This window comes from Acidimicrobiales bacterium (assembly GCA_035294085.1).
GTDB lineage: Bacteria > Actinomycetota > Acidimicrobiia > Acidimicrobiales > Bog-793 > DATGLP01.
In genome coordinates this window covers 114,236-157,166 of sequence record DATGLP010000006.1, presented here as the reverse complement: position 1 = coordinate 157,166, position 42,931 = coordinate 114,236, and the positions used below count along the sequence as shown (strand labels likewise).

Genomic DNA, 42,931 nt, shown 5'->3' with positions numbered 1-42,931 from the left:
GCCGCCGATCCCGCAGATGACGCGTCCGCCGGAGTACTCGCTCAGGCTCGCGAAGCCGCAGGCGGTCGCCTCGGGGTGCCGGGCGTAGGGGGTCGTGACGAGGCTCTCGACGACGATCGTCGAGGTCGCGGCGAGGCACGCGCCCATGGTCACGAGGCAGTCGTAGTAGTAGGGGAAGTCGGTCACCCCGAAGCGCTCGGCGCCGGCCTCCTCGGCGGCTGCCGCGAGTCCGGCGATCTCGCGCAGGGTGAGCGTGTTGCCCTTCGCCGGGAAGTCGCTCACGGTGATCCTCGGCAGGCGGCCCATCCGGTCCTCCTCGTCTCGTCCTTCAGCGATCGGTCGACGCGCCCTCGCCTCGACGGGCGAGCAGCGAGGCGACGAGCGCGCCTCGCAGCGAGCGGTCCGAGCCCGCAGCGGCCAGCACGGTCCGGCTCTGGTGCCAGCCGTCGAAGAGGCGCTCCTCGTTCCTGAGGCCGTCGCCGCCGAGGATCTCGGCCACGCGCTCGTGGACGCGGCTGCACATCGCCGGGGCGGCGAGGCGCACGGCCGCCATCTCGAAGGTCGCGTCGGCGCCGCTCTCGAGGCGCTCGGCGCAGTCGAGGGCCATCTGGCGAACGCCGTGCCAGTCGATCGCCGCGTCGGCGAGGAGCGCCTCGCTGTCCCGGCGCGCCACGGGCCGGTCGGCGAGCTCGCGAAGCGCGCGCTCGAGGGCGAAGCGTGCGAGGCCGACGAAGCGTCCCGCGGCGTGCATCGTCGCTGCGGGGGCGCCCGACGCGGCGAGGGTGGCGCCGCCGTGGAGCGCCCCGACGAGGTGCGAGCGAGGTACGCGGACATCCCGCAGCGCGAGCGTCACCTCCTCCCCGCCGACGCGTCCGAACAGGCGGCTCGCCGGGCCGACGGCGACGCCGCGCGCGGCGAGGGGCACGAGGAAGGCGCTCGTCGCCCTGGTGTCGGGCGGCCCGTCCCCGGTGCGCGCGTAGACGAGGGCGTAGTCCGCGTAGCCGCCCCGGCTGACCCAGCACTTCGTGCCGTTCAGCACGAAGTCGCCGTCGCGCTCGAGCGCTGTCGTCTCGGGTGCCCCCTCTGGCTCCGAGAGGGCGAAGCACAGCAGGGACCGGCCCGAGAGGATCTCGGGCCACACCGTCTCGCGTACCTCGTCGCTGAGCGCGCCGAGCGCCCCGCCGGGCCCGCTCGTGAAGTGGCCGACGGCGTCGTAGGGCAGGAGGCGATCCGGTCCGCAGCTCGCGTGGAGGTGCTCGAAGACGGCGAACTGGAGGCTCGCCGGCGCGCCGCGCCCGCCGAGCTCGGCGGGCACCGCGAGCTGGTAGAGGCCGGCGTCGGCGGCCGCCACGCGCACCTCGCGCCGCAGCGCGACCACCGCGGGGCTGAGCACGCCGCTCGGAGCGTACCGCCGCCTCGGATCCGCGAGGAGCTCGGCGTGGGCTGCCTCGAGGGGGGCCACGGTCGACGCGACGAAGGCGTCGAGCTCGGCGAGGACCTCGCTCGCCTCCCCGTCGGCGCGACGCGCCGACGTCGGGGAGGGCGCTCGCACCTCAGGACTCCGCCGCTGCGCTCGCGAGACCGAGGAGCTCGGCGGCCTTCTGGCGCAGCACGAACTTCTGGACCTTGCCGGTCACGGTCAGCGGGAACTCGTCGGTGAACAGCACGTAGCGGGGCACCTTGAAGTGGGCGATCCTGCCGGCGCACCAGGCGCGCACCTCCTGCTCGGTGAGCGCCGAGCCCGGCCTCGGACGCACCCAGGCGACGAGCTCCTCGCCGTAGAGGGGGTCGGGCACACCGACCACCTGGACGTCGAGGACGTCGGGGTGCCCGTAGAGGAACTCCTCGACCTCGCGGGGGTAGACGTTCTCGCCGCCGCGGATGACGAGGTCGGAGATGCGCCCGACGATGCTCACGTAGCCGTCCTCGTCCATCGTGGCGAGGTCGCCGGTGTGCAGCCAGCGCGCCGAGTCGATGACCTCGCGGGTGCGCTCGGGGTCGTCCCAGTAGCCGAGCATGACGCTGTAGCCGCGGGTCCACAGCTCGCCCACCTCCCCGCGCGCGACGGCGCGCCCGGTCGGGTCGACGATCTGCACCTCGACGTGGGGGTGCACCCGTCCGACCGTGCGGACCCGCCGGTCGAGGTCGTCCTCGGCGCAGGTCTGGGTCGACACCGGGGACGTCTCCGTCATCCCGTAGCAGATCGTCAGCTCGTGTAGGTGCATCAGGTCGATGACGCGCTGCATCACCTCGACGGGGCAGGGAGAGCCGGCCATGATCCCGGTGCGCAGCGACGACAGGTCGAAGCGCCCGAACTCGGGGTCGGCGAGCTCGGCGATGAACATCGTCGGCACGCCGTAGAGGGAGGTGCAGCGCTCTGCCTCGACCGCCTCGAGCACGGCGCGCGCGTCGAAGGTCGGGCACGGGACGACGATCGCCGCGCCGTGCGTCGTGCAGGCGAGGTTTCCAAGCACCATCCCGAAGCAGTGGTAGAAGGGGACGGGCAGGCAGACGCGGTCGCGCTCGCTGTAGCGGCAGCGCTCGCCGATGAAGAAGCCGTTGTTGAGCAGGTTGTGGTGCGAGAGCGTCGCGCCCTTCGGCAGGCCCGTCGTCCCGCTCGTGTACTGGATGTTGATCGGGTCGTCGAAGCCGAGCGACGCGCAGACCCGGCGCAGCTCGGCGCCGTCCGCTCCCCGCCCGCGGCCTGGACCTCCTCCCACTCACGCGAGGCGAGGTGGACGACGTGCTCGAGGGCAGGCAGGCGCGGGCGCACCTCGGCGACCATCGCGGCGTAGTCCGAGCTGCGGTACGAGCGCGCCGTGAAGAGCGCCCGGCACCCGGACTGGCGCAGCGCGTACTCGAGCTCGCGGGCGCGGTAGGCGGGGTTGAGGCTGACGAGGACGAGGCCGGCTCGGGCCGTCGCGTACTGGAGGAGCACCCACTCGGCACAGTTCGGGCTCCACACCCCGACCCGCTCGCCGGGTCGCAGGCCGAGCGACACGAGCCCGCCGGCGAGCGCGTCGACGTGGGCGTCGAGCTCGGCGTAGGTGTAGCGCACGCCCTGGTGGCACGAGACGAGCGCCTCGGCGTCGGGGAAGCGCCGCGCCGTCGCGGCGAGGTTGTCTCCGATCGTCTGTCCCATCAGCGGGACGTCGCACGCGCCGTGAGCGTACGATGGCCGCGCCAGCGCGCGACCGGTCACCGCGCGCGCCTCACGCCGGGCGCCGGAGGGAGCGGAGCTCGTCGAAGCTGCCGACGATCTCGATCATCTCCCGAAGGCGCGGGTAGGCCTCCTCGCCGGTGAGCGGCGGCAGCTTGAAGCGCAGGCCCGTCACGTCGGGCAGCGCCTCGGCGATCTCGAGGAGGCGCTCGCGACACTCGCCGGGGGCGCCCGCCACGGTGAACTGCGCGAGGACGCCGTCGTCGATGAGCGCGGCGACCCGGTCGGAGAGGCGCTCGCCGCTCCACATGTTCCACTCCGTCGAGATGGCCTCGATCGTCGAGCGCGGGACGTCGAACTCCTCGGGCGTCGCGACGGCTCGCCGCGAGATGAGCTCGCCCGACGGCTCGCGCCGCTCGGCGTTCGCCATCCACAGCACCCCGACCGCCGCGATGAGCTTCGCGGTCGACCGGGCGAAGTCCCGGTCCGCCGACACCGAGAGCGCAACGGTGAGGTCGATCTCGAAGCTCCTCGGCCCGCGTCCAGCCGCCTCGGCGGCGCGCAGCACGTGCTCGACGTCCGCGGCCATGTAGCGCCGGCCGAGGAAGGGCGTGGCGATGTGCACGATGTCGGCGAGCTCCGCGGCGAGCGCGAGCATCCGTCGCCCGCGTGCCGCGATGAGGATCGGGACCGGGTGCCCCGGGGAGAAGCTGAGCTCGCGCCCGCTCGAGCGGAGCACCTCGCCCTCGAGGGGGGGCTTGCCCCCCGCCCACATCGTCCGGCAGACGGTGACGAGGTCGCGCACCGCGGCTCTGGGCGACGGCCGGTCCCAGCCCCACGGGGCAACCCAGGTGTCGGCGGCGCCGCCACCCTTGCCGATGCCGAGGATCGCCCGCCCGCCCGACAGCTCCGCCATCGTCGCGAAGGCGCAGGCCGTGAGGTCCGGGGCGTGGCGGTACGGGGTCGTGACGAGGCTCTCCACCTCGAGCGTCGTCGTCGCCTCGAGGCAGGCGGTCATCAAGGTCGTGCAGTCCTGACGGAACGGGTAGTCGCTCACCCCGAAGCGGTGGACGCCGACGGCCTCGGCCACCCGGGCGAGCTCGACCATCTGGCGGGCGTTCGGGCCGAAGCCCTTGCCCGGGAAGTCGCTCACCGTGAGCTTCATCGTTCCTCCTTCGCGGGGTCGATCGACGCGGGCCTCAGGCTGCCGTCCAACGGTGCAGGACGAGGCGGGCGACCCAGTTGACGACGAGGAAGAAGAGCACCGCGAGGGCCGTCGCGAACCCGGCCGCGCCGAACAGCAGCGGGGTCTTGAGCTCCTGCTGGGTCGTGACGAGGAGGACACCGAGGCCGGGGCGTCCGCCGGTCTCGCCGATGAGGAACTCCCCGACGGTCGCCCCGACCACGGCGAGGCCTGCCGCGATGCGGAAGCCGGCGAAGGTCGCCGGCAGCGCCTGGGGGAACTTCAGCTTCCACAGCACGTGGAGGTGGGAGGCACGGTAGAGGCGGAAGAGCTCCGCGTGGTTGGGGTTCGTGTCCCGGAGACCACCGAGGGTGTTGGAGAGGATGGGGAAGAAGGTGACGAGGACGACGATCGCGATGATCGCCGGCCGGCCGTAGTGGAGCAGGAGGATGAGGATCGGGGCGACGGCGATGACGGGGACGGTCTGGAAGACGACGGCGACGGGGTAGAGCGCGTCGCCGACCAGCCGGGACAGGCTCATCGCGACGGCGAGCGCGATGCCGACGGCGCCGCCGGCGACGAAGCCCTCGGCCGACTCGATGAAGGTGTCCCACGTCGCCCGGAGCAGGAGGCCGATGTTCTCCTTCATTGCGGCCGCGACGGACGCCGGGTCCGGCAGGAGGTAGCCCTTGCCGGCGAAGGCGGTGAGGGCGACGGCATCCCACACGAGGAGGAAGACGCCGGCCACCGCGAGCGGCATGAGGACGCGCGCGACCCGGTAGGCGAAACGGCCGTGGCCACGCCGGCGAGGGTGCCGCGCCGGGGCGGCCGACGCCCTCGCCGCTGGCTCGAGGTCAGTAGCCACCATCGAGGCCGCCTCGTTCGCTCGCCGCTCCCGCAGGGGCGGCCGGCAGCGTCACTCCCCGCAGGAGGGCGACGACCTCCCGCTCGATGCGCACGAACTCCTCGGTGGTGCGCAGCCACGAGTCTCGCGGGAAGGGGAAGGGGACGCGAACCTCGCCGACGATGCGGCCGGGGCGCGCTGACATCACGAGGACGCGCTCGGCGAGGAAGGCGGCCTCGGAGATCGAGTGCGTGACGAAGAGGGCGGCGAAGCGCCGCCCGAGCCACAGTCTGCTGAGGTACTCGTTCAGCGCCGCCCGGTTGAGCTCGTCGATCGCGGAGAACGGCTCGTCGAGGTACATGATCGCGGCGTCGACGACGAGGGCTCGGGCGAGCGCGGCGCGCATCTTCATCCCGCCCGAGAGCTGGTGCGGGTAGTACCGGCTCCACGGCAGCAGCTGCACGAGCTCGAGCGTCTCGCGCACCCGCTGGCGTCGCTCGGCCTTCGCCACGCGCGTCAGCTCCAGGGGCACGAGGCAGTTGCGCTCGACCGTGCGCCAGGGCAGGAGCGCCGGCTCCTGGAAGACGAAGCTCGAGCGCCCGGCGTCGGCGACGACGCTGCCCGCGCTCGCCGGGAGTAGCCCGGCAGCCACGCGCAGCAGGGTCGACTTGCCGCAGCCGGACGGCCCGACGAGGGCGACGAACTCGCCCGGCTCGATCTCCAAGCTGACCGGGCCGAGCGCAGCGACCTCGCCGCCCGTCGGGGCAGGGAAGGAGACCTCGACGGACTCGAGGCGCAGCGCCGGCCCGGTCCCCACGCGCTCGTCGATGGTCACGGCGCGACGTGCGCTCTGCCGCCCGCTTCCCTCGCCGCGGCCGCGCTCACGACTTGGGCAGGAAGGCGTTGGTGAACGACGCCTTCCAGTCGCGGGCAACCGCCGGGGAGATCGCCTTGATCTGCAGCATCTGGTCGGCCGCCTGGTGCATGCGCGCCGGCGCGGAGTAGCCGACGGGGATCGTGCGGATGGCCTTCAGGACCCGATCTACGTAGACCATCTGCGCCGGCGACTCGGTGTCGCCGTAGGAGGGGAGGAGCCGGTTCGTCGGTGCCGGGTGCTTCCAGTAGGCGGTCCAGCCGGCGGTGACGGCCTTCACGACGGCCGCGACGACGTCGGGGTGCTTGCGGATCTCGTCACGCGTCGTGAAGAGGACGTCGTCGTAGAGGTTGAAGCCCGCCTTCGAGACGAGGAGCGTCCGGTTCGGCACGCCCTGGTGTGTCGCCACGTACGGCTCGTTCGTGATGAAGCACTGCTGGACCATGTTCGGGTTCGAGATGAACGGCGCGATCGTGTAGCTGTAGTTCACGACGTTGACGTTCGTGAGGTGGTAGTGGGCCTGGACCCACAGCCACCAGGGCGCGCCTGGGGTCACCGCGATGGTGTGGCCGTTCAGGTCGGCGAAGCTGTGGATGTTCTCGCTCGGGTGGAACATCACGCACACCGGCGAGTTGTACGGCGCGAAGACCTGGACCACGTTGATGCCCTGCGAGCGCGCCGTGAGCACGAAGCCGGAGTCCGTCAGGCTGAACGCCGCCTCGCCGGAGGCGACCTGCGGGATCGTGTCGAACACGCCCGGGCCCGCGGACTTGAGCGTCAGCTTGAGGTGGAAGCGCTTCGCCTCCTGGATCGCCGTGTAGAAGCCGCCGACCGCGGCTCCTGCCGTTCCGGGCATGAGGATCGTCGCCGAGAGCGTCTTCGCCCTCGCCGGTCTCGCGGCCAACGCCGAGGTCGGCGCTAGCCCGATCGTCGCCGCCAGCACGCCCGCTCCGACGGCCGCCATCCCCCAACGCGACCGATTGCGCATCGAGCCCCCCTTTGTGCAGCATCGAGTCCTCGCGCCCCGAAGCGAGGTGCACTTCGCCGGTCCCCAGCTCGCAGGCGTTGCGGATGCCAATACGACGTTCCAATTACCAATACTATGACGTCCGAGCAATCAAGGCAATGGGCGCCGCGCGGCGAACAGGCCCGGTCAGGCGGTGCGCGGGGGACGGTGGACGGCCAGCTCGGGCGCGAGCGCGCCGCGCTCGATGCGCCGGTCGCGCCCGGCGCCGAGACCGCTCAGCAGCTGGAGGAAGAGACCGACGAGGACGAGGACGAGGGGCACGTCCCACCCGCCCGTGAGCTCGTGGACCGCCCCGAGCAGCACGGGGCCGACGGCGGCGATGACGTAGCCGCCGCTCTGGGCCATGCTCGACAGCTGGGCAGCGGCCGCGGTGTCCGAGGTGCGAAGGACGATCAGGCTCAAGGCGACCGCGAAGGTGACCGCCTGCCCCACGCCGAGGAGCGACATCCACACGTAGGCGCCCGCCAGCGGCGCGCTGAGCAGGCCGACGACCGAGACGACGCAGCAGCCGACGCCGAGCGACGCGAGCAGGCGCTGCTCGCGCAGGCGCGCCGCGAGGACGGGCATGACGAACGACGCCGGCAGGCTCACCACCGAGGAGACCGACAGGAGGAAGCCCGCGGTCGACTGCGACGCTCCGTGCCGCTCGAAGTCGCTCGGCAGCCACGCGAGCAGCGAGTAGAAGACGAAGGACTGCAGGCCCATGAACGCTGTCACGTGCCAGGCGAGCCGCTGTCGCCAGATCCTGGGCGGCGCGACGGAGCCCTCCGGTGGCACCGCCGGCTGCGGGGTGCGCAGCCACAGGATCGCCGAGGCGGCGACGGGCACGGCCCACAGGGCGAGCGCCGTGGCCCAGCCGATCCCGAGGGCGTCCTTGAGCGGGACGGTGAGGCCGGCTCCGGCCGCGGCCCCTGCCGACATCCCCACGGAGTAGCAGCCCATCACGAGGCCGGTCCGGCGCGGGTGCTCCTGCTTGATGAAGGCCGGGAGGAGCACGTTCACGATCGCGATGGCGACGCCGGCGAGCAGCGTGCCGGCGAAGAGGGGCAGCGGGGACGCCAGGAGGCGCAGGGCGAGGGCGCCGGCCAGGAGTGCCAGCGCACCGAGGACGCTCGCGCGCATGCCGTAGCGGCGCGCCAGGCGCGGGGCGACGGGCGAGAAGAGTGCGAAGCAGATGATCGGCAGGGTCGTGAGCAGCCCAGCGACCGGGCTCGACAGGTGCAGGCGTGCCTGGATCGTCGTGACGAGCGGGGCGACCGAGGAGAGCGCGGGTCGCAGCTGGGCGGCGATGACGGCGATCGCGACGAACGGCACCAGCGCGGCCGTCCGACGTCCCATGCCCGCACCATACGCGCACCGAACCGGTGCCTCCGCGCTCGCCGCCGGCGGCGGCGCGAGCGCCCGATGGGCTAGCGTGATCGGCGCGCGGTCCACTTCCGGGGTAGCTCAACTGGCAGAGCGTGCGGCTGTTAACCGCAGGGTTGAGAGTTCGAGTCTCTCCCCCGGAGCTCCGATCCCCGAGCGTCGCCCGGCGTGCGCGCGTTTCTGGGGCCGTAGCTCAGTGGTCAGAGCAGGGGACTCATAATCCCTCGGTCGCAGGTTCGATCCCTGCCGGCCCCACGGGCGGCGCGCCGTCGGCTGCTCGCTCGCACCGGCGGGGCACCGAGGGCTTACCCTGCGAGGCCGGTCGCGGCCCCGGCCACGAGCACACGAGCGACCGAGCGCACGGCTGTCCGTGCTGGCCGGCTCGCACGCGGAGCCGGAGCACTCGTCGTGCCGGCCGCAGATCCTCAGGCGTGGACCGGACCGGCACGATGACCGCACGTCGTCGCGCGACGGCATCCGGCCGGACAGGGTCGACCGGCTCCCGTGGGGCCGGTCTCGCCCCGGCGGACCCTCGCTGCCAGCACGCGCGTGAGGTCGGGGTCGGGACCGTACGTTCGCGCCGTCCGCCGCTGCGACGCGGCGGCACGCGCTCGCTGCGCCGCGTGGTTGCGTCGGCGCGCCCCGCCTCAGGCCGGCGTGGCGGCCCCGCCTTCGGCCGCTCGCCCTCTCGGGACGATCCCGAGGGCCGAGCGCTTGGCCCGCAGGTAGGCCAGGCCTGAGGTCACGAACGCTTCCTCGCCGTAGCCGGGCAGCATGTTCGACGCCTCCACGAGCCAGGCCTCGCAGCGGCCCGCACCTGCGAGCGCACGAAGGACGCCGTCGAGGTCGAGATCGCCGGCCCCGAGCGGGACGCAGGGCCAGTAGCCGTCGGGTCTGCCGCGGGACTCAGCGAGGAGGCGTAGGTCTCGGAGATGCGCCATGACGGTCCAGTCCGCAGCCGCCCGAGCGGCCTGCGCCGGCTCGTCGCCGACGCGGGCCGCGTTGCCGACGTCGAGGCAGATGCCGAGGCGCTCGGACCCGATCGAGCGCACGAGGGCGACGAGCTCTGCGACACGCACGTCGGCGTGGTTCTCGATGGCGACGGTCACGCCGAGACGTCCAGCGGCGCGGGCGATCGTGGCGAGGGGCGCGCGCAGGCGCTCGAGGCGGGCCCGGCGAGCGGCGGGATCGGCGAGCCACGAGTGCTGGTCGCCGCAGACGACGCGGACGACGCCGCACCCCAGTTCGGCCGCGAACCGCATCGCGGCGAGGGCGCTCGCCAGCCGTTCGGGGCTCCGCCCGTCCTCGAGGCCGCGGCGGTGCCCCCAGGCGACGATGGCCTCGACGCCTCGGTCGGAGAGGACGCGGCGCAGGTGCCGGAGGGTCGCCGGACTCTCGTCGGGCAGATGCACCGTCTGGATCGACACGACTTCGACGTCGAGCGTGCCGACGTGCTCGAGCAGGTCGTCGAGGGTCCACCGCTCGCCGACTGGCGCCTCCCAGGCGTTCGTCTCTCCGAACCAGCGGTGGTAGGAGAAGCTGTCGAGGCCCACCCCGACGCTCCCGGACGCAGCGCCGCTAGCGGGCAAGGTAGCCGCCGTCGACGGGAAGGACGACGCCGTGGACGTAGTCGGCAAGACGCGAGGCGAGGAAGACGACCGGCCCGACGACGTCTGTCGGCTCGCCCCACCTGCCCGCGGGGATGCGGGCGAGCACCTGGCCGGCGCGCTCGGGGTCGTCCCAGATGTGGCGGTTGAGACCGGTGCGCACGTAGCCGGGAGCGACGGCGTTGACGTTCACGCCGGAAGCGGCCCACTCGATGGCGAGACTCTTGGTCAGCTGGGCCACGCCGCCCTTGCTCGCCGCGTAGGCGGCCACCCGCAGGCCGCCGAGAAAGGCGTACATCGAGGCGATGTGGATGATCTTCCCGCCGCCTCGGGGCTCCATCTCGGCGTAGGCGAGCTGGGAGAGGCGGAACACGGAGGTCAGGTTCGTCGCCATCGTCCGCTCGAAGTCCGCGAGGTCGGCGCTGGCCGAGTGCTGCGGCAGGACGTGGCCGTGCGCGGTGACGAGGATGTCGAGGCCCCCGAGCGCCTCGACAGCCCGGCGGAACCCGTCTTCGCACGCGGCCAGGTCGGCCAGGTCGGCCACGACGCCGACAGCCATCGGGCTCGGCGGGAGGCCGGCGGCGACGGCAACCACGCTCGGGTTCCGCCCGATGGCGGCGACCGCCGCGCCTTCGACGTGCAGGCCTGCGACGATCGCCGAGCCGATGCCGCCGGCACCGCCCGTGACGATGGCCCGCCTGCCCCGGAGCAGCCCGTCTGCCACGGCGCCTCCTCTCGGAATCGATTCCTCATCCTAAGCGGGCGAGTGGCTCGACTGCCAGGTCCGGAGCGCCCCGGTCCGACGCCGAGCCCGTGCCGTGCTCTCGGCGTGGCAGCGACCGCCCACACGGGGCGAGCGCGGCCTCGCCCAGCTCCCGCCGCTCCTCGCCCGGCGGGGGCGGCACCTCGCCGAGTGTCGTTGGTCCGTATCGCGAAGGCCGCTGGTGTAATACACTGAACCCGTGAGGAGCCTTCGACTCGACCCCGAACTCGACGACAAGGTTCGGCGGGCCGCGGCAGCGAGGGGTGAGTCCGTCTCGGAGTTCCTGCGCCGGGCTGCCGCGGAACGAGCCGAGACGACCCTCGTCGGCCGCCCAAGCGACCGCTTCGCGGACGTGGTCGGCGTGATCCATGGAGGTGGAGGCCGGGCTCGTCGGAGCGGTGCCGAGTTCGGCCGCTGCCTGGCAGCGGACCGGGCTCGCCAGTGACCCTCACCGACGCCGGTCCGCTCATCGCGATCATCGACGCCGACGAACCCGACCACGATGCGTGCAGGGCCGCGCTCGACCGGGTGGCCCTTCCGCTCGTTACGACCTGGCCAGCGTTCACCGAAGCGATGTACCTGCTCGCTCGCGCCGGTGGGATTCGCGCGCAACGGGCGCTCTGGCGTCTCGTGTCGACCAGCCGACTTATCGTCGCAGACCTCTCACGATCGGCTGTCGCCAGGACCGCGAGGCTGATGGACCAGTACGCGGATCTCCCGATGGACCTTGCGGATGCCACGCTGGTCGCACTGGCCGAAGAACGCGGGTTGAGACGCGTCTTCACCCTTGACGCCGACTTCCATGTCTACCGCTTCCGCGGCCGGCAGCGCTTCGAGACGATCCCAGCACCCTGACCAGGCGGTCGACAACTCGCGCCGAGGCCCTCCTCGCCGCGCCACGTGCACGCCCAGCTGTGCGATAGCGACTGCGGAGACCCAGCTGTCTCCGGCTCCGGGGAGGGCGTCAGGTCAGGCAGTCCACGAACCAGCCCGTTCGCGTCCTCGCGCGGCGGGCCAATCGTCACGGCCCTCACGGCCGAACCTCTACGCCTTCGTCGCTCCGAGGCACCGGTAGGCGAGGTCGTGGCTCCGGGTAGGCAAGGACGTCCCCCAGCCCTCTGCGAGCAGTGTCGACGAAGCTCGTCGCGTCGAACGCGCGTGGTGACGGCGCGTCGCCGACAGCATCTCGTGCCCGTCGGCCGCGAGCGGGCTCACGTTGGCCGTGCAGGTCGGAACCACGACGAGCGCGGCGCCGCGGTGCCTCACGGCTTGCATCGGCTGCGGCCGGCTCGACTCGAGGTCACGTGCCGCCTGGGCGAGCGAGTGGCCGCCTTCCCCGAAGCGCCGACGGATTGCCGTCATCGCATGGCGGGTCAGCGTGTGCTCGACGAGCTCGCTTCCCTCGGCGACGGTCGTCTCCTCGCAGTCTGCGTGTCCTGAGACGTAGCGACGCTCGCGCGACACGAGCCCGAGCGGCCACTCGGCCACCGGAAGGTCGCGCACGTGGACGACGCTTCGGCTGTGTCCCGCTGCCTCGCGAGCGCGCCGTGTCGAGCGCGGAGGTCGAGCAGACGACTGTGCGCACCACGCGCCGGCTCTTCGCAGGCACCGGCTGACGCCGTGCCCGCCCCGAGCGCCGCGCCTCGGCGGCGCTGGGCCGGCTCAGGCGGTGGAGTGCGCGGGCGGCAGGTCGGCCACGGTTCGCCACCCCGGCTCGGCTGCGACGAGGCGCTCGAGCGAGTTGGCGATGACGCTCGGCGCGCCGGCCTGCGGGTTGATGCCGGGTTCGACGGCGAGACGGAGCGGCGGCCCGTCCCCGGTGATCGAGATCTCGTCCCGGGTCCGCAAGCCGGCGCCCTCGGGGTCGACGTGGCCGAGGAAGAGGGCCTCGAACCACGGGCGGCCTCCGACGACGCCGACGTAGCGCTGGCGGAACCCGGCCGACTCGCCGGGCCGAACGATGAAACCGGCCAGGCGGTGCTCGGCCTCGGCCTCGATCGGCTCGATGTGGCGCTCGACCCGCTCGAGCTCGAGCCGGAGCGCGCGCGCGACGATCCGCATCGACTGGGGGAAGCCGATGTGGCCCGTGATTGTGCCGGCGGCGACGCCAGCGGCGAAGTCTGCCGGGCCGAAGCCGATGCCGAGCCGGCGCAGGATCGCCGTGCTGAAGCCGGAGAGATCGACGACCCGTTCGACCCTGATGGCGTCCACCGTCGCGACGACCCCGGAGGCCGTGAGCACGAGCGCGTCGAAGACGAAGCCCGGGTTCAGCCCGGCTCCGAGGATCGTGACCTTGCGCGCTCGCGCCAGCGTGTCGAGCTCGGAGGCGAGCTGCTCGTCGAAGTGCCAGGGGAAGGCCGCCTCCTCGGCGGTCGTGATCACGTTCGACCCTGCCTCGACGGCCTCCCGCAGGTCCTCGGCGATCTCCCCGAGGAACGACGTCGTGGCGATGAGGACGACGTCGGCCCCCGAGCGCAGTGCCACTTCCCGCTCGGCGCGGGAGAACGGCCCGAGGACGTCGTAGCCTCGGCGCCGGGCGAGGATGGCGGCGACCGCGCGCCCCACGCCGCCTGCGCCGTAGATGGACACCCGCATGCGCTCCCTCCTCGCTCGCTCGAGCCACCCGGCCGTGCGGAGGCCGCACCAGCACGGGCACCCCGGCGCGCGTCAGGTGCCGGCTCGCTTCGCTGGGCCGGTCGAGCCGCGTGGGATGAAGCGCGTCGGCAGCACCGTGACCATCGGCGGCGCGGTGGCGTCCGCGAGGCGCTTCACGAGGAGCTGAGCTGCGACCGTCCCCATCTCCTCGGCGTCGCGCTGGACGACGCTGATCGGCGGGTCCATGAGGGCGAGCAGGTCGACGTCGTCGCAGACGACGACGTCGACGTCGATCCCCTGGCGCAGCCTGCGCTCGTGCAGGGCGGTGAGCAGGCCGACGCCGAGCTGCGAGTCGCCCGCCACGATCGCCGTCGGCGGCGGCTTCGCGTCGAGCAGGCTGAGGGCAGCCTCGAGCGCGGCGCGGGGGCTGAACACCCCCACCTCGACGATGGCGCCGGCGGCGGGTGCGAGGCCCGCCTCCTCGTGGGCACGCAGGAACCCGCGGCGCCGTTCCCGCGACGCCCTGATGCGAGCGGAGTCCACGACGAGGCCGACGTGCCGGTGGCCGAGGCGGAGGAGGGAGGCGACCGCGTCGCGCACGCCCGCCGCGTGGTCGAAGACGACGGCGTCGAGGTCGAAGCCGGGCAGCTCTCGGTCGAGCAGGACCGCGGGGACACGCAGGCGCCGCAGGGCCGCGAGGGTGTCCGGGCTCGACTCGGACTGGAGCGAGAGGATGAGGCCGTCGACGCTGCGCTGCTCGAGCACGGTGATGTACTTGGCCTCGAGCGCCGGTTCTCGCAGCGAGTTCGTGAGGAGGATCGAGTAGCCATGGCTCTCGAGGGCCTGCTCGGCGCCCTTCACGATGCCGGCGAACAGCGGTATGGAGATGTCGCGAACGATGAAGCCGACGGTGCGCGAGACGCCGCGCCGCAGGCTCTGGGCGAGGAAGTTCGGCTGGTAGCCGAGACGCTCGGCCGCGGCGAGCACCCGCGCCCGCATCTCGGCGCTCACGTCGGGGTGGTCGTTGAGGGCACGCGACACCGAGGACGGCGCGACGCCGGCCAGCTCGGCGACCTGCTTGATCTTGATCGTCTGCGGGCGGTCGGGGCGCTCCACGGTCGGTCCGTTCCTGACGGCCCCGCGAGGGACCGAGCCTGCGGGCGAGATTCTACGTACCTGCCTCAGTCGAACCGGTACTTCTCGAGCACCGACTCCTTGACCTCGACCCCGAGGCCGGGCCTGCGAGGTACCGAGATCCACCCGTCGGTCTGGCTGAACGGCTCGTCGACCAGCTCGTGCTGCATCGGGTTCTCGATCGGCTTCAGCTCGAACAGCAGGCACCGCGGCGTCGAGGCGGAGAGCGCGAGGCTCGCCGCCGACACGACGGCGCTGCTCCAGGCGTGGGCGTTGAACCAGATGTCGGCGGCCTCGACGAGCTCGATCACCTTGAGCGAGCCCGTGATGCCCTCGGCGCGCCCGGGGTCGCAGCCGATGACGTCGGCCACGCCGCTCGAGATGACCTCGGCGAAGCCCCGGGCGTTCCACTCCCGCTCGCCGGTGCCGATCATGCACTTCACCTGCGAGCGGAGGCTCTGGAAGCCGGCGATATCGGTCGGCTCCATCGGCTCCTCGATCCAGTAGAGGCCGTACTCCTCGAAGGCGTTCGTCCGCCTGATCGCCTCGGCGCGCGTCCACACGAGCGACTGCCCGCGATCCATGATCAGCAGCGCGTCCGGACCGATCGCCTCCCGCAGGAGGCGCACGAACTCGACGTCGCGGGCGATCTCGTAGCCGAGGTGCGCCTTGCCGCGCTTGCCCATCCCGACCTTCACGCCTCGGTAGCCGTCGCTTCGGACGTAGCGGCCGTGCTTCTCCGCCTCGACCTCCAGGCTCTCGTCGAATGCGTGGGTGCTCGCGATCGCGGGCAGGCGCTCGCGGTAGGCGCCGCCGATCAGGTTGACGACCGGCTGGCCGAGGAGCTTGCCCTTCAGGTCCCACAGCGCGATGTCGATCGCGCTGATCGCGAAGGAGGCCGGCCCGCCCCGGTAGCCGTACCACCAGGAGCCCTCGTGGAGCCGGCGCCAGATGGCGACGTTCTCCATCGGGTCGGCGCCGACGATCGCCTCGCCCATCGCCTCGATGATGCGGGCGGTGGCCCGCGTCGAGTCAGGGAACTGGCTGATCGCCTCGCCCCAGCCGACCGTCCCGTCCTCCGCCTCGATGCGACAGAAGGTGAGGTAGCGGGTGTTGTTCGAATCGTTCGGCTCCGGGTAGCTCACGCTGTGCGGCGTGACTCGCTTGATCTTCATCGGGCAGCCTCCCTCTCGCTCGGGGTGCGCTCCGCCTCCCGCCCGTCAGGCCGTCTCGATCGTGCACAGCAGCGCCCCGACCTCGACCTCGTCGTCGGGGGCGACGGCCAGCTCGACCACCGTGCCGGCGACCGGCGAGGGGACCTCGGTCGTCACCTTGTCCGTCTCGACGGTGACGAGCGGCGCCCCCGCCTCCACCCGATCGCCGACAGCGCAGCGCCACTCCGTGACGAGCGCGCTCTGCATCGCGTCGCCGAGCTTGGGGAGCGTGACCTCGTAGCGCACCGTTTCCTCCTAGCTGCTCGCCGCGACCCGCTCGAGCATCTGCGCCGCCGTGGGACGCGGGCTGTCGAGGACGCGCGCGACCGTCTCCTCGACGAGGCGCCGTTGCTCGCCTTCGATCGCCTCGAGCTCCTCCGGCCGCACCGTCCCCTCCTCCACGAGCTTGCGCCCGAACAGGGTGATCGGGTCGCGCGCCCGCCACGCCTCGAGCTCGCCCGGCGGCCGGTAGGTCGCCTTGTCCGAGCGCGAGTGCCCCGAGTAGCGGTAGGTCTTCGCCTCGATGAGCGTCGGCCCCTCGCCGGCGCGGGCTCTCGCGATCGCCCTCGACACGGCGGCCTCCACCGCGTCGACGTCCTGGCCGTCGACGATCTCACCGGGGATCGCGTACGAGGCGGCGCGCGTCGCGATGTCCTGTACCGGCGTGGTCCGGTCGATCCGGGTGTACTCGCCGTACTGGTTGTTCTCGCAGACGAACACGACCGGCAGCTTCCAGATCGCCGCGAGGTTGAGCCCCTCGTGGAAGGCCCCGATGTTGGACGCGCCGTCGCCGAAGACGGAGATCGCGACGTTGTCCCGCCCGAGGACCTGCGCGCTGAGCGCCGCGCCCGCGCCGATCGGGATGCCCGCGCCGACGATCGCCATCGTCGGGAGCAGGCCGACCGACAGCTCGCTCAGGTGCATCGAGCCGCCGAGGCCGCCCATGCAGCCCACCTGGCGGTTGAGGATCTCGCCGAGCACCGCCTCGCGCGTCGCGCCGAGGGCCAGCGCCATCCCGTGACCCCGGTAGGTGCAGGCGACCACGTCGTCGGGACGGGCCACCGCGGCGATGCCGACGCAGACCGCCTCCTGGCCCTGCGCGGTGTGCGTCGTGCCGGCGATCATGCCCTGCGCGAACAGCTCCATGACCTTGTCCTCGACGAGGCGGATCTCGACCATCCGTTCGTAGCGGGCGCGCCGGCCGGACTGCAGCGCCTCCCGGCGCGCGAGCGGCTCCTTCGTCGACTCGTCGACCTGCGTCACAGCTCCTCCTCCCACCAGTGCCTCGGCGCCGTGCCCGTGCGGAGCAGCGAACGAACCTGGGCCGCGAGGTACTCGCTCGTCGGGACGAAGCGAGCCTCGAGCTCGGTGCCGTAGGGGACGTGCGTGTCCGGTGCGGTGACCCGCACCGGCGGCGCCGCGAGCTCCGCGTGGGCGACCGACGCCAGGTGCGCGACGATGTCGGTGCCCCACCCCCCGGTGTACTGGTTCTCCTCCACGGTGACGAGCCGGCGCGTCTTCGCGACCGAGGCTCGCAGGAGGTCCCGGTCCCAGGGCAGGAGCGTCCGCAGGTCGATGACCTCCGCCGAGAAGTCCTTCGAGGCCTCGGCCGCCTCGAGCGCGACGCCCACCGTCTGGCCGAGCGCCACGATCGTGACGTCAGAGCCCTCGCGTAGCACCTCCGCGCTGCCGAGGGGGACGACGGCGTCCTCGCCCGGCTCGAAGTCCTCCCGCCGGCCGTAGAGGGTGCGCGGCTCGAGGAGCACGACCGGGTCGTCGTGGCGGATGGCGGCCTTCGTGAGGCCGTAGGCGCTGCGCGCGCCGGAGGCGACCGCCAGCTTGAGGCCCGGTGTGCCGAGCAGCCAGCGCTCGAGCGTCTGGGAGTGCTGGCAGCCGAAGCCGAGCCCCGCGCCGGCCGAGGCTCGCACGGTGAGCGGGACGCTCACCTTCCCGCCCGACAGGAAGTGCATCATCGCGGCCTCGGTGACGACCTGGTCGAGGGCGACCCCGAGGAACTCGATGAACATGATCTCGACGACCGGGCGCAGCCCGGTCATCGCCGCTCCGACGGCCGCGCCGAGGAAGCCCATCTCCGAGATCGGCGTGTCGCGCACCCGCGTCGGGCCGAAGCGGCGCAGCAGGCCCTCCGAGGTCTTGAAGGGCCCCTCCGCCTCGGCCACGTCCTCGCCCAGCAGCACGACGCGCTCGTCGCGCGCCATCTCCTCGCCGAGGGCCAGGGCGATGGCCTGGTTCATCCGCAGCTTCGCCATGCTCGCTCCCGCATCGTCGACTTCTGCGACTTCTGCCTACCTCACTAGCTCGCCCGAGAGGCGCTGCGCCACTCCCGGCCGAACGCCCCCTCGCGCCCGAGGTCGGCGATGGCCGCCTCGTCGAGCCCGAGCAGCTCGCCGAGGACCTCCTCGGTGTGCTCGCCGAGGAAGGGGCCGCGCCGGCGCGCCGGCTCGAAGGGGCCGACGCGCGGCGCGCTAGCGAGCTGCCGGACGGTCCCGAGGCTCGGGTGCTCGGTCTCGACGACGAGCCCGCGCTCCGCGACGAGGGGGTCCGCGAGCGCGCCGGCGACGTCGTTGACCGGGCCGCAGGGGACGCCCGCAGCGCGCAGGGCGGCGAGGAGCTCCCCGGTGTGCCGCGCCGCGAAGAGACGGTCGAGCTCGGGGAGCAGGATCGACGCGTTCTCCCGGCGCGCCTCGAAGCTCGAGTAGCGCGCATCGTCGGCGAGCTCCGGCCGGCCGAGCACGTGGACCAGGCGCTGCCAGAACTTCTCCTTCGCGCAGGCGACGACGATCCAGCCATCCGCGGTGCGGAAGTTCTGGAAGGGGATGAGCGACGGGTGGGCCGAGCGCGTCGTGCGCGTCGGCGAGAAGCCGCGGCTCAGGTGCCAGGCCCCCGGGTAGGTGAGCATCGCGATGGCGGTGTCGAAGAGGGCGACGTCGCAGTCCGCGCCCTTACCGGTGCGGCGGGCGGCGTGGAGCGCGCTGACGAGGGAGAGCGCGGCGACGAGGCCGGTCGAGTAGTCGACGAGGGACAGCCCGGTCTTCTCGGGTGGGTCGTCGGGCTCGCCGGTGAGCGACATCCACCCGGCGCGCCCCTGGATCACGTAGTCGTAGCCCGGCTCGCGCTGCTCGCTGCCCTCGATGCCGTAGGAGCTGAGGAAGCAGCACACGACGCGCTCGTTCAGGTGGCGCAGGTCCTCGTAGCGCAGCCGCAGCTTGGCGGGCACGTCACCGCGCAGGTTGGCGAAGACGGCGTCGCAGCGCTCGACGAGCCGCTCGAACAGCGCGCGCCCCGCGTCGCTCGAGAGGTCGAGCGCGATCGAGCGCTTGCCACGGTTGAACGACTCGAAGAAGACGCTCGCGTCGTCGGTGGCGTAGGGGGGGACCCGCCGGCCGACGTCCCCGCCGGTCGCCGGGTCCTCGACCTTGATCACGTCGGCGCCGAGGTCGACGAGCTGCAGGGTGGCGAAGGGCCCCGCGCCGTACTGCTCGAGGGCGAGGATCCGGACGCCCTCGAGCGGCCGGGGAGCGCTCATGCGTGCCGCCCGGCGGTGCCGGGCCGGTCCTCGTGGCCAGGTGCGCGCCCGTGCACGGCTCGCGCTCAGCGGTCCGCCCGGAACTCCTCGACGAAGTCCTCGTCGAGGTCCCAGCCGAAGCCCGGCGCCTCCGGGAGCGTGAAGAGCCCCTCGCTCAGGTCCGGCCGGTTGGCGAGCATCCGCCAGAAGATCGGGTCGCGCTCGGGGTGGAACGCCTCGACGTAGGTGCCGTGCGGGATGGCGGCGAGGAGGTGGCTCGAGACCTGGGCCTCCTCGTGGTGGCCCATCTCGACGCCGAAGCTCGCGGCGAGCTGCGCGACGCGGCGCCACTCCGTCGGCCCGCCGCCCCAGGAGGCGTCGAAGTTGGAGACGTCGATGGCGCCGGCGACCATGAGGTCCCGCATCCCCGACCGCGTGATCTCCATCTGGCCCGCGGCGACGGGCACGCCGGTCTTGTAGCGGACGTCGCGCATCGCACGCCGGTCGTCGGGCCACTGGCACGGCTCCTCGAACCAGCGAAGGTCGACGAAGTCGCGGACCCGGGCGACGAACTCGACGGCCTCGGCGACCGTCCAGGCCTGGTTGGCGTCGACGAGGAAGCGGAATCCGGGTCGGGCCGCCTTGACGGCGCGCCGGAGCCGTTCGGCGTCCTCGGCCGGCGAGAGGCCCCCGATCTTGAACTTCATGCCGGTGAACCCCTCGTCGGAGAAGAAGCCCACCTCCTGCTCGATGCTCCCGGGGTCATCCGTGTAGTAGCCGCCGATCCCGATGATCGGCACGGCGTTGCGGAAACCTCCCCACAGCCTGAAGAGCGGCACGCCGAGGGCCTTGCCGATCGCGTCCCAGGCCGCCGAGTCGACGCAGGCGATGGCCTGCATCGCGAAGCGCCGGTCGCGCAGCTGGTCGAAGGTGATCCGGCGCATCGCCTCCCAGCAGTCCTCGTAGGCGAAGGCGTCACGTCCGGTGACGAGCGGGGCGAGCTCGTCGTGGATGATGCGGACGATCGTCGCCTGCTCCTCGTCGGCGTCCGCGTTGTAGGACTGGCCGACGACGCCCTCCTCGGTGACGACGCGCGTGATGATCGTGCAGCGGTTCGGCATCTTGTAGTGGCTGCCGCGATACAGCCGTGCGAGGCTCACCCGGATCGGGATCGTCTCGATGGCGCGGATTCGAAGCTGCACGGTCGGTTCCCCTGTTATCGATTCCAGAATCGGTTTCAAACTACTGGTCGGCCGCGAGGGCGTCAAGGCTGGCGCCGGCGCGGCCTGCCGACGTCCACCGGGTCCCACGGTCAGTACATGAGGAAGCCTCCGGTGATGTTGATCGTCGCCCCGGTGATGAAGGCGGCGTGCCGGCTGGCGAGGAAGACGGCGACCCCCGCGATCTCCTCGGGCTCGGCGATGCGGCCGAGCGGCGTCGCGCGCGTCATCGTCTCGAGCACCTCGTCGCTCAGGCCGGTCAGCAGCATCGGAGTGCGCACCTGCCCGGGGGCGATGGAGTTGCAGGTGATCTCGTGCGGCCCGTACGTGCGGGCCATGCCCCGCGTCATCGTGACGATGCCGCCCTTCGTCGCGTTGTAGACGACCGAGCCCCCGAAGCCGCCCGTCCACCACCCCTGGGAGGTGAAGGTGATGATGCGCCCGCCGCGGCCCTGCTCCACCATCGCCTCGGCGGCGGCGCGGCAGAGGAAGAAGGTCGCCTTCAGGTTCGTGTCGACCTGGAAGTCCCAGTCCTCCTCCCGCACGTCGCTGAGGTGCTGCTGGCGTCGCAGCACCGCGGCGAGGTGGACGAGCGCGTACAGCTCGCCGAAGGCCGAGCGAGCCTCGGCGACGAGGGCGTCGTGGGTCGACAGGTCGCCGAGGTCGACGGCGCGGTAGCGGTGGTCGGTCCCCTCGAGCGACTCGAGGAGCCCGCCGGCGTCCGCGCCGGGCCGGTCGACCGCCAGCACCTTCGCGCCCGCCGCGGCGAAGGCCTTGGCCACCTCGCGGCCGATCCCGCCGGCCGCGCCGGTCACGATCACGGCGCGCGACTCGAGCCCTGCGCCGAGGTCCCAGGTCATCGCCGCCGCTCCAGCTCGCCTCGAAGGGTTCGACCAGCCATCTGCCTCCCTGACCTTGCCGTCGTGGTGTCGTGGCCGGCGCCGGCCGCCCCGGCGCCAGGTGGCCGCCTCGCCTCGTTCACCTCGCGGTGTGTCCCCCGTCGACGTTCAGCACGTGGCCGGTGACCATCGAGGACTCGTCGGAGGCGAGGAAGACGGCGGCGCCGACGATCTCCCTCGGCTCGCCGAGCCGTCCGAGGGGGATGTTGGCGAGGAACCGCTGCTCGAGCTCGGGCCGGTCCGCGATGGCCTGCTCGACGAGCGGCGTCTTGAAGTGCGTTGGGGCGATGACGTTGACGCGCACGCCCGCCGGGGCCCACTCGACGGCCAGGCACTTGGTGAGGCCGATGATGCCTCCCTTGCTCGCGGCGTAGTTGGCGTTCCCGGTGTCGATGCCCACCTGGCCCACCACCGACCCGATGTTGATGATCGACCCGGGCCTCCCGTCCTCGATCATCCGCCGGCCGACCGCCTGGTCGCAGAACCAGCAGCCGCTCAGGTTGACGTCGATGACGCGCTGCCAGTCCTCGGGGCTGAGCGAGACGGCCGGTCGGCGGACGCCGATCCCAGCCGAGGCGACGAGGACGTCGATGGGGCCCACGGTGCCGGCGATCTCGGCGACGCACGCCTCGACCTCGGCGTGGCGGCTCACGTCGAGGCGCCAGGCGCTTGCCTGGCCGCCGCGCTCGTGCACGCGCCCGGCGACCTCCTCGGCCCGCGCCAGGTCGAGGTCGGCGATCGCGACGTGCGCACCCTGTGCGGCGAGTCCCTCCGCGATGGCGGCGCCGAGGCCGCTCCCGCCGCCCGTGACGAGGGCGATCGTGCCGGTCAGCTCGAACATCGCGCCCTAGCCGGTCCGCAGGCGGGCGACGCCGTACCCGCCGATCTCGAAGGCGGCGGTGCCTCGCGCCCCGTCGGCCCGCTCGGCGCGGCGCGGGCCGACCCAGTCGGCTCCCCCGCCGGGTGCCGGCGAGGCGAGCTCGTGGAGCTCGGCGTCGCCCGCGAGGCCGGAGAGGACGACCCGGCGCCCCTCGGGGGCCAGGTTGGCGACGAGGAGCTCGGAGCGATCGGGCCACTCCATGCCGAGGCCGGCGAGCGTGCCGCCGTGGGGGCAGGCGAGGCGCACGAGGTTCCCGCCGCGCCAGTGGGTGACGGACTCGAGCACGCGGTAGACGGGGCCGGCGTACCAAGGCGAGCCGGCCGCTCGACGTACGAGTCCGCGGTCGCCGGCGAGCTCGAAGTAGGTCACGGAGGCCGCCTCGGCGTCGACGAGCTGGCCGAGCGAGCTCACCGTCCACGCGGCGGCGAAGGGGAGGAACTGGCGGGGATCGCCGTAGGCGGTGCGGACGGGGACGTCGGGCACGCCGCCCGGGTAGGGGCCGAACTTGCCGATCAGGGCGACGGAGATGACGTGGACGGGCCGCCTGCCGCCGCGGGCGCGGGCGGTGAGCACCGTGTCGGCCTGGCCCCAGGAGTTCTCCATGAGCGAGGTGTCATCGGCGGCATGGACCTGCGGGCAGATCGTGTAGCCCACGCCGTCCACGCCGGTGAGGTCCGGCCACTGCCGGTTCAGGTCGGCGAAGAACTGCTCGGTCGCCGAGACGAGCGCGCTCGGGCCGCAGCAGCTCTCGACGGCGCTCCGCAGGGCGCGCACCTTGGCGCCCGCCGTCGCCGTGCGGCCGATGATGAAGCCGCGGGGCGCCTCGAGCACGACGACGCGCTCCAGCCTCGGGCGGGACCGGGCGAGCCAGCGCTCGAGGCGGCCGACCTCCTCGGCGCGCACCTCGCCCGGGCTCACGACGAGCACGAGCTCGAGCGGCGCGCCGCAGGCGAGCGCCGCCTCGGCCCGGCGGGCGCCCACCTCGACCGCCTCGTCGGAGGTCAGGTCGAGGTTGACACGTACGTAGTCGAGCGAGAGCTCGCGCACGAGGTCGGCGGCCGGGGCCTCGAGCGCGTCCAGCTCGTCGGGGAACTCCGAGCCGATCCTCGGCAGCGAGGCCACCCGCCGGCGGTCGACGGCCACGGCCACGTGACCGGCGTCGGGCGTGGGGAGCGGGCCGTTGGCGTAGCGGGGGCGGATGGTCACCGCCTGCTCGAGGGGCTGGCCCGGCTCGGCGGTGAGGGGGATCGGGATCTCGAGCGGCGTGCTGTAGGACTTCAGGTTGTAGTCCGTCCAGTTCCGGTGGTCCTGCATCTCGAACTCGTCCCCGGTGAAGCTGAAGACGACCTCCTCGCCAGCGGCGGCCTCGAGGACGAGCTCGTCGTAGGGCATGAACATCCCGGTGAGCTTGCCGTCGACGAAGAACTGGGGCTCGATGAGCCCGGGGATCCGGCCGCTCGCTCGCCGGTCGCCGCGGCGCGACACCCAGCGCGCACCGAGGCTCTCGGGGAGGGGGTGGTGGAGGTTGAGGCCGAGCTTCGCGTAGCGGAAGCTCGAGAGCATCCGGCCGCGCATCGAGTAGGAGAACTCTCCGTCGGCGCGGCCGGCGATCGACACGCTCCACTCGGCGCGGATCGGGCCGTCGTCGACGCTGCAGGACAGCGCGACGTCGAAGCGGCCGGGTCCGCTCGAGACGTCGCGCCTCGTCACCTCGAAGGGGATGGTGTTCCACGCCTCGTCGCGCACCGCGATGTAGAGCCTCGTCAGGAGACGGCGGCCGGCGAACGACAGGTCGCGCACGTCCGCGCCGTCGAGCACGCAGGCGAGGTCCCCCGCCTCGAGCCGGGCGCGCACGTCGGTGCCGGTCACCACTGCACCTGGGCGGCCCTGCTCTCGCGCCCACGCCCCGTCCACCAGTCGATCGCCACGGCCACGATGATGATGAGGCCGACGAAGATCAGCTGGACGAAGGCGCCGTAGCCGAGGAGGGACAGCCCGTTCGAGATCAACGTGAGGAAGAGTGCGCCGAGGAAGGTACCCCACACGGTGCCCCGCCCGCCCGACAGGCTCGCGCCGCCGATGATGACGGCCGCGAACACGGTGAAGGGGAGGTTCGACCCGGACGTCGGGTCGGTGGCGCCGACGAGCGAGAAGTCCATGATCCCGCCGACGACGGCGAGCAGCCCGGCGAGCGCGAAGGCCACGACCTTGTAGCTGCGCACCGGCAGATGCGCGACCCGAGCAGCGCTGGGGTTGCCGCCGATCGCCGCCGAGCGGAAGCCGAACATGCTCCGGTGGACGAGGAGGTACATGACGAGGCTGATCCCGACGAGCCACGCGATCTGCACGGGAATCTGGCCGAACAGCTGGTCCTGGCCGAAGGCCGCGAAGATGTTGTAGCCGCCGAGCGTCGTGTTCGGGTTGATCGAGGCTGAGTTCGAGATCAGGAAGTCGATCCCCTCGGCGAGGTTCAGCATGCCGAGGGTCGCGATGAACGAGTTGACCCGCACGACGGTCGTCACGAAGCCGTTGACGATCCCGGCCGCGACCCCGGTCGCGAGCCCGGCGAGCAGGGCGGGCACGAACGGGGTGCCGTTCGTCCACAGCAGCCCGGTGACCATGGCGCCGAGCCCGTAGACCGACCCCACCGACAGGTCGATCTCGCCCACGAGCAGGACGATCATCTCGCCCAACGAGATGATGGCCAGGCTGCTCGTCGTCTTGAAGATGTTGAGGATGTTGTTCGCGCTGAGGAAGGCCGTGTTCAGGCCGTCGAAGACGAAGGCGCAGATGAGCACGGCGGCGAGGAGGCCGCCGAGTCGGGACCACGACCGGAGCACCCGCCTCGCCGTCGCCCAGCTGCCGCCTGCCCGCTCGGAGGCTCCCCCGGACGCGCCCGCCTCCCGTTCGACCGGGCGCGCGAGCCGTCCGGTGCCGTCCCGGCTCGCGTGTAGCCCGTCCCAGGCCCGGAGGCGCTCGGCGAGCCGGCGCTCGCTACGCGGCATCGTCCCTCCTTCGCGAGAGGAGGCGGTTCACGGCGACGCCGAGCTCCTCGAGCTCGCCGACCGCCTTGACGTCGATCATGCCCCGAATCGCGTGCTCGCTCACGACGTAGAGCTGATCCGCGCACCCGAGGGCGTCCTCGAGCTCGGTGACGTACAGGACGACGGCACCGCCGGCAGCCGCGAAGTTCCGCAGGATCGCGTAGATCTGGCGCTTCGTCGAGACGTCGACGCCGCGCGTCGGCTCCTCGACGACGAGCAGCGCGGGATCCACGGCGAGGGCGCTCGCCAGCGCGACCTTCTGCTGGTTGCCCCCGCTCAGGCTGCCGACGCTCGCGCCCGGCCGTTCGGTCTTGATGTCGAACTCCTCGATGTAGGCCTGTGCCGCTCTGGCGAAGGCCCGCTGGGTCAGCAGCCGCGGCCGGCCCGGGAGCTGGTCGCGCCGGAGACGGGCCGCGATGTTGGCCGCGACGGAGAGGTTGAAGAAGAGGCTGTGCTGGCGGTCCGAGGGCATGTAGGCCCGCTCTGTCGCCCGCCGCCGGCCGTCGGGTGCGGGCGCGCGTACCGACGCGGCGCGCACGATCTCGCGTCCGCCGCCGCCCTCCGGGCCGGTCACGGCGATCACGAGGCCGGGGATCCCCTCGAGCCGCGCGCCCGGGGCGGGGAGCGGGCGAGCCGACGCGGCCGCGGGGGGCGCGGGCGCGCTCGCCGGGACGGCCGCCGGCGCTGCGCTGGCGCCGAGCTCCTCGGCGGCGAGCAGCGACGCCAGGCGGTCGGAGGTCACCTCGTCGCCCGCCAGCGTCGTGACGACCGCGCCGTCGCGCACGACGGCGACCTCCTGGCAGACCTCGGCGACCTCGCCGAGGCGGTGCGAGACGAGGAAGACGAAGCGGTCGGGGCTCTTGAGCAGCTCCATCTGCTCGAACAGGCGCCGGGACTCCTCCCGCGTGAGCGCCGAGTTGGGCTCGTCGAAGAGGAAGACCTCGGCGGAGCGCAGGAGCGCCCGAGCGATCTCCGTCAGCTGCCAGACGACGATCGAGGTGTTCTCGAGCAGCACGTCCGCCATCGGGGCGATCTCGAGGCGCTCGAGGAGCGCGCGCACCTCGCGCGTCGGGCGCGGCCGGCGCAGGCCGGCGTTCTCGACGAGGAGGTTCTCGGCGACGGTGAGGTTCGGGAAGAGCTGGGGCTCCTGGTGCACGATCGCGACCGATCGGCGGCGACGCTCCGCGCTCCACACCGTGGAGTCGACCGAGAGCGTGCCGCCGTCCTCGCGCTCTTCGCCGGCGAGGATCTTGACGAGGGTGCTCTTGCCCGCGCCGTTCGGGCCCACGATGCCGACGATTCGGTTCGAGGCCACGGCGAGGGAGAGGCCCTTGAGAGCGTGCGTCGGCCCGTAGGACTTGTCCAGCGCCTCGATGCGCAGTGTTCGTGTCTCGTGCAACGTCGGGCTCGTCACCTCGGTTGGTGGTCAGTCGGTCCGCCCTCAAGGGCGGGGGGCGACGAGGACGGCACGGCGCCGACCGCCGGGACAACGAGCCCCGGCAGGACGAGCGCCGTGCCGCCGCTCACCGCCTGGCGCCCAGGGTCAGCCGAGGGCGCCCGGGATGCTGTTGTACAGCTTGATGGCCTTGGCCACGTTGGCGGGCGTCCAGATCGACGGGTTGAGGTACTGGAAGGGCGTCTTCGGGACGACCCCGCCGAGGAGGAACTGGGCGCAGCCCTTCACGAAGTTCTCCGCCTGCAGGTCGTAGCGCTGGTCGATCGTGCCGATCAGGGTCCCCTGCTGCAGGTCCTTCAGGTAGGTGGAGTCCACGTTGAACCCCAGCGTGTACACCTTGCCCTTGAGGTGCCGGGAACCGATCAGCTGGGCGATGACCGCCGCGCCCCAGTCGCTGTCGAAGTAGAACTGGACGTTCGGGTGCCCGGTCATGAAGGCGGACATCTTCGAGTTGATCTGCGCGGGGTCGTAGCCGGTCGTGAAGGCGTTCGTCGGGGTCCCGACGACGCTCATCTTCGGGAAGGCCTTCTTCACGGTGCTCAGCCAGCCCTGCATCCGGCCCTGCGCCCACGAGGCCGTCGTGTCGCCGGTGATGAGCGCGGCAGAGGTCAGCTTCACCTTGTGCGCCCTCGCCCAGGCGACCGTGAAGTCGCCGGCGATCTTGCCGGTGAAGAACCGGCCCGACGGTGCGGTGTCGTTCACCCCGTAGTAGGCGATGCGGTGCGAAGCCGGGCTGTCGGTGTTGACGGTCATCACCGGGACGCCCGACTGCATCGTCGTGTTGATCACCTTGAGGAAGGCGCCGGGCGTGACCGGCTCGACGCCGACGCAGTCAACCTGACCGGCGCTCACCAGGCTCTGGATCTGGCTGATCTGGCTCGGCGGATCGGTCTCCGGCGTGCCGATGAGGTTGACCTTGATCGTCACGCCGTAGCGGTGCTTCGCCCACGCGGCACCCCGCTGCAGCCCCGCCCGCAGGAGCGCCGGCGCGCCCGGCTCGGAGAGCGCCTGGAAGGAGAGGTCCATGACGAGCGGCTTGTGGGCCTTGATCTTCGACTCGATCCTGCTCGCCAGATGGAAGGTTCCCCACTTGAACTTCACGGTCTGCGGCGCCTTGGCCCCACGCGCCACCTTCGGTGTGGCGGAGGTGGAGCAGGCGGACGCCACGAGCAGCGACCCTGCGGCCACCACGGCGCCCGCGACGGGCATGAAGTGCTTGTTCGTCTTGCTGTGTCTCACGCGCTTCCCCCTCACCGCGAGATCGCCGCGCTGTCTGGCGGCGCTCGCAATCGATTCCAAGGAACGATGCTAGGAGGGTCGCCCGGCGCCGTCAACCTCGGGGGGCCGGGCTCGCCGGTACCCGGACCGACCGCCGCGGCGAGCGCCGCGCGCACGCCCAGCGGGGCGCCTCAGTCGATCGGCGGGATCGCGAGCGCGCAGGCGAGCGCCCCGTCGACGGGGATGACCGCGCCCGACACGAAGCTCGCGTCGGGCGAGCAGAGGAACGAGACGACGGCCGCGACCTCCTCGGGGGTCCCGACACGTCCGAGGGGGTGCGCGCGTCCGAGCGCGGCTCGGCGCGACGGCGGGTGCGAGGTCTCGAACATGTCGGTGCGGATGAACCCCGGCGCGACGGCGTTGACCCGGATCCCCATCGGTGCGTACTCGAGGGCGAGGCCCCGCGTGAGCTGGTTGAGCGCGCCCTTGGCGGCGACGTAGGAGATGATGCCGCGCGTCGCCAGCTGCCCCATCACCGAGCTGACGTTGACGACGCTCGCGCCCTGCGCTCGCGCCAGCGCCTCCTCGAGCTGGCGAGTGAGCTCGAAGACCGCGCGCACGTCGACCCGCATCACGGCGTCCCAGGCGCTGCCCCCCTGCGTACTCGGAGGGCCGACGCGCACGACGCCGGCGTTGTTCACGAGCGAGTGGACCGGGCCGCGCCCGGCGAGCTCGGCGGCGGTGCGAGACAGCGCAGCGTCGTCGGCGAGGTCGCAGCAGCGCACCTCGGCCTCGCCGCCCGCTGCCTCGATCGAGGCGGCGACCGCCGCCAGCGCGTCGGCGTCGGTCCCGAGGAGGGCGACCTGGTGGCCGTCGAGGGCGAGACGCCTGGCGATGGCGGCGCCAATCCCCCGGCTCGCCCCGGTCACGACGGCTCGGCGCGCCGCCACGGCCACGCTAGGCGCGCATCGCGCCGTCGAGGACGACCGCCGCCCCGGTGAGGTAGGGCGGGGCGTCGAGCGCGAGGTAGGCGGTGAGGTTCGCGACCTCCTCGGGCCGTGCGTAGCGGCCCGCGGGGATCGCCGCCTCGAAGGAGGCCGGGGCGCCGAGCGCGTCCGCCAGGGCGGCCTCGATGCGGCCCATCATCGGGGAGGCGACGCAGCCCGGGCAGACGGCGTTCACCGAGACGCCGCAGCGCGCGAGCTCCGCGGCGACCGAGCGGGTCAGTCCCACGACCGCGTGCTTGGTCGCGCTGTAGGCGGCCAGGTAGGCGGTCCCGGCCAGGCCGGCGCCCGAGGCGACGTTGACGACGCGGCCGTTGCCCCGGGCGCGGAAGTGGGGGATGACCGCCTGCAGCACGCGGACCACGGCGAGCACGTTCACGTCGAAGACGCGCTCGACCTCGGCGAACGGCGCGTCCTCGATCGGACCGACCGGTCCCGCGATGCCGGCGTTGTTGACGACGGCGTCGAGACGGCCGAACCGGTCGCGCGCGGCGTCGAGCACGCGCGCAGCTGCCCCCTCGGCGCTGACGTCCTCGGCGAGGAGGAGGTGGTCCGCACGGAGCGCGGCGAGCGACCGCAGCGCGTCCTCGTCACGGTCGACGAGGACGAGGCGGGCTTCCCGGCGCGCGAGCTCACGGGCGATCGCCGACCCGATCGTCCCCGCCGCGCCGGTGAGCGCGACGACCGGCCGCTCGTGCGCGCTGCTCACGCTCGCTGCCGCCTCGGGCGCGAGCGAGCCGCGCGGGTCGCCTCCTCGTCGACGGCGAAGCCCCCCGTGGCGAGGGGGCGGACGACGACGCCGTAGTCCCGCTCGGCTGCCGCGACCGAGACGTAGCCGTCGAGGACGTCGTCGAGGACCCAGGCGGGGTCGCGCTCGAAGGGGTCCCCGTAGCCGCCACCGCCGGGCTGGAAGCAGTCGAGGATGCGGCCGGGCTCGAGGCGCATGCCGGTGCAGAACATCCCGATGTTCACCTCCTCGGGGGTGCCCGGGCCGTAGACGAAGCGGTTCGGCGCCGCGTCGCCGCCGCCGGCCCAGCCCCAGGGCCCGAAGCGCTCGCCGTCGCCGAGGTCCGACAGCACCCCCTCGGCCTCCGTGAGGTACCAGCGCCGGCGCACGCCGAGACCGCCTCGGGAGCGACCGGGGCCGGCGCTGTCGGGCTCGAGCCGGTAGCACTCGTAGCGCAGCGGGAAGAGGCGCTCCTGGAGCTCGACGGGCTGGTTCGTCGCCGTCGTCGCGAACGTGGTCATCGCCGTGTGGTTGTCCCGGGCCGCGGGGCGCCCGCCCCAGCCGCCCTCGAGCCACAGGTACGCGACGTAGTCGCGCTCGAACCCCGGCCGCGGGTCGTAGCCACCGATGACGATGTTGAGGAGGCCCGTCGGCCCCGCCATGCACCGCTCCGGCGCGATCTGGATGAAGGCCTTCAGCACGCAGTCGGCGACAGCCGGGTAGACGCCGGCAGCCATGCCCGAGGTCGGGGCGGGGAAAGGTGCCGAGACGAGCAGGCCGTCGGGCACGACGAAGTCGACCGCCCGGAACACGCCCTCGTTCATGAGGACGTGGGGGAAGATCATCTTCAAGGTCACGACGGCCGACGAGATGCACACGGCCTTGGAGGCGTTCATCGCCCCGCGCGCGAGACCCGAGGACTCGGAGAAGTCCATCGTCGCCCGGTCCCCGCTGATCGTGAGGCGCATGCGCACCGCGAGCGGGGTGTCGTCGTCGGCCCCCGGGTCCCGGTCGATGAGCGCCTCGACCGGGATGGACACGTCGGGCAGCTGCGCGAACTCGTGGCGCAGCACGTCCTCGGCGTAGCCGATCACCTCGTCCATGACCGCGACGATCGTCTCCTCGCCGTGGCGGCGCGCCAGCTCCTGCAGCCGCCGCTCGCCGAGGCGGACCGCGCCGATCTGGGCGAGGAGGTCCCCGTAGGCGACCTCCGGCATGCGCACGTTGCGCAAGATGAGGTCGACGACCTCGCGCTCGAGGACCCCGCCACGCACGACGTGGACCGGCGTGATGGCCAGGCCCTCCCCGTAGGAGCTGCGCGCGTTCGGGTCGAAGGTGCCCGGGACCGCCCCGCCGATGTCGGTCCAGTGCGCGGAGCACTGGACGAAGGCGGCGAGGCGTCCGCCGAGGAAGACCGGCATGATCGCGCGCACGTCGTTGTGGTGCGTGCCCCCGATGTAGGGGTCGTTGACGAGGACGACGTCGCCCTCGCGGAAGAAGCGCTCGGGGTGCGGTCCGACCCACGCGAGGGTCCCCTTCACCGTGAACGGGATCGTCCCGAGGTGCGCGGGGAGGTCCGTGCTCCCCGACGCGACGAGGTCGCCGCTCGCGGTGCAGATCGTCCCCGAGTAGTCTCGCCCCTCGCTCACGACGAGCGAGAACGCCACCTTCTGGAGCAGCGCCCCCATCTCGTCGACGACGCTCGAGAAGGCGTTGTAGAGCACCTGGAACAGGATCGGGTCCCGCGTCCGAAGGCCATCCCGCCCCGCGTTCACGGCGCCTCCCAGCTCGTCCGCTCGATGACGAGGTTGCCCAGCGCGTCGACCTCTGCCTGCCAGCCCGGCGGGACCCAGGTCGTCGAGTCGGCCTGCACCGCGATGGCCGGACCGCGCAGGCGCGTGCCGACCGGCAGCTCCTTGCGCGCGTACACGGGCGTGGGCAGCTCGCCGGCCTTCGTCACCACCTTCCGCTCGGTCGTCGGCGCGCCCGACCGTCCCGGGACGAATGGGATCGTCGGCCGACGCGCCGGCCGCAGCCCACGGGCCCGCAGCGCGGCGGTCTCGACCGGGATGTCGCGGGTGGCGAAGTGGAACTGGCGCTCGTACTCCTCGTAGAACCGCTCGAGCAGCGTCCCGGCGAGGTCCCCGGCGAGCGCCTCCGGGGTGACGGGGATGGTGAGCGCCTTCACCTGCCCGACGTAGCGCAGGTCGAGCGCGAGCTCGATGCGCCGCTCGTCCGGCGCCACGCCGTCGAGGTCGAGCCGCTCGTGGAGCTGCGCGGCGAGCGCGCCGAGGCGCGCGGCCACAGCGTCGCGCCCGAGCGCCGAGAGCGGGGCGATGAACGCCTCGGCGACGTCGTGGGCGATGTCGACGTGCAGGCACCCGAGGGCCGAGGTCACCCCGGGCGCGAGCGGGACGACGACCCGGCGCATGTCGAGGGCGGCGGCGAGCTCGGCGGCGAGCAGCGGCCCGGCGCCCCCGAAGGCGACGAGGGTGAAGTCCCGCGGGTCGAGGCCGCGCTCGACGGTGACGACGCGGATCGACCGGGCCATGCTGTCGACGACCAGCTCGACGATGCCGAGCGCAGCCGCCGCTACCGTGAGCCCGAGCCGGGACGCGAACTCCTCGACGGCACGCGTCGCCGCGCCCTCGTCGAGCGCGACCCCGCCCGCCAGGCCGAAGCCCCCGCCGAGGCGCCCGAGCACGACGTTCGCGTCGGTCACCGTCGCGGCGGTGCCGCCGCGCAGGTAGGCCGCGGGGCCGGGGACGGCCCCCGCGCTCTGCGGCCCGACGTGCGGCAGGCCCCCCGCGTCCACCCACGCGATCGAGCCGCCCCCGGCGCCGATCGTGACGAGGTCGACTGCCGGGAAGCGGATCACCTGGCCGAACTGCGGCGAGTACTCGTTGACGAGGCGCGCCCGGCCGCCCCTGATGACCGCGATGTCCGCGCTCGTCCCGCCGATGTCGAGGGAGATCACCTCGTCGAGGCCTGTCGCCCGGGCGATCCCCTCGGCGGCGGTCACGCCGCCGGCCGGGCTGCCTGACCCGGCGACGCCGGCGGCCGCCATCGCGCCCGCGGCCGGTCCCGAGGTGACGAGGCGTGCCGGGAAGCGCGCCGCGCTCTCGACCGAGAGCAGCCCGCCGCCGGAGTGCATGACGGCGAGCCTGCCGCGGAATCCCGCCGCGGCGAGGAGGCGCTCGAGGGAGCGCAGGTAGCCCGCGACGACCGGCACGAGGCACGCGTTGATCACCGTCGTCGAGGTGCGCTCGAACTCGTCGGGCTCGCGCAGCAGCTCGCACGAGCACGAGACCGTCGCCTCGGGCATGGCCTCGAGGATGAGCGAGCGCGCCCGCAGCTCGTGGTCGGGGTTCTCGTAGGAGTGGAGGAAGCAGGTGGCGAAGGAGGTGATGCGCGCGGCACGGGCCGACTTGACGGCGGCGAGGACGTCCGCCTCCTCGAGGGGCTCGACGATCGCGCCGGCGTAGTCGAGGCGCTCGCGCACCTCGTAGCGGTGGCGGCGGGGCACGATCGGCGCCGGCGGGTCCCACATGATGTCGAAGGGGTCACCCCGGTTGTGGCGGCGCAGCTCGAGGACGTCCCGGAAGCCCGCGGTCGTGAGGAGCGCGGTGGGCGCGACCTGCCCCGTGATCACCGCGTTCGTCGCCACCGTCGTGCCGTGCGCCACGAGCTCGGTCTCGGCGAGGTCGATGCCCGCCGCCGCCAGGGCGTCGAGCACCCCCTGCTCGTAGCGGGGCGGTGTGGAGGGGACCTTCGCGCTCGACAGCGCCGAGCCGCGCACGGCGACGAGGTCGGTGAAGGTGCCGCCCGTATCGATCCCGACGCGCCAGCGGTCCACGGCGATCAGCCGCCCGGCGCCACTCGGTGTCGCTCGAGGAGCGCGAGGAGGCGCTCGTCGTCCTCGCAGCAGGCCCGGCGGGTGGTCCCGTCCGGCGCGCGGAACTCGAAGTAGGCGCGGATGAGGAGGTTGCCGCACACCTCGCAGTAGTCGACGGTGGTGTCGTGCCAGGACTTGCCGAGCTCACGCCAGGGCATCGCCGCCTCCCGTCCGCAGCTCGCGTGTCCGTCGCTCGTCGAGCGCACCGCTGTCGTCGAGGACGACGCGGTAGTACCGCTCGGCGCTCTCCCGGGAGACGAAGCCCTCGCGGACGTCGGCGGCGACGAGGGCGGGGTCGCGCGTCGCGGGGTCGCCGTAGCCGCCACCCGACGGCGAGACGAGGCGCACCTGGTCGCCGCGGACCAGGCGCACGTTCGAGAACTTCGAGGGGCTGACGAGCCCGAAGTGCTCCTGGAAGGACGCGAAGTCCCGTTCGCCGGCGCGGCGCAGCTCGACGCGCGTCAGGCTCCCGGGTTGGCCGCCGAACAGGCCCCACGGCGGCACCTTGGCGCGGTCGGCGAGCACGCTCACGGTGATCACGTCCGCCGCCACCTCGAGGACTCGCTCGATCCCGAGCCCGCCCCGGTGGCGTCCGGCGCCCGCGGAGTCCCGGTTGAGCGCGTACCGGTGGTGGATCCACGGCCAGCGCGTCTCGAAGATCTCGACCGGCGTGTTGCGGCAGTTGGCGTGGGGGACGATCTGGGCGTTGTTCCCGTCGCTCGTAGCACGGCCTCCCCAGCCGTTCGCCTCGAAGTGGTAGTGGGCGAAGTACTCGCCGCTGCGGGGGTCGACCCCGCCGAAGAGGAAGTTCAGCGACGTGTTGCCGCTCGCCGCGGCGCAGCGCTCGGGCAGGAGCTGCCCGAGCACGCTGCCCATCACCATCTCCATGACCCGGGGCTGGTTCTCCGTCTGGCCGCCGACGCAGGCGCCGGGGAGCTTCACGCAGCAGATCGACCCCGCCGGCGCGACGACGCGCGCGACGCGGGCCACGCCGGCGTTGACGGGGATCCCCTCGCCGATGATGTAGAGGAGGCCGTTCAACGAGGCCGAGAGCGTGACGACGTAGGGTGCGTTGATCGGGCCGATCGCCTGCGGGTCCGATGCGGAGTAGTCGAAGACGATCTCGTCCCCCTCGACGATGACGGCGAGGCGCACGACGTGGCGGCGATCGGTGATCCCGTCGTCGTCGAAGCAGTCCTCGGCCCGGTAGACGCCGTCGGGGAGCGCCGCGACCTCCCGGCGCAGGCAGGCCTCGGTGAAGTCCTGCAGCCTCGCGAAGGCCTCGTCGAGCTCCGCGACGCCCCGTTCCGCGAGGAGCTGGCGCAGCCGGCGCTCGCCGACGCGCAGCGACCCGAGCATGGCGTGCAGGTCGCCCCAGCTGTTGGCCGGCGTCCGGTGGTTCGAGAGCATGATCCGCCAGATGTCCCGGACGGGCTCGCCTCCTTGGAAGAGCCGGACCGGTGGGAGCCGCAGCCCCTCCTGGAAGACGTCGGTCGCCGTGGCGGCGAAGGATCCCGGTGCCATGCCCCCGATCTCGGCGAGGTGCGCGATGTTGCCGACGTAGGCCACGATCTCGTCCTCGACGAAGATCGGCATGATCATCATGTGCTCGGGCATGTGCGAGCCGCCGCGGTAGGGGTCGTTGTGGATCCACACGTCGCCGGGGCTGAAGTTGTCCGGCCCGACCTCGCGGATCACCCACGTCGCGGCGTAGAGGGACGCCCCGAGCATCGCCGGGTTGAGACCGGCCGTCGCGACGAGGCCGCCGTGCCGGTCGAGGATCAGCGTCGAGAAGTCGAGCCCCTCCGAGAAGATGGGGGAGTAGGCGGTCCGCATCATCGACACCGCCATCTCGTCGCAGATGTTGACGAGCTGGCGGTGCAAGAGCGTGAGGGTGACGCGGTCGACGGCCCCGGCGTCGTCGGCGAGGAGGTGCGTCGCCACGTCCTCAGCTCCGGTCCGGTCGCTCGGACAGGACGAGGCAGGCCGAGTCGTCCACCTCGAGCAGGAACCCGGGCGGCACGTAGGTGGTGGAGTCCGGCTCCTCGACGATCGCCGGTCCGGCGAGCGAGGTGCCCGGCCGGAGCCCGGCGCGGCGCACCACCGTGGCCTGCGCCCACTGGCCGCGACCGCACAGCACCCGGCGCTGCGTCGCCGGCTGGCGGGCGCCGCCCTCGTAGGGCCGGAGGGTGACCGAGGGTCCCGGGACGAGGGCCGTCGCGCCGAGGTAGATGGCCTGGATCGGCTGGTCCTCGAGGTGGTACCCGTAGGCGCGCTCGTGCTGCTCGTGGAAGCGCGCCGCGAGCTCCTCGACGAAGGACGGGGAGCCTGGCCTGATCGGGATCGCGAGCTCGAACGTCTTGTCCACGTGACCGTGGTACATCCGGATCTCCTGCTCGTAGTTCTGACCGAGGTAGCGGCAGGCGACGTAGGTGCTGAGCGCGATCTCGTCGGTCGCGCGCCCGTGCGCGGCGAGCTCGGCGGCGGCCTGCTCGGCCACCCGGGCGAGCTCGACGGGCACGTCCTTGGCCTCCGGGCGGTCGAGGCGGCGCACGAGCGTCGCCCGCCGGTCCACGCGCGCGTCGGCGATCACCGCGCCGAAGGCGGAGACGAGCCCTGGTGCCGGCGGGACGACGACGCGACGCATGCCGAGCCGGCGCGCCAGCTCGGCGGCGTGCAGCGGGCCGGCGCCGCCGAAGGCCACGAGGTCGAAGTCCCGGTAGTCGAGGCCGCGGTCGACGGTGACGAGGCGGACTGCCCCGGCCATGTTCTCGATCGCGACCGCGATGATGGCGTCGGCCGCCTCGGGGACCGAGAGGCCGAGCGTGTCGGCGAGCGGCTCGATGGCCGACCGGGCGCGGCCTTCGTCGAGCACGAGCTCGCCACCGAGGAAGTAGCCGGGGTCCAGGCGGCCGAGCACGAGGTTGGCGTCCGTCATCGTCGGGTCCTGGCCGCCCCTGCCGTAACAGGCGGGCCCTGGGTCGGCGCCCGCGCTCGCAGGCCCGACGCGTACGAGCCCGGTGCGGTCGATCGACGCGATCGAGCTCCCGCCGGCACCGATGGTCGTGACGTCGATGAGCGGCAGGCACAGCGGCATTCCCCACTCGACCTCGAACAGCCCAGAGAACATCAGCTGGCCGTCGACGATGACGCCGACGTCGGCGCTCGTCCCTCCCATGTCGAGGGTGACGGCCCGGTCCGAGCCGAGCCGGCGACACCAGTGGTTCCCGGCGATGACGCCCCCGGCGAGCCCGGAGAGCACGAGCTCGGCCGGTCGGGCCGCGGCGCGCGCGAGCGGCACCTGGCCCCCGTTCGACTTCATGAGCCCGTGCCACCCTCCCACGGCGCGCCGCTCCAGCCCCTCGGCGAGGGACTCGCAGAAGCCGGTGACGATCGGCTTGACGAAGGCGTCGATCGTGGTCGTGCTCGCGCGCTCGTACTCCCGCCAGATCGGGGCCACCTCGCTCGACACCGAGACCGCGAGGCCCGGGAAGGCCTGACGGAGCCGCTCGGCGAGGCGCCGCTCGTGGAGGTCGTTCACGTAGCTGAACAGGAGGCAGATCGACACGGCGCGGGCGGGCTCCGGCTCGACGAGGCGCGCGCCGACCGCGGCCACGACGCGCTCGAGCTCGGCATCGGTGAGCTCGTGCAGGACCGAGCCGTCGGCGAGGATCCGCTCGGCGACGCCGATCGTGTCGTGGCTCGGCACGAGCGGAGCGGTCTTCACCCACTGGAGGTCGTACAGGCCTCGCCGGTCGATCCGCTGGATGTAGAGGAGGTCCTCGAACCCCGCCGTCGTGAGGAGCAGGGTGCGCACGCCGCTGCGCTGGAGTACCGCGTTCGTCGCGATCGTCGTGCCGAGCACGAACTGCTCGAGGTCGGTCCCGAGGGCGAGGCCGGTGCGCTCGAGGGCGGCGAACACCGCGTCCGCGGGCGCTCGCGGCGTCGAGCTCACCTTCACGAGGCGGACCTCGCCGCTCGGGCCGAGTGCGACGAGGTCGGTGAAGGTCCCCCCGGTGTCGACCCCGACCTTCCACCGCTCCCCAGGCTGCACGCCCCACCTCGCCGGAATCGATTCCTCATGAGCTTCCCACGGCGGACCACCGCGGTCAAGGCCAGTAGTCGCCCCGGCCGAGGCGCCTCTCGGCCCGGCTGGCGGGGGTCAGTCCTCCCGGCGCAGCGCGGCCTGCGCCTTCTCGGCGATCTCCTGGACGACCGCCGCGTTCGCCAGCGTGGTCACGTCGCCGAGCTGGCGCTCCTCGGAGATGTCGCGCAGCAGGCGGCGCATGATCTTGCCCGAACGGGTCTTCGGGAGCTCGTCGGTGAACACGATGGAGGCCGGCCGGGCGATCTTGCCGATCTTGCGCTCGACGTGGTCGCGCAGGGTCGCGATGAGCGCCTCGTCGCCGACCTGCTGGCCGCGCAGCGTCACGAACGCGGCGATGGCCTGGCCGGTGATCGGATCGTTCCGGCCGATCACCGCGGCCTCGGCGACGAGGGGGTTGTCGACGAGGGCGGACTCGACCTCGAGCGTCGAGATGCGGTGTCCGGAGACGTTCATCACGTCGTCGACGCGCCCGAGCAGCCAGTAGTTGCCCTCGGCGTCCCGCTTGGCGCCGTCCCCGGCGAGGTACACCCAGCGGTGCTCCGCGGGCTTGGAGAAGCGCCGCCAGTAGGTGCTGACGTAGCGCTCCTCGTCGCCGTAGATGCCGCGCAGCATGGCCGGCCACGGCCGCGTGAGCACGAGGTAGCCCCCCTGGCCGGGGGGCAGGGAGCGGCCCTCGTCGTCCACGACGTCCGCCGCCACGCCGGGCAGGGGGACGGTCGCGGAGCCCGGCTTCGTGGTCGTCACGCCCGGCAGCGGCGAGATGAGGATCATGCCGGTCTCGGTCTGCCACCAGGTGTCGACGACCGGGCAGCGGGAGCCGCCGATCACCTCCCGGTACCAGACCCACGCCTCGGGGTTGATCGGCTCGCCCACGCTGCCGAGCAGTCGCAGGCTCGACAGGTCGTGCTTGTCGGGGTACTCGCGCCCCCACTTCATGAAGGTGCGGATCGAGGTCGGCGCGGTGTAGAGGATCGTCACCTTGTAGCGCTCGACGATGTCCCAGAAGCGGTCCTTGTCCGGGTACTGCGGGGCGCCCTCGTAGAGCACCGAGGTCGCGCCGTTGGCGAGCGGGCCGTAGACGACGTAGCTGTGGCCGGTCACCCAGCCGACGTCCGCCGTGCACCAGTAGACGTCGCGCTCGTCGTGGAGGTCGAAGACCATGCGGTGCGTCGCCGCGCACCCGACGAGGTAGCCGCCGCAGGTGTGCACGATCCCCTTCGGCTTGCCCGTCGTGCCCGAGGTGTAGAGGAGGTAGAGGAGGTCCTCGGCGTCGCACTCGGTGGCCGGACGCTCGGCCGGCTGCCTCGCGACGACGTCGTGGTACCAGTGGTCTCGGCCCGCGCGCATCGCGACCGGCGTGCCCGTCCGGCGGAGCACGACGGCCGCCTCGATCGACGGGGTGCGCTCCAGCGCCGCGTCGGCCATCTCCTTGAGGGGGACGACCTGGCCGTTGCGCCAGGCGCCGTCGCAGGTGATGAGCACCTTCGCCTGCGCGTCGTTGATGCGCTCGGCGAGCGCGTCGGCGGAGAAGCCGCCGAAGACGACCGAGTGCGGCGCGCCGAGGCGCGCGCAGGCGAGGAGCGCGGCGGGCAGCTCGGGGACCATGCCCATGTAGATGGCGACGCGGTCCCCCTTGCCCACGCCGAGCTCTGCGAGGGCGTTCGCCAGCCGGCAGACCTCCGCGTGCAGCTCGCCGTAGGTGATGGCCCGCCGGTCGCCCGGTTCGCCCTCCCAGTAGTACGCGACGCGCTCGGCTCGCTCGGCGAGGTGCTGGTCGAGGCAGCTCTCCGTGACGTTCAGGCGCCCGTTCACGAACCAACGGGCGAAGGGCGCCCCGGACCAGTCGAGGACCTGGTCCCAGCGCCGCCGCCACACGAGGCGCTCGGCTTGCCGTGCCCAGAAGCCCTCGAGGTCGGCCTCCGCCTCCCGGTAGGGGGCGTCGTCGCGGTACAGCGCCTGCGCCGCGAACGCCGGCGGCGGCGGGAACGTCCGTCCCTCCTCGAGGAGAACCGCAATCGTGTGCTCGGACGGCTCCACCGCCCACCCCCTCTGCTCCGTGCCGGCGCCGGGCGCGGCCGCTCCCGCCGAGCCCGAGGCGAGCGCAGGGCACGCGGGTACGCCCGGGCGACGAGGCGCTCCGTCCTCGTGCCGGACGAGCCCTGCCCGGCCCCCTCCGACAGCCTAGGCCGCCGCCCTCGGCCGCGCTCGCGGCCTTCGGCGCGGCGCCCTGGCGAAGGAGGCTCAGTCGCTCTCGAAGTAGTCGCGAAGCGGCCGCGCCACCGACGGCTGGCGCAGCTTGGCGAGGGTCTTCATCTCGATCTGGCGGACGCGCTCGCGCGTCACGCCGAAGATGCGCCCGACCTCCTCGAGCGTACGGATCCGGCCGTCGTCGAGGCCGAAGCGGAGGCGCACCACCTCCTGCTCGCGCGCCGACAGCTCGCCGAGGGCGCGCTGCACCGCCTCGTTGAGCAGGGCGCGCGTCGCCGCGTCGACGGGGACCTCGGCGGCTTGGTCCTCGATGACGTCGGAGAGACGGAAGTCGTCCTCGTCGCCGATCGGCTGCTCGAGCGAGACGGTGTCCTGGCTGATGCGCTGGATCTCCCGGACGCGCTCGACGGGGAACTGCATCCGCACGGCGATCTCCTCGACCGTCGGCTCCCGTCCGAGCTGCTGGGAGAGCTGGCGCTGGACCCGCACGACCTTGTTGATCGTCTCGACCATGTGGGCCGGGATCCGGATCGTGCGCGCCTGGTCCGCGACGGCCCGAGTGATCGCCTGGCGGATCCACCAGGTGGCGTACGTCGGGAACTTGAAGCCGCGGCGGTAGTCGAACTTCTCGACGGCGCGCATCAGCCCGAGGTTGCCCTCCTGGATGAGGTCGAGGAAGGCCATGCCGCGGTTGCGGTAGCGCTTGGCGATGGAGACGACGAGGCGCAGGTTCGCCTCGGTGAGCAGGTCCTTGGCCTCCTGGCCCTCGCGCACGGCGCGCCGGGCGGCCTCGCGCTCGGCGGCGGGGACCTCCTCGAGGCGGCCCTCGGCCCGCCACTGCTCGAGCAGGCGCTGCGCCTCGAGGCCGCGCTCGATGCGCTTCGCGCACAGCACCTCGAGATCGGCCGACAGGAGCGACACGCGGCCGATCTCGCGCAGGTAGGCGCGCACGGTGTCGGTGGAAGGCGGCCCGGGGCTCACGGCCGCGCCGCTGCGCAGCGCGCGCAGGGCCTCGGCTCCGTCGTCGGGCTCGCCGTGCGGCGCCACGTCGGGCGACCTCCTCGGGGCGCCACGCCGGCGCGACCGGGGCGCCGGCGGGGGGTGGCCGGGCCGGAGGTCGCCTTCGACTGGGTCGCTGCTCCTCATCGTCGACCTTCTTCCCGATCGCGAAGCCACGCTACCAACCGCCGGGCCGACTCCAGCCCGCGGGCGCGCTCGTCCGGGCGCTCGAGGAGGGTGCTGAGCGCGGGCAGCTCGCCCTTCAGCCAGGCGTTCGTGGCGGTCGCCTCGGCGACGCGAGCCGCGTCGCCGTCCTGCTCGGCGAGGCGTGCCTCGGTCTCGAGCTCGTCGAGCGCGTGCTCGGCGGCGACGCGCACGAGGGCGATCACGGTGCCGTCGGCCTCCGCCTCCACCTCCGTCGCCGCCAGGCGCCGGAGCAGGTCGGCCACCTCCTCGTCGGCCGCGGCGATCGCAGCGTGCAGCTCCGTCGCCTCGCTCAGCGCCCTGAACGCACGGCGCTGCAGGGGGTCGAGGAAGCACACCTCGTCGAGCAGTCCCGCCACCGCCTCGGGGCGCTGAATCGCGAGGGCGAGCGCGTCGAGGCCGGGACGGGCGTCCCGCCGGCGGGCGCCGGGGGCGGCCGTTCCGGCGCGCCCACGCCCGCCCGAGCTCGGCTCGCGCTCGCGCCCGTCGCCCGAGCGGCGCCGGCGCTCGAGGAGGGCCCGCAGCGCGGCGAGGTCGTGGTGGGTGCGGTCGGCGACGGCGGCGAGGTACTGGTCGCGCACGAGGCCGTTGGGGTGCTGCGCGATCGTGGCGACGGCGGCTTCGGCGGCGCGCGCCCGACCCTCGGGGCTGTGGAGGTCGGCATCCGCGAGGGCCTGCTCGACGAGGAAGCCGAGGTAGGGGCGGGCCGACCGCACCGCCGCGACGAGGGCCTCGGGGTCGGCCCGGGCGAGGTCCGCGGGGTCGCTCCCTTCGGGCAGCGCCGCGACCGCCAGCTCGAGCCCGTGGCGCCCCTCCCACTCGTACAGGCGAGCCGCGGCGGCCTGGCCGGCGCGGTCCGCGTCGAAGCAGAGCACGACCCGTCGGGCGAAGCGGGCGAGCAGGGCGAGGTGGTCCTCGGTGAGCGCGGTCCCGCAGGTCGCGACGGCGCGGGGGAGCCCGGCCTCGAAGAAGCCGATGACGTCGGTGTAGCCCTCGCAGACGATGGCCTCGCCCGAGCGCGTGATCTCCGACTTCGCCCAGTTCAGGCCGTAGAGCGTGCGGCGCTTGTGGTAGATCGCGCTCTCGGGCGAGTTCCGGTACTTCGGCCCCGGGTCGCCGCCGCCGATACGTAGCTCGGGCGGCAGCACGCGTCCGCCGAGCGCGATCGGGCGCCCGCCGGGGTCGAAGATGGGGAAGATGAGCCGTTCCCGGAAGGCGTCGTAGAGGCCCGCGCTCGAGCGGTAGGCGAGGCCGGCCTCGACGAGCAGATCGCCGGGTCGGCGCAGCGCGCGCACAAGCCCGTCCCGACCAGCCGGCGCGAAGCCGAGGCGGAAGCGACGAACCGTCTCGCCGCTGTAGCCCCGCGCCCGCAGGTACTGGCGGGCGCGGCGCGCCTCGGGCCGGTCGAGGAGCACCCGGTGGTAGTGGTCGACGGCGGCCTCGAGCACCTCGTGGAGGCGCTCGCGTCGGCCTCGCTCCTGCGGCGCCCGAGCGCCCGCTTCGTCGCGGATGGCGATGCCCGCTCGCGCTGCGAGGCGCTCGACCGCCTCTCGGAAGTCGCAGCCCTCGACGGCTCGCACGAAGCTGATGGCGTCGCCGGAGGCCTGGCAGCCGAAGCAGTAGTAGAGCCCCTGCTCGGCGTTCACGCTGAACGAGGGCGTCCGCTCGCTGTGGAACGGGCAGAGCCCGATGAGGCGCCGGCCGACGCGCCGCAAGGCCGTGTGCTCTCCGACGAGCGCGGCGAGGTCGGTGGCGGCGCGCACCCGGGCGACGTCCT

The 42,931-nt window shown here is 73.1% G+C and carries 36 protein-coding genes, 2 tRNA genes and 1 pseudogene (1 of these 39 only partly in view); 3 read left to right on the top strand and 36 right to left on the bottom strand.

All coding sequences use genetic code 11. From position 1 onward, the window contains the following. The 9 genes and pseudogenes from VKV23_02055 to VKV23_02015 all read right to left on the bottom strand — a co-directional run. The coding region (locus VKV23_02055) for an LLM class flavin-dependent oxidoreductase (GenBank protein ID HLI14821.1) at positions 1-306 on the bottom strand (306 nt) is incomplete at its 3' end. 22 nt (positions 307-328) lie between these two features. Then, on the bottom strand, positions 329-1,552 hold the full coding sequence (locus VKV23_02050) for an acyl-CoA dehydrogenase family protein (protein HLI14820.1): 1,224 nt from the start codon (positions 1,550-1,552) through the stop codon (positions 329-331). 1 nt (position 1,553) lies between these two features. Beyond that, on the bottom strand, positions 1,554-2,720 hold the full coding sequence (locus VKV23_02045; GenBank protein ID HLI14819.1) for an AMP-binding protein: 1,167 nt from the start codon (positions 2,718-2,720) through the stop codon (positions 1,554-1,556). Positions 2,721-2,761: 41 nt separating this feature from the next. Beyond that, positions 2,762-3,142: pseudogene (locus VKV23_02040) on the bottom strand (AMP-binding protein). Between the two features lie 70 nt (positions 3,143-3,212). Beyond that, positions 3,213-4,325: an LLM class flavin-dependent oxidoreductase gene (locus VKV23_02035; GenBank protein HLI14818.1), complete on the bottom strand. Its 1,113-nt coding sequence runs from the start codon at positions 4,323-4,325 to the stop codon at positions 3,213-3,215. A gap of 34 nt (positions 4,326-4,359) precedes the next feature. After that, positions 4,360-5,211, bottom strand: a complete 852-nt coding sequence (locus VKV23_02030; protein HLI14817.1) for an ABC transporter permease — start codon at positions 5,209-5,211, stop codon at positions 4,360-4,362. Further along, complete coding sequence (locus VKV23_02025; protein ID HLI14816.1) at positions 5,198-6,022, bottom strand: ABC transporter ATP-binding protein; 825 nt, start codon at positions 6,020-6,022, stop codon at positions 5,198-5,200. The genes VKV23_02030 and VKV23_02025 overlap by 14 nt, the downstream gene beginning before the upstream one ends. Positions 6,023-6,068: 46 nt before the next feature. Next, positions 6,069-7,025 carry an ABC transporter substrate-binding protein gene (locus tag VKV23_02020; protein ID HLI14815.1) on the bottom strand — a complete coding sequence of 319 codons (957 nt, stop codon included), beginning with the start codon at positions 7,023-7,025 and terminating at the stop codon, positions 6,069-6,071. Between the two features lie 189 nt (positions 7,026-7,214). After that, complete coding sequence (locus tag VKV23_02015; protein HLI14814.1) at positions 7,215-8,426, bottom strand: MFS transporter; 1,212 nt, start codon at positions 8,424-8,426, stop codon at positions 7,215-7,217. A gap of 97 nt (positions 8,427-8,523) precedes the next feature. Between VKV23_02015 and VKV23_02010 the strand changes: the two genes are divergently transcribed. Beyond that, positions 8,524-8,596: transfer RNA gene (locus VKV23_02010), tRNA-Asn, on the top strand. Positions 8,597-8,635: 39 nt separating this feature from the next. Then, positions 8,636-8,708: transfer RNA gene (locus tag VKV23_02005), tRNA-Ile, on the top strand. Positions 8,709-9,100: 392 nt separating this feature from the next. Here VKV23_02005 and VKV23_02000 read toward each other — a convergent pair. Further along, positions 9,101-10,006, bottom strand: a complete 906-nt coding sequence (locus VKV23_02000) for a sugar phosphate isomerase/epimerase (protein ID HLI14813.1) — start codon at positions 10,004-10,006, stop codon at positions 9,101-9,103. Between the two features lie 25 nt (positions 10,007-10,031). Next, positions 10,032-10,784 (bottom strand): SDR family oxidoreductase, encoded by a 753-nt coding sequence (locus VKV23_01995; GenBank protein ID HLI14812.1) that lies wholly within the window; start codon positions 10,782-10,784, stop codon positions 10,032-10,034. A gap of 480 nt (positions 10,785-11,264) precedes the next feature. Between VKV23_01995 and VKV23_01990 the strand changes: the two genes are divergently transcribed. Beyond that, a complete protein-coding gene (locus VKV23_01990; protein HLI14811.1) occupies positions 11,265-11,678 on the top strand; it encodes a PIN domain-containing protein in 414 nt (137 codons plus the stop codon). Between the two features lie 189 nt (positions 11,679-11,867). On the opposite strand, the gene VKV23_01985 is transcribed toward VKV23_01990, so the two are convergent. The 25 genes from VKV23_01985 to dnaG form a co-directional block, all read right to left on the bottom strand. Next, positions 11,868-12,326, bottom strand: a complete 459-nt coding sequence (locus VKV23_01985) for a hypothetical protein (GenBank protein ID HLI14810.1) — start codon at positions 12,324-12,326, stop codon at positions 11,868-11,870. Between the two features lie 159 nt (positions 12,327-12,485). Then, positions 12,486-13,418 carry a hypothetical protein gene (locus VKV23_01980; protein ID HLI14809.1) on the bottom strand — a complete coding sequence of 311 codons (933 nt, stop codon included), beginning with the start codon at positions 13,416-13,418 and terminating at the stop codon, positions 12,486-12,488. 72 nt (positions 13,419-13,490) lie between these two features. After that, positions 13,491-14,534, bottom strand: a complete 1,044-nt coding sequence (locus tag VKV23_01975; GenBank protein HLI14808.1) for a LacI family DNA-binding transcriptional regulator — start codon at positions 14,532-14,534, stop codon at positions 13,491-13,493. Between the two features lie 65 nt (positions 14,535-14,599). Further along, positions 14,600-15,727: a mandelate racemase/muconate lactonizing enzyme family protein gene (locus VKV23_01970; GenBank protein ID HLI14807.1), complete on the bottom strand. Its 1,128-nt coding sequence runs from the start codon at positions 15,725-15,727 to the stop codon at positions 14,600-14,602. 45 nt (positions 15,728-15,772) lie between these two features. Continuing rightward, positions 15,773-16,012, bottom strand: a complete 240-nt coding sequence (locus tag VKV23_01965) for a biotin/lipoyl-containing protein (protein ID HLI14806.1) — start codon at positions 16,010-16,012, stop codon at positions 15,773-15,775. Positions 16,013-16,021: 9 nt separating this feature from the next. After that, entirely contained in the window at positions 16,022-17,029 is a 1,008-nt protein-coding gene (locus tag VKV23_01960) for a thiamine pyrophosphate-dependent dehydrogenase E1 component subunit alpha (protein HLI14805.1), read from the bottom strand. Then, entirely contained in the window at positions 17,026-18,036 is a 1,011-nt protein-coding gene (locus VKV23_01955) for a transketolase C-terminal domain-containing protein (GenBank protein ID HLI14804.1), read from the bottom strand. The genes VKV23_01960 and VKV23_01955 overlap by 4 nt, the downstream gene beginning before the upstream one ends. A 44-nt stretch (positions 18,037-18,080) precedes the next feature. Further along, positions 18,081-19,313: a CoA transferase gene (locus tag VKV23_01950; protein ID HLI14803.1), complete on the bottom strand. Its 1,233-nt coding sequence runs from the start codon at positions 19,311-19,313 to the stop codon at positions 18,081-18,083. 65 nt (positions 19,314-19,378) lie between these two features. Then, the gene (locus VKV23_01945) at positions 19,379-20,494 is read right to left on the bottom strand and encodes a mandelate racemase/muconate lactonizing enzyme family protein (protein ID HLI14802.1); all 1,116 of its coding nucleotides are present in this window, start codon (positions 20,492-20,494) and stop codon (positions 19,379-19,381) included. A gap of 110 nt (positions 20,495-20,604) precedes the next feature. Then, on the bottom strand, positions 20,605-21,372 hold the full coding sequence (locus VKV23_01940) for an SDR family NAD(P)-dependent oxidoreductase (GenBank protein HLI14801.1): 768 nt from the start codon (positions 21,370-21,372) through the stop codon (positions 20,605-20,607). Positions 21,373-21,490: 118 nt separating this feature from the next. Beyond that, the gene (locus VKV23_01935; GenBank protein ID HLI14800.1) at positions 21,491-22,252 is read right to left on the bottom strand and encodes a glucose 1-dehydrogenase; all 762 of its coding nucleotides are present in this window, start codon (positions 22,250-22,252) and stop codon (positions 21,491-21,493) included. A gap of 6 nt (positions 22,253-22,258) precedes the next feature. Beyond that, positions 22,259-24,160, bottom strand: a complete 1,902-nt coding sequence (locus VKV23_01930; protein ID HLI14799.1) for a hypothetical protein — start codon at positions 24,158-24,160, stop codon at positions 22,259-22,261. Beyond that, positions 24,157-25,296 (bottom strand): ABC transporter permease, encoded by a 1,140-nt coding sequence (locus VKV23_01925; GenBank protein ID HLI14798.1) that lies wholly within the window; start codon positions 25,294-25,296, stop codon positions 24,157-24,159. The genes VKV23_01930 and VKV23_01925 overlap by 4 nt, the downstream gene beginning before the upstream one ends. Beyond that, a complete protein-coding gene (locus VKV23_01920) occupies positions 25,286-26,749 on the bottom strand; it encodes an ATP-binding cassette domain-containing protein (protein HLI14797.1) in 1,464 nt (487 codons plus the stop codon). Before VKV23_01920 ends, VKV23_01925 begins: the two co-directional genes overlap by 11 nt. 129 nt (positions 26,750-26,878) lie before the next feature. Next, positions 26,879-28,030: a sugar ABC transporter substrate-binding protein gene (locus VKV23_01915; GenBank protein HLI14796.1), complete on the bottom strand. Its 1,152-nt coding sequence runs from the start codon at positions 28,028-28,030 to the stop codon at positions 26,879-26,881. Between the two features lie 170 nt (positions 28,031-28,200). Beyond that, a complete protein-coding gene (locus VKV23_01910) occupies positions 28,201-28,959 on the bottom strand; it encodes an SDR family oxidoreductase (protein ID HLI14795.1) in 759 nt (252 codons plus the stop codon). Between the two features lie 7 nt (positions 28,960-28,966). Beyond that, positions 28,967-29,722: an SDR family oxidoreductase gene (locus tag VKV23_01905; protein HLI14794.1), complete on the bottom strand. Its 756-nt coding sequence runs from the start codon at positions 29,720-29,722 to the stop codon at positions 28,967-28,969. Then, a complete protein-coding gene (locus VKV23_01900; protein ID HLI14793.1) occupies positions 29,719-31,515 on the bottom strand; it encodes a hydantoinase B/oxoprolinase family protein in 1,797 nt (598 codons plus the stop codon). Before VKV23_01900 ends, VKV23_01905 begins: the two co-directional genes overlap by 4 nt. Next, positions 31,512-33,596, bottom strand: a complete 2,085-nt coding sequence (locus VKV23_01895; GenBank protein HLI14792.1) for a hydantoinase/oxoprolinase family protein — start codon at positions 33,594-33,596, stop codon at positions 31,512-31,514. Before VKV23_01895 ends, VKV23_01900 begins: the two co-directional genes overlap by 4 nt. 5 nt (positions 33,597-33,601) lie before the next feature. Continuing rightward, complete coding sequence (locus VKV23_01890) at positions 33,602-33,793, bottom strand: hypothetical protein (GenBank protein HLI14791.1); 192 nt, start codon at positions 33,791-33,793, stop codon at positions 33,602-33,604. After that, entirely contained in the window at positions 33,780-35,579 is a 1,800-nt protein-coding gene (locus tag VKV23_01885; GenBank protein HLI14790.1) for a hydantoinase B/oxoprolinase family protein, read from the bottom strand. Before VKV23_01885 ends, VKV23_01890 begins: the two co-directional genes overlap by 14 nt. Before the next feature lie 4 nt (positions 35,580-35,583). Further along, entirely contained in the window at positions 35,584-37,689 is a 2,106-nt protein-coding gene (locus VKV23_01880) for a hydantoinase/oxoprolinase family protein (protein ID HLI14789.1), read from the bottom strand. 108 nt (positions 37,690-37,797) lie between these two features. Beyond that, a complete protein-coding gene (acs, locus tag VKV23_01875; GenBank protein HLI14788.1) occupies positions 37,798-39,780 on the bottom strand; it encodes an acetate--CoA ligase in 1,983 nt (660 codons plus the stop codon). Between the two features lie 204 nt (positions 39,781-39,984). Beyond that, a complete protein-coding gene (gene rpoD, locus VKV23_01870) occupies positions 39,985-40,998 on the bottom strand; it encodes an RNA polymerase sigma factor RpoD (GenBank protein HLI14787.1) in 1,014 nt (337 codons plus the stop codon). A 95-nt stretch (positions 40,999-41,093) separates the two neighbouring features. Then, positions 41,094-42,931 carry the 3' portion of a DNA primase gene (dnaG, locus tag VKV23_01865; protein ID HLI14786.1) on the bottom strand. It continues 16 nt past the right edge of the window, so the window shows 1,838 of its 1,854 coding nt (coding positions 17-1,854); its start codon lies off the right edge, out of view; it ends in the stop codon at positions 41,094-41,096.

Bases quoted from the DNA above. Each gene is read 5' to 3' on its own strand.
- VKV23_02035 (HLI14818.1), bottom strand. From the start codon at position 4,325: ATGAAGCTCACGGTGAGCGACTTCCCGGGCAAGGGCTTCGGCCCGAAC.
- VKV23_02030 (HLI14817.1), bottom strand. From the start codon at position 5,211: ATGGTGGCTACTGACCTCGAGCCAGCGGCGAGGGCGTCGGCCGCCCCG.
- VKV23_02020 (HLI14815.1), bottom strand. From the start codon at position 7,025: ATGGCGGCCGTCGGAGCGGGCGTGCTGGCGGCGACGATCGGGCTAGCG.
- VKV23_02015 (HLI14814.1), bottom strand. From the start codon at position 8,426: ATGGGACGTCGGACGGCCGCGCTGGTGCCGTTCGTCGCGATCGCCGTC.
- VKV23_01980 (HLI14809.1), bottom strand. From the start codon at position 13,418: ATGCGGGTGTCCATCTACGGCGCAGGCGGCGTGGGGCGCGCGGTCGCC.
- VKV23_01970 (HLI14807.1), bottom strand. From the start codon at position 15,727: ATGAAGATCAAGCGAGTCACGCCGCACAGCGTGAGCTACCCGGAGCCG.
- VKV23_01955 (HLI14804.1), bottom strand. From the start codon at position 18,036: ATGGCGAAGCTGCGGATGAACCAGGCCATCGCCCTGGCCCTCGGCGAG.
- VKV23_01950 (HLI14803.1), bottom strand. From the start codon at position 19,313: ATGAGCGCTCCCCGGCCGCTCGAGGGCGTCCGGATCCTCGCCCTCGAG.
- VKV23_01940 (HLI14801.1), bottom strand. From the start codon at position 21,372: ATGACCTGGGACCTCGGCGCAGGGCTCGAGTCGCGCGCCGTGATCGTG.
- VKV23_01935 (HLI14800.1), bottom strand. From the start codon at position 22,252: ATGTTCGAGCTGACCGGCACGATCGCCCTCGTCACGGGCGGCGGGAGC.
- VKV23_01925 (HLI14798.1), bottom strand. From the start codon at position 25,296: ATGCCGCGTAGCGAGCGCCGGCTCGCCGAGCGCCTCCGGGCCTGGGAC.
- VKV23_01890 (HLI14791.1), bottom strand. From the start codon at position 33,793: ATGCCCTGGCGTGAGCTCGGCAAGTCCTGGCACGACACCACCGTCGAC.